53 protein-coding genes (2 of these 53 only partly in view) are annotated in these 56,884 nt (G+C 62.5%); 31 read left to right on the plus strand and 22 right to left on the minus strand.

From position 1 onward, the window contains the following. Both ACODR6_RS07565 and eglC read left to right on the plus strand, forming a co-directional pair. Positions 1–196 carry the 3' portion of a GlxA family transcriptional regulator gene (locus ACODR6_RS07565; RefSeq protein ID WP_489021944.1) on the plus strand. It extends 809 nt beyond the left edge of the window, so the window shows 196 of its 1,005 coding nt (coding positions 810–1,005); its start codon lies off the left edge, out of view; its stop codon occupies positions 194–196. A 298-nt stretch (positions 197–494) separates the two neighbouring features. Beyond that, positions 495–1,913 carry an endo-1,3-1,4-beta-glycanase EglC gene (gene eglC / locus ACODR6_RS07570; protein WP_489021946.1) on the plus strand — a complete coding sequence of 473 codons (1,419 nt, stop codon included), beginning with the start codon at positions 495–497 and terminating at the stop codon, positions 1,911–1,913. A gap of 19 nt (positions 1,914–1,932) precedes the next feature. Here the strand turns inward: eglC and ACODR6_RS07575 are convergent, their stop codons facing one another. Next, entirely contained in the window at positions 1,933–2,673 is a 741-nt protein-coding gene (locus ACODR6_RS07575; RefSeq protein WP_489021948.1) for a GntR family transcriptional regulator, read from the minus strand. 178 nt (positions 2,674–2,851) lie between these two features. On the opposite strand from ACODR6_RS07575, the gene ACODR6_RS07580 reads away from it, so the two are divergent. From ACODR6_RS07580 to ACODR6_RS07595, 4 genes are all read left to right on the plus strand, one after another. After that, complete coding sequence (locus ACODR6_RS07580) at positions 2,852–3,979, plus strand: ABC transporter substrate-binding protein (RefSeq protein ID WP_489021950.1); 1,128 nt, start codon at positions 2,852–2,854, stop codon at positions 3,977–3,979. 270 nt (positions 3,980–4,249) lie between these two features. Beyond that, positions 4,250–5,731: an ABC transporter permease gene (locus ACODR6_RS07585; RefSeq protein WP_489021952.1), complete on the plus strand. Its 1,482-nt coding sequence runs from the start codon at positions 4,250–4,252 to the stop codon at positions 5,729–5,731. A 14-nt stretch (positions 5,732–5,745) separates the two neighbouring features. After that, complete coding sequence (locus ACODR6_RS07590) at positions 5,746–6,831, plus strand: ABC transporter ATP-binding protein (RefSeq protein ID WP_489021954.1); 1,086 nt, start codon at positions 5,746–5,748, stop codon at positions 6,829–6,831. A gap of 41 nt (positions 6,832–6,872) precedes the next feature. Continuing rightward, on the plus strand, positions 6,873–8,030 hold the full coding sequence (locus ACODR6_RS07595; RefSeq protein WP_413712412.1) for a mandelate racemase/muconate lactonizing enzyme family protein: 1,158 nt from the start codon (positions 6,873–6,875) through the stop codon (positions 8,028–8,030). A gap of 41 nt (positions 8,031–8,071) precedes the next feature. Here ACODR6_RS07595 and ACODR6_RS07600 read toward each other — a convergent pair whose 3' ends face one another. After that, on the minus strand, positions 8,072–8,767 hold the full coding sequence (locus tag ACODR6_RS07600; RefSeq protein ID WP_489021957.1) for a GntR family transcriptional regulator: 696 nt from the start codon (positions 8,765–8,767) through the stop codon (positions 8,072–8,074). Positions 8,768–8,850: 83 nt separating this feature from the next. Here ACODR6_RS07600 and ACODR6_RS07605 point away from each other — a divergent pair, with 83 nt between their 5' ends. From ACODR6_RS07605 to ACODR6_RS07640, 8 genes are read left to right on the plus strand one after another with little or no spacing between them, the layout of a single operon-like run. After that, positions 8,851–9,855: an Ldh family oxidoreductase gene (locus ACODR6_RS07605; protein WP_489021959.1), complete on the plus strand. Its 1,005-nt coding sequence runs from the start codon at positions 8,851–8,853 to the stop codon at positions 9,853–9,855. A gap of 20 nt (positions 9,856–9,875) precedes the next feature. Next, positions 9,876–11,126 carry an iron-containing alcohol dehydrogenase gene (locus tag ACODR6_RS07610; protein WP_489021961.1) on the plus strand — a complete coding sequence of 417 codons (1,251 nt, stop codon included), beginning with the start codon at positions 9,876–9,878 and terminating at the stop codon, positions 11,124–11,126. Positions 11,127–11,137: 11 nt separating this feature from the next. Beyond that, a complete protein-coding gene (locus ACODR6_RS07615; protein WP_489022227.1) occupies positions 11,138–12,607 on the plus strand; it encodes an NAD-dependent succinate-semialdehyde dehydrogenase in 1,470 nt (489 codons plus the stop codon). A 24-nt stretch (positions 12,608–12,631) separates the two neighbouring features. Next, the gene (locus ACODR6_RS07620) at positions 12,632–13,744 is read left to right on the plus strand and encodes a mandelate racemase/muconate lactonizing enzyme family protein (RefSeq protein WP_489021963.1); all 1,113 of its coding nucleotides are present in this window, start codon (positions 12,632–12,634) and stop codon (positions 13,742–13,744) included. Between the two features lie 33 nt (positions 13,745–13,777). After that, positions 13,778–15,394 carry an ABC transporter substrate-binding protein gene (locus tag ACODR6_RS07625; protein WP_413712417.1) on the plus strand — a complete coding sequence of 539 codons (1,617 nt, stop codon included), beginning with the start codon at positions 13,778–13,780 and terminating at the stop codon, positions 15,392–15,394. 12 nt (positions 15,395–15,406) lie between these two features. After that, positions 15,407–16,339: an ABC transporter permease gene (locus ACODR6_RS07630; protein WP_489021966.1), complete on the plus strand. Its 933-nt coding sequence runs from the start codon at positions 15,407–15,409 to the stop codon at positions 16,337–16,339. Between the two features lie 3 nt (positions 16,340–16,342). Beyond that, positions 16,343–17,221, plus strand: a complete 879-nt coding sequence (locus ACODR6_RS07635) for an ABC transporter permease (RefSeq protein WP_413712419.1) — start codon at positions 16,343–16,345, stop codon at positions 17,219–17,221. Positions 17,222–17,259: 38 nt separating this feature from the next. Then, complete coding sequence (locus ACODR6_RS07640) at positions 17,260–19,122, plus strand: ABC transporter ATP-binding protein (RefSeq protein WP_489022229.1); 1,863 nt, start codon at positions 17,260–17,262, stop codon at positions 19,120–19,122. Here ACODR6_RS07640 and ACODR6_RS07645 read toward each other — a convergent pair. From ACODR6_RS07645 to ACODR6_RS07670, 6 genes are all read right to left on the minus strand, one after another. Continuing rightward, positions 19,103–20,473, minus strand: a complete 1,371-nt coding sequence (locus ACODR6_RS07645) for an amidase (RefSeq protein ID WP_489021968.1) — start codon at positions 20,471–20,473, stop codon at positions 19,103–19,105. The two genes, ACODR6_RS07640 and ACODR6_RS07645, sit on opposite strands and share 20 nt — an antisense overlap. A 68-nt stretch (positions 20,474–20,541) precedes the next feature. After that, positions 20,542–22,056 (minus strand): ABC transporter substrate-binding protein, encoded by a 1,515-nt coding sequence (locus ACODR6_RS07650; RefSeq protein ID WP_112711094.1) that lies wholly within the window; start codon positions 22,054–22,056, stop codon positions 20,542–20,544. An 18-nt stretch (positions 22,057–22,074) separates the two neighbouring features. Then, a complete protein-coding gene (locus tag ACODR6_RS07655; RefSeq protein WP_489021971.1) occupies positions 22,075–23,784 on the minus strand; it encodes a dipeptide ABC transporter ATP-binding protein in 1,710 nt (569 codons plus the stop codon). Further along, positions 23,781–24,632: an ABC transporter permease gene (locus ACODR6_RS07660; RefSeq protein WP_489021973.1), complete on the minus strand. Its 852-nt coding sequence runs from the start codon at positions 24,630–24,632 to the stop codon at positions 23,781–23,783. The genes ACODR6_RS07655 and ACODR6_RS07660 overlap by 4 nt, the downstream gene beginning before the upstream one ends. Continuing rightward, positions 24,629–25,567, minus strand: coding sequence for an ABC transporter permease (locus ACODR6_RS07665; protein WP_112711091.1), 939 nt, complete (start codon positions 25,565–25,567; stop codon positions 24,629–24,631). The genes ACODR6_RS07660 and ACODR6_RS07665 overlap by 4 nt, the downstream gene beginning before the upstream one ends. 51 nt (positions 25,568–25,618) lie before the next feature. After that, entirely contained in the window at positions 25,619–26,509 is an 891-nt protein-coding gene (locus ACODR6_RS07670) for a proline iminopeptidase-family hydrolase (RefSeq protein ID WP_489021975.1), read from the minus strand. A 122-nt stretch (positions 26,510–26,631) separates the two neighbouring features. On the opposite strand from ACODR6_RS07670, the gene ACODR6_RS07675 reads away from it, so the two are divergent. Further along, positions 26,632–27,414 carry a LuxR family transcriptional regulator gene (locus ACODR6_RS07675; protein ID WP_112711321.1) on the plus strand — a complete coding sequence of 261 codons (783 nt, stop codon included), beginning with the start codon at positions 26,632–26,634 and terminating at the stop codon, positions 27,412–27,414. Positions 27,415–27,468: 54 nt separating this feature from the next. Next, the gene (locus ACODR6_RS07680; RefSeq protein WP_489021978.1) at positions 27,469–28,383 is read left to right on the plus strand and encodes a proline iminopeptidase-family hydrolase; all 915 of its coding nucleotides are present in this window, start codon (positions 27,469–27,471) and stop codon (positions 28,381–28,383) included. Between the two features lie 3 nt (positions 28,384–28,386). Here ACODR6_RS07680 and ACODR6_RS07685 read toward each other — a convergent pair whose 3' ends face one another. From ACODR6_RS07685 to ACODR6_RS07710, 6 genes are all read right to left on the minus strand, one after another. Continuing rightward, on the minus strand, positions 28,387–29,901 hold the full coding sequence (locus ACODR6_RS07685; protein ID WP_489021980.1) for a carboxypeptidase M32: 1,515 nt from the start codon (positions 29,899–29,901) through the stop codon (positions 28,387–28,389). A gap of 12 nt (positions 29,902–29,913) precedes the next feature. Then, entirely contained in the window at positions 29,914–30,921 is a 1,008-nt protein-coding gene (locus ACODR6_RS07690) for an ABC transporter ATP-binding protein (RefSeq protein WP_489021982.1), read from the minus strand. Next, positions 30,918–31,925 (minus strand): ABC transporter ATP-binding protein, encoded by a 1,008-nt coding sequence (locus ACODR6_RS07695; RefSeq protein ID WP_112711086.1) that lies wholly within the window; start codon positions 31,923–31,925, stop codon positions 30,918–30,920. Before ACODR6_RS07695 ends, ACODR6_RS07690 begins: the two co-directional genes overlap by 4 nt. Further along, positions 31,922–32,770 carry an ABC transporter permease gene (locus ACODR6_RS07700; RefSeq protein ID WP_489021984.1) on the minus strand — a complete coding sequence of 283 codons (849 nt, stop codon included), beginning with the start codon at positions 32,768–32,770 and terminating at the stop codon, positions 31,922–31,924. Before ACODR6_RS07700 ends, ACODR6_RS07695 begins: the two co-directional genes overlap by 4 nt. Continuing rightward, positions 32,767–33,705: an ABC transporter permease gene (locus ACODR6_RS07705; RefSeq protein WP_112711084.1), complete on the minus strand. Its 939-nt coding sequence runs from the start codon at positions 33,703–33,705 to the stop codon at positions 32,767–32,769. Before ACODR6_RS07705 ends, ACODR6_RS07700 begins: the two co-directional genes overlap by 4 nt. A gap of 80 nt (positions 33,706–33,785) precedes the next feature. After that, positions 33,786–35,363: an ABC transporter substrate-binding protein gene (locus tag ACODR6_RS07710; protein ID WP_112711083.1), complete on the minus strand. Its 1,578-nt coding sequence runs from the start codon at positions 35,361–35,363 to the stop codon at positions 33,786–33,788. 173 nt (positions 35,364–35,536) lie between these two features. Between ACODR6_RS07710 and ACODR6_RS07715 the strand changes: the two genes are divergently transcribed. The 9 genes from ACODR6_RS07715 to ACODR6_RS07755 all read left to right on the plus strand — a co-directional run bounded on the left by ACODR6_RS07715 (position 35,537) and on the right by ACODR6_RS07755 (position 46,519). After that, the gene (locus tag ACODR6_RS07715; protein ID WP_203430751.1) at positions 35,537–36,547 is read left to right on the plus strand and encodes a GntR family transcriptional regulator; all 1,011 of its coding nucleotides are present in this window, start codon (positions 35,537–35,539) and stop codon (positions 36,545–36,547) included. A 14-nt stretch (positions 36,548–36,561) separates the two neighbouring features. Next, positions 36,562–37,263: a creatininase family protein gene (locus ACODR6_RS07720; protein WP_130281402.1), complete on the plus strand. Its 702-nt coding sequence runs from the start codon at positions 36,562–36,564 to the stop codon at positions 37,261–37,263. Beyond that, on the plus strand, positions 37,260–38,276 hold the full coding sequence (locus tag ACODR6_RS07725; protein WP_489021988.1) for a ketopantoate reductase family protein: 1,017 nt from the start codon (positions 37,260–37,262) through the stop codon (positions 38,274–38,276). The genes ACODR6_RS07720 and ACODR6_RS07725 overlap by 4 nt, the downstream gene beginning before the upstream one ends. Beyond that, positions 38,273–39,019, plus strand: a complete 747-nt coding sequence (locus ACODR6_RS07730) for an SDR family NAD(P)-dependent oxidoreductase (RefSeq protein ID WP_489021990.1) — start codon at positions 38,273–38,275, stop codon at positions 39,017–39,019. Before ACODR6_RS07725 ends, ACODR6_RS07730 begins: the two co-directional genes overlap by 4 nt. Next, positions 39,016–40,386: a dipeptidase gene (locus tag ACODR6_RS07735; RefSeq protein WP_489021992.1), complete on the plus strand. Its 1,371-nt coding sequence runs from the start codon at positions 39,016–39,018 to the stop codon at positions 40,384–40,386. Before ACODR6_RS07730 ends, ACODR6_RS07735 begins: the two co-directional genes overlap by 4 nt. Positions 40,387–40,412: 26 nt before the next feature. After that, positions 40,413–41,330 (plus strand): succinylglutamate desuccinylase/aspartoacylase family protein, encoded by a 918-nt coding sequence (locus ACODR6_RS07740; RefSeq protein ID WP_413712438.1) that lies wholly within the window; start codon positions 40,413–40,415, stop codon positions 41,328–41,330. 98 nt (positions 41,331–41,428) lie between these two features. Further along, positions 41,429–41,983: a PadR family transcriptional regulator gene (locus ACODR6_RS07745; RefSeq protein WP_199628176.1), complete on the plus strand. Its 555-nt coding sequence runs from the start codon at positions 41,429–41,431 to the stop codon at positions 41,981–41,983. A 153-nt stretch (positions 41,984–42,136) separates the two neighbouring features. After that, the gene (locus tag ACODR6_RS07750) at positions 42,137–43,372 is read left to right on the plus strand and encodes an efflux RND transporter periplasmic adaptor subunit (RefSeq protein ID WP_130281393.1); all 1,236 of its coding nucleotides are present in this window, start codon (positions 42,137–42,139) and stop codon (positions 43,370–43,372) included. Positions 43,373–43,381: 9 nt separating this feature from the next. Next, entirely contained in the window at positions 43,382–46,519 is a 3,138-nt protein-coding gene (locus ACODR6_RS07755; RefSeq protein WP_489021996.1) for an efflux RND transporter permease subunit, read from the plus strand. 44 nt (positions 46,520–46,563) lie between these two features. On the opposite strand, the gene ACODR6_RS07760 is transcribed toward ACODR6_RS07755, so the two are convergent. Continuing rightward, positions 46,564–46,899, minus strand: coding sequence for a hypothetical protein (locus tag ACODR6_RS07760; RefSeq protein ID WP_489021998.1), 336 nt, complete (start codon positions 46,897–46,899; stop codon positions 46,564–46,566). 138 nt (positions 46,900–47,037) lie between these two features. Here ACODR6_RS07760 and ACODR6_RS07765 point away from each other — a divergent pair, with 138 nt between their 5' ends. Further along, entirely contained in the window at positions 47,038–47,961 is a 924-nt protein-coding gene (locus ACODR6_RS07765) for an MYG1 family protein (RefSeq protein ID WP_112711073.1), read from the plus strand. A 42-nt stretch (positions 47,962–48,003) separates the two neighbouring features. Here the strand turns inward: ACODR6_RS07765 and ACODR6_RS07770 are convergent, their stop codons facing one another. Together ACODR6_RS07770 and ACODR6_RS07775 are read right to left on the minus strand one after the other, a co-directional pair. Then, positions 48,004–48,357, minus strand: a complete 354-nt coding sequence (locus ACODR6_RS07770) for a hypothetical protein (RefSeq protein ID WP_112711072.1) — start codon at positions 48,355–48,357, stop codon at positions 48,004–48,006. A gap of 106 nt (positions 48,358–48,463) precedes the next feature. Further along, a complete protein-coding gene (locus ACODR6_RS07775; protein WP_112711071.1) occupies positions 48,464–48,664 on the minus strand; it encodes a response regulator transcription factor in 201 nt (66 codons plus the stop codon). A gap of 147 nt (positions 48,665–48,811) precedes the next feature. Here ACODR6_RS07775 and ACODR6_RS07780 point away from each other — a divergent pair, with 147 nt between their 5' ends. Beyond that, entirely contained in the window at positions 48,812–49,189 is a 378-nt protein-coding gene (locus ACODR6_RS07780) for a response regulator (protein ID WP_112711070.1), read from the plus strand. Between the two features lie 116 nt (positions 49,190–49,305). Here the strand turns inward: ACODR6_RS07780 and ACODR6_RS07785 are convergent, their stop codons facing one another. Both ACODR6_RS07785 and ACODR6_RS07790 read right to left on the minus strand, forming a co-directional pair. Further along, a complete protein-coding gene (locus ACODR6_RS07785) occupies positions 49,306–49,431 on the minus strand; it encodes a hypothetical protein (protein WP_489022001.1) in 126 nt (41 codons plus the stop codon). Continuing rightward, positions 49,428–50,315 carry an SDR family oxidoreductase gene (locus ACODR6_RS07790; protein WP_489022003.1) on the minus strand — a complete coding sequence of 296 codons (888 nt, stop codon included), beginning with the start codon at positions 50,313–50,315 and terminating at the stop codon, positions 49,428–49,430. Before ACODR6_RS07790 ends, ACODR6_RS07785 begins: the two co-directional genes overlap by 4 nt. A 98-nt stretch (positions 50,316–50,413) precedes the next feature. Here ACODR6_RS07790 and ACODR6_RS07795 point away from each other — a divergent pair, with 98 nt between their 5' ends. The 3 genes from ACODR6_RS07795 (at position 50,414) to ACODR6_RS07805 (ending at position 52,587) form a co-directional block, all read left to right on the plus strand. Further along, a complete protein-coding gene (locus ACODR6_RS07795; RefSeq protein WP_162708569.1) occupies positions 50,414–51,238 on the plus strand; it encodes a helix-turn-helix transcriptional regulator in 825 nt (274 codons plus the stop codon). 76 nt (positions 51,239–51,314) lie between these two features. After that, complete coding sequence (locus ACODR6_RS07800; RefSeq protein WP_489022006.1) at positions 51,315–51,809, plus strand: GyrI-like domain-containing protein; 495 nt, start codon at positions 51,315–51,317, stop codon at positions 51,807–51,809. Between the two features lie 82 nt (positions 51,810–51,891). Continuing rightward, positions 51,892–52,587 (plus strand): RibD family protein, encoded by a 696-nt coding sequence (locus tag ACODR6_RS07805; RefSeq protein WP_199628171.1) that lies wholly within the window; start codon positions 51,892–51,894, stop codon positions 52,585–52,587. Positions 52,588–52,590: 3 nt separating this feature from the next. On the opposite strand, the gene ACODR6_RS07810 is transcribed toward ACODR6_RS07805, so the two are convergent. After that, positions 52,591–54,132 carry a cation:proton antiporter gene (locus tag ACODR6_RS07810; RefSeq protein ID WP_489022008.1) on the minus strand — a complete coding sequence of 514 codons (1,542 nt, stop codon included), beginning with the start codon at positions 54,130–54,132 and terminating at the stop codon, positions 52,591–52,593. Positions 54,133–54,234: 102 nt separating this feature from the next. On the opposite strand from ACODR6_RS07810, the gene ACODR6_RS07815 reads away from it, so the two are divergent. Beyond that, complete coding sequence (locus ACODR6_RS07815) at positions 54,235–55,473, plus strand: flavin monoamine oxidase family protein (RefSeq protein WP_489022010.1); 1,239 nt, start codon at positions 54,235–54,237, stop codon at positions 55,471–55,473. A gap of 34 nt (positions 55,474–55,507) precedes the next feature. On the opposite strand, the gene ACODR6_RS07820 is transcribed toward ACODR6_RS07815, so the two are convergent. Together ACODR6_RS07820 and ACODR6_RS07825 are read right to left on the minus strand one after the other, a co-directional pair. Next, entirely contained in the window at positions 55,508–56,266 is a 759-nt protein-coding gene (locus tag ACODR6_RS07820; protein ID WP_489022012.1) for an alpha/beta hydrolase, read from the minus strand. A gap of 42 nt (positions 56,267–56,308) precedes the next feature. Continuing rightward, positions 56,309–56,884, minus strand: the final stretch of a protein-coding gene (locus ACODR6_RS07825; protein WP_489022014.1) for a cytochrome c biogenesis protein DipZ. Its footprint extends 1,194 nt past the window's final position; the window shows 576 of its 1,770 coding nt (coding positions 1,195–1,770); its start codon lies beyond the right edge, outside the window; it ends in the stop codon at positions 56,309–56,311.

Consider the following 56,884-nt stretch of genomic DNA (forward strand, 5'->3'; position numbering starts at 1 on the left):
GGCGTCGGCCTATCTGACGGTGAGGCTTGACGAGGCGATGCGCCTCGTCAAGACCACCAAGATCCCGCTCGCCGAGGTCGCGATTCGCGCCGGGTTCCAGAACTCCTCGCATTTCATCAAGAAGTTCCGCCAGCGCTTCGACATGCCGCCGGCGACGGTGCGCAAGAACCTGAAGCTCAGCGGTCTTCTGAGCTGACGCCTGAACGGCCACCACAGTATCGCGCGCTGCGTTGCTTCAAACCGGCATGGAAAGCCTCAGTAGCGCGTGCTGCGGTGCGGTATCGGCACAGTGCCGCCGCTCGCTTTCATTTCGGGGCGCTGCTGCGTTAACAGCACGTTGGCAAGACAATGTCGCGCTGGTCTCGCGCCATCCATTGGCGCTCGCCTTTCTGCAGTCAATGCCTCAACCTTCGTTTGTAGTCGCGCCGGATTGCGCGAAAAGCGGCTGAAAGCCGATCCCAAGCGGCCAGCCAGAATCCACCGAAGGAGCTGAGATGACCACTTCTATCGTGAACGCCGTCGGCAGACCCCTCTATTACAGCGGCTCATCGACCGCATGGTTTTCCGCAACCAAGGCCGGCCCGGTCCAGACGGGCACGGCGGGCAATGACTCCATGTGGGGCGACAGCGCCGTTAAAGTCTCCATGCAGGGCGGCACCGGCGATGACATCTATTACCTCTATTCCGCCAAGAACACCGCGGTGGAGCAAGCCGATTCCGGCACGGACACGATCAACACCTGGATGGACTACACGCTGCCCGAAAACTTCGAGAACCTGACGGTGACGGGCAACGGCCGCTATGCCTTCGGCAATGACGGCGACAATATCATCTCCGGCGCCTCAGGCGGTCAGACGATCGATGGCGGCGCGGGCAACGATGTGCTGATCGGCGGCGGCGGGGCGGATACCTTCGTCTTCAACCACGGCAGCGGTAGCGACCTGATCACCGATTTCGGCGCCGACGACGTGATCCGGATGGACAGCTTCTCGTCCTTTGCCGATCTCGTCGCGCATTCGACGCAGGAGGGCGCCGATGTCCGCATCGACACCGGCAACGGCGAGAGCCTGGTTCTCGCCAATGCCGATATCGATCAGCTGAGCGCCGCCCAATTCCAGCTGACGCTCGACCGCTCACATCTTTCGCTCTCGTTCAACGACGATTTCAACAGCCTGTCGCTGAGAGATGGCGATCAGGGCACTTGGGACGCCAAGTTCTGGTGGGCGCCGGAGCGCGGCGGAACCCTGAGCGGCAACGGCGAGCAGCAATGGTACATCAACCCGTCCTACGAACCGACGGCATCCGCCGATCCCTTCAGCGTCAACGACGGCATCCTGACGATTTCCGCCAACCCGGCATCGGCGGCATTGCAGCAGCAGATCGACGGTTATGACTACACATCGGGTCTGCTCAACACCCATTCCTCCTTCTCGCAGACCTATGGCTATTTCGAAATCCGCGCCGATATGCCGAATAATCAGGGTGTCTGGCCAGCCTTCTGGCTGCTGCCGGAAGACGGCTCATGGCCGCCGGAGCTCGATGTCGTGGAAATGCGCGGCCAGGATCCGAACACGGTCAACGTAACGGTCCATAGCGACGACGGCGGATCGCACACCATCGATTCAACGCCGGTGAAAGTCGCAAGCACCGAGGGCTTTCACAACTACGGCGTCCTCTGGGACGAGGACCACATCACGTGGTACTTCGACGACGTCGCCGTCGCCCAGGCAGACACCCCCGACGACATGCACGATCCGATGTACATGCTCGTCAACCTCGCCGTCGGCGGTGCCGCAGGTTCACCCGCCGATGGTCTGGCGGAAGGCTCGGAGATGAACATCGATTATATCCGAGCCTATGAACTGACCGACAGCACGGTGCCGCCGGAGCCGACGGTGGAGTTTTATGTGTAGAGCACGGCCGTTACGCGGCCTACCCTGAGGCCAGCTTTGTCTCGGTTGTATCTGCCGTCGCTCCGTCCGGGGGGAACCGGTGGCTGAGCGCCATCTTCCTCAGTAGCCGATCGCGCGCGGCGGTAACGTGGTCAAAGACCGCGTCGCGCGCGGCCTTGGGGTCCTTGCGCTCCATCGCTTCGACCATTTTCTCGTGCTCGGCGATGACGATCTCGAAGACTTCTGGCGTATAGCCGCCAAGCCCGTCGCCAACCGTTCTGACAACACGGGTTCTGCCTTCAAGAATGAGTTCCGCCTCCGGATTGCGAGCGATAGAATAGAGGCGTTTGTGAAACTTGACATTTTCAAGCGCCGCGGGAACACCGCCGCCGCTGCGGATCATCACGCACAGCGCTTCGTGCATCTCCCTGATGTCCCGGATGTCGTCATCGGTAGCGAGTTCTGCTGCACGGTGTGCAAGTAGCGATTCAATGCCGACGCGAATGTCGTAGATATTGCGAATATAGTCTTCCGTGACACTCTCGATTTTGAAACCGCGATGGGCGAGCGAGATCAGGATGCCTTCGCCCTCCAGCTGGCGTAGAGCCTCACGGATCGGCATGTGGCTGACGCCATAGCGTGACGTCAGAGTGTCGATCGTCAGATGCATTCCGGGCAGAAATGCCCCGGCAACCAGGTCGGCCAGGATTGCCCGCTTGACGCGAAGATAAACGGGTTCATTCAGCGGCGGTATCCCCGCGGGGCCGGTTGGCGCCTTCATCTCTTTTCCCTCGGCATCGATTCTAAGTTCTCACAATAGCGAGCTTCGCTTTCTGATGCATCAGATCATATATTTGCGCAAATAGCCAATTCCGAATTGACACTTCCTATATTTGCGCAAATATATGATTAGAAGGCGCGGGAAGAGGAGCCCAGCGTCTCGCTAGGGAGGAATTGCAATGACGATGAAGGCCATTCCCGGCTTCGATCGGGGCATATCTCGTAGACATTTGCTGCAGCTCGGCGCTCTCGGCGCAGCAGCGACCCTCATTCCGGCGGTTAAGCCAGCGCTGTCCCAAACGGGGCCGGACGCCGATCTCGTTGCCGCTGCCAAGGCAGAGGGCACACTGACTTACTATCACACGACAGCAATCGACATCACCGGCACATGGACTTCGGCCTTCACCAAAAAATACGGCATCACGACGCAGAACGTGCGTGGCCCGAGCTATCCGCTCTTCGACCGGTGGCTGACGGAGGAGCGCGTTGGCCAGCATATGGCCGATGTCATTCAGATCACCGACACGGTGCTGATCGAGTCCGCTCATGATGAGGGCCTGATCGGCGAATACACCCCGCCATCCGGGGCAGGGATCAAGCCGTCGATGAAGAAGGAAGGCATCTGGTACACGATCTTCGTCAACGCCATGGGGATTGCATGGAACAGCCAGAAGGTCACGCCAGAGGAAGACAAATTCATTCGTGAGGGCGGCTGGGAGGCGTTGACAGATCCGCGCTGGGCGGGTCGCTATGCGAGCTCGACGCCGGCTTCGGGCGGCAGCAGCTATTCCTTCGTCTATATGTTTCTCGGCGGAAAACGCGATCAGTTCGGGCCCACCTACCAGAAGAAGCTCGCCGCGCTTAAGCCGCAGATCTACGAGAGTAAGTCGCCGATGTATGACCGTCTCGGGGCAGGAGAGCACGCGATCGTTGACCAGGCGTCGCAGAGCGATATGGGCAATCTCTACCTCAAAGGTGCGCCGATCCGCTGGATTTTCCCGAGTCCGACACCGGCGAACCTGACCGTCCAGGCAATTTCGGCGCATGCACCGCATTCGAATGCCGCCAAGCTTTTCCAGGAATGGGCAGCAAGCGCGGGAGGCCAGGCCGAATGGTTCAAGCTCTCGGGTGTGTCATCGGCACGCGACGATACGGTAGATCCGCGCAAGGCCAGCAAGGCCGACTGGTACAAGGAGGATTGGTATGCCGATCCGGCCGATCTCTACCTCGATTATCTGAATGACCCGGGCTACGTCGATCCGGCGAAGCCGATCATAGCCGAATGGAACCAGATCTACGGTCGCTGAGGATCTGACGTGTCGATATCGCAAGCACCTGCACAGACGGTCGCCGGCATCGGTCACCGTACGGCTCGCCGTCGCCGCCGGAGGGGAGGGCTCGCTCTTCCCATCTGCCTCGGCCTCCTTCTGACGATCCTGGTCCTCTTGCCCATCGTCTTGATGTTTCTCGGCGCAGCACGGACCGGAACTTTCGTCGATCCTCGATCTCAATTTTCGCTGCGTAGTTTCGAAGCGGTTTATACGACATTGCCGTTTCTCCGAACGCTTGCAGTGACGGTGGGTGCGTCTCTGCTGGTTTCGCTGATCGCCTGCCTTGCCGGCATTGCGCTGGCCTGGCTATTGGCCCGAACGGATATCCGCATGCGCAGCTTCATGGAGCAATGCGTCATCGCCCCGCTCTATCTATCGCCGTTTGTAGGCGCTTTGGCATGGCTGATCCTCGCATCGCCTAACGCCGGGCTGTTGAATGTCATGGCCCGAAACGTCTTCGGGATCGAGGGCAGTATCGTCAATGTCGTGACGGCGACCGGCGTCATTCTCATCATGGCGCTCTACAACGTGCCTTATGCCTACATGACGGTCTCCTCGGCGCTCAAGGGCATGGATCCTTCCATGGAGGAAGCCTCATATCTCAACGGTGCGGGAACCTTCGCCACGGCTTGGAAAATCACGTTCCCGATCGTGCGCCCGGCTATCATCTCGGCATTCTTCTTCGTCTTCGTTCTGACTTGCGGCACTTTTTCTATTCCCGCAGCCCTCGGCGGCACCCAGGCTATGCCGTTCCTTGCCGTCGATATCTATCGGGCGGTGGCGACTTTTCCGCTCGACTACCCGCGCGCAGCGGCCATCGGTACGCTGCTGTTCTGGATCTCGCTTCTCGGTGTTGCCTGCTACCGCTATGCGTCCAGGGTCGCCACACGCTTCGTGACAGTGACGGCGAGAGGCTACCGCACTCGTCTCGTCAGGCTGCGGGGCTTTCAGATCCCGGCGCTTGCCTTCATCCTCGTCTATGTGCTGCTGGCAATCGTGTTGCCATATCTCGCGCTGCTTTATGTGGCCTTTACCAGCTTCACGTCGTCGTCGATCCTCGATGCAAACTTTACGCTCGCAAATTTCAAGGCTGTCCTCGGCTCCGTCGCGGTTCAGCAATCGATCTGGAACACGCTGCTTGTCGGCCTTCTGTCGCCGACGCTCTGCGTGGCGCTCGGCATTGCCATCGCGTATGCGGTGCGCCGTCTGCGGGTCAGCGGCAGTGGCTTCCTTGACTATGTCGCAATGTTTCCGATCGCTGTACCGGGGATCGTCTTCGGCACCGGGATCTTCTGGACCTACCTGATGACGCCTGCATACGGGACGATCTGGATTCTCGTGATCGCGTTCGTTGCGTCCTACATCCCCTTTGCCTACCGCATGATCGACACGTCGATGATCCAAATTGACAAATCGCTTGAAGAAGCATCGGCCGTCTGCGGCGGTTCGCACTGGCATACGGCCCGCAAGATCACCTTCGTGCTGATCAAGCCCGGCGTGCTTTCCGCCTGGATACTGGTGTTCATTTTCTCGATCCGGGAGATCAGCGCCGCGATCCTGCTTGCCTCTCCGAGCAACAAGGTCCTGTCGGTGATGTCCTGGGACTATCTTGAATTCGGAAACGTCCAGAACGCCACCATCATCGGCCTCCTTCAAACAGCAATTCTTGGTCTTGGCATCTTTGTCGGCCGGTTCGTGCTGCGCGTGAAGCTGTCGCAGGCGGCCTGAGAAAGGAAAGCACAATGGCCAGATTGAATGTCGAAGATCTTGTCGTCTCCTACGGCGCTGTGGTTGCCGTCAGTGACATCTCCTTCTCAGTCGAAGATGGTGAATTTGTATCGCTGCTCGGTCCGAGCGGCTGCGGGAAAACCACGACGCTTCGGTGCATCGCGGGTCTTGAAAGCTCTTCCGGTGGGACGATCCGCCTTGGCGATACGATGATGGCGTCGGATGGCAGCGATATTCCGCCGGACAAGCGCGGCATCAACATGGTTTTTCAGTCTTACGCCGTATGGCCGCACATGTCGGTCTTCGAGAATGTCGCTTACGGCCTGCGTACCCGTCGCGAGCCGGTGGCAGACATCAAGCGCAAGGTTGGCGAAGCGCTCAAGCTCGTTGGGCTCGACGGCTTTGCGGAGCGGTACGGTACCGAGCTCAGCGGCGGTCAGCAGCAACGTGTGGCCCTAGCGCGCGCGGTCGTCACGTCGCCGAAACTCCTTCTTTTCGATGAACCGCTGAGCAATCTCGATGCCGGCCTGCGCGACCGCATGCGTTTCGAGCTCGTCGACCTGCAGCGGCGGCTTGGTCAGACGTCGCTCTATGTCACGCACGACCAGTCGGAAGCGATGTTGATGAGCGATCGCATCATTCTGATGAAGGACGGCCGCATCGTCCAATCAGGAACGCCGCGCGATCTCTACGAGCGACCGGCGAGCCGCTTCGCCGCGGAATTCATCGGTAATGCCAACATCGTCGACGCCACGGTCATTCGCTCAGTGCCCGACCGGTCGGCGCTCGTGGCTCTTGCCGGCGGTATAACCATAGAAGGACATTTCTCGCGAGAGAGCGATATTCGCGCCTCGGGGCAGGTGATCGCCTGCATCCGCGCTGAAAGCATCACGCGCGCCGGCGAGAGCGCCGCCGGGGCGAATGTCTTCGATGCCACGGTCGAGACAGTCGGTTTCCTCGGTCCGCTGATCACCTGCACGTTGCGGGTAGGTGACGTGAGGCTGAGGGCCGAGTTGCCGGCGCGAAGACCGCCGCTCGTTGGCGAGAGCATCAAGGTCCGGATTGAGCCGGACGACGTCATCATCATTGCAGAGCAATAGGCCAGACGCCTCCTTAGGCCTGAAAGACGGAAGGGTTGACCATGCGTATTGAAAGCATCGAGAGCATTTTCATCGACAAGTACTTCTTCGTCCAGATCCGGACCGACAACGGGCTGGTCGGGTTGGGTGAGGGTGGAGCCTGGGGGTTCCATGAAGCGACCGCCGGCGCGGTCACGCGCTTCAAGGATTACCTTCTCGGTCAGGACCCCCTCCGCATCGAGCACCATTGGCAATATATGTATCGCTGGGCACATTTCCGCGGCGCGGCGATTATGGCGGCGCTCAGCGCCATCGATATCGCGCTCTGGGATATCACCGGCAAACATTTCGAAGCGCCGGTTCATGCATTGCTCGGCGGCAAGGTTCGTGAAAAGGCTCGCGCCTACTATCATGTCTTCGGCGAGACCAAGGACGAATTGTTCACAGGGATCGAGAACGCCAAGAAAATGGGATTCACGGCGGTCGGTCACCTGACGCCGTTCCTGGATTCCCGCCGCGAGGTTCCATATTTCCAGACGCATGCGCAAAAGATCGGCGACGCGATCGACACGGTTCGTGAATATCGGCGGATTGCCGGGCGAGAGATGGATCTCTGCATCGAGATCCACCGGCAGATGACGCCCTTCGAGGCGGTTCAGCTCGGCCGGGGCATCGAGGAATTCTTCCCGCTCTTCATGGAAGATCCGGTCACGCCGGACAATCTCGATGAGATGGGTTATGTCGCTGACAAGATCGGCATTCCGATCGCCACTGGCGAGCGTATGACGACATTGTGGGAGTTCCAGATGCTGCTTGCCCGCAACGCGGTGCAGATGGTGCGGCCGGACGTCTGCCTGGTTGGCGGTATCTCGGGAGCGCGCAAGATCGCGGCCCTTGCCGAAGCCTCGCATGTCGGTGTCGTCCCGCATAATCCGCTGAGTGCGGTCTCCACCGCTGCCTGCCTGCAGATTGCCGCGACAGCACCGAATTTCGTGCTGCAGGAGTTCCCGAACGATACTTGGGACGTGACCGACAAGCGGCCGGATAGCGACAGCTTCCTGACTGGCGCCTCGCGGCACGATGGGCACGGCTTCCTGACGATCAGCGACGAACCGGGGATCGGTATCAGCCTGCGCGAGGATGCTGCGAAAAACTATCCCTACAGGGCAAGAAAGCTGCACACCCGCCTGCATGCGGATGGATCGGTCGTCGATCAATAGTCAGGAAGGCCGGCTGAGAAAGTTAGCTGTGACGGCTCCCGTCACAGCTGAAAAATCGTCATGAAGCGCGTTCGCGAGCGCTCGATGTGTTCGCGCATTGCCCACTCGGCAGCCCGCGGATCGCGCGCCTTGATCGACTGGATGATCAGGGCGTGTTCGGCATTGGCGTCGCTCGTTGCTCTCGCATGAAAATAGAGCCTGAAGAGGTGCACATGCGTGTGGAGCCGGGCCAGCGTCTCGTGGATGAGCGCGTTGCCGCTTCCGAGGGCGATCATGTCGTGGAACGTGCCATCGCTTTGCGCGAACTGCCCATAGGCAAGTCTCGCGTCGCCATTGCGCACGGAGCGCATCTCGACGTCGATCGCCTCCAGTGCGGCGATTGCCTCCTCGCTCATCGCCTCGGCGGCGCGGGCGGCCGCATGCGGCTCCACCAGGAGGCGCAGATCGTAAAGCTGTTCCAGCCGCTGCCGATCCAATTGCGGCGCGGCGCTGTAGCCGATCAGATGCGTTTTGATAACGAGGCCCTGGGCTTCCAGCCGCGACAACGCCTCGCGAATCGGCGTCTGGGAGACACCGAGCTCGCGCACGAGGTTGTCGACGGAGATGCGCCCGCCCGGCGGGATCTTGAGCGACATCAGCTGCGCGTAGATGGCGTTGTAGACTTCCTCGCCGAGGCGCGGTGGGCGACGGAGAAGTCCGGTCTCTCCAGTAGGGGTGCCCTTCAGGTCTCTTGTCATTCTTCAAATTGCTCCTTGACGCCCCATCCTTTTAGCAGCATGGTGCGCCCATCGCAATCAGATATCCGATCGGATTTTATATTGTGACTGTTGTTGAAGCAAGCAAGCTCAGGGCTCTGGCCGGTAGCGTTCTCGAACGTGCCGGCGTCGCCAGCAATCATCGCCGCCAGCAGGTCGACCTGCTGATGGAAGCTGAGCTTCGCGGCGTTCCCTCACATGGTCTTCTGCGGTTGGAGCGCATCGTCCAGAGGGTCAGAAACGGTGTGACCGATCCGGATGCCATCGGAGAGCACGTCTGGCGTTCGCCCGGATTCCTTGCTGTTGATGGCCAGCGTGGGCTAGGCCCGGTGGTTGCCAATGCCGCGCTGGAGGCCCTGAAGCAGCGCGCCCGCGAAAACGGCGTCGCCCTCGCTGCGATCACCAATTCAAACCATATCGGGATGTTGGGATGGTATGCCGAGCGTGTCGCCGAAGAAGGTTATACGGTGATCGCCCTTTCGACCAGCGAGGCGCTCGTTCATCCCTGGGGTGGGCGACGGGCGATGCTCGGAACCAACCCGATCGCCATCGGCATCCCTACAGGTAGCGCGCCTTTCATGATGGACACCGCGACGAGCGTCGTCTCGATGGGGGAAATCCACGATCACGCAAATCGCGGAGAGCCGATCCCTGAGGGCTGGGCTGTGGACGGCGCCGGAAACCCGACGACCGACGCCGCTGCCGCCAAGCAGGGCGCGATCGGACCCTTCGGCCAGGCCAAGGGTTATGCGCTCGGTCTGGCATTCGAACTGATCGTCAGCAGTCTTTCCGGCGCGGCCATCGGCCGGGATGTCAAGGGCACGCTCGACGACGACAGCATCTGCAACAAGGGTGACGTCTTCATCGTCATCGACGGGCCGAGGCGCGATCTGCAGGCCTATCTCGAGGAAATCCGGACGCTGCCGCCGGCAGACGGGTTTTCGGAGGTCCTGATACCCGGCGAACGCGGAAGGGCCTGCCGGGACAAGCGATTGAGGGAAGGAATTCCGATCGCCGACGAAATATTGGCGCGCCTGCAGGCGCTCGCCTGTCTTGAAGCAACAGCCTAGCGAAACCGGGAGGAAGGACGTTGTCGCTGTTTGGAACTTTACGCAGCCCGCGAAACCTGGTCTTCGGCACAGGCCAGCGCGCCGCCTTGCCCGGATTTGCATCGACGCTTGGCCGCAAGGCCCTGGTAGTCACCGACGAGCGGTTGAGCGCCGAGAAGGATTTTCGGGTGCTCATCGACAGCCTGAAGGCGGCAGGCATCGATGTGAAGGTCTTTGATCAGACGATCGCCGAGCTGCCGCTCGGATGCATCAACAGTGCGCTGGAGGCCGGAGCCTCTTTCGGCGCAGACATGGTCATCGGCATTGGCGGAGGCAGTTGCTTGGATGCCGCCAAGGTCGCCGCGCTGCTCTTGAGCCACGGGGGACGGGCGTCAGACTATTACGGCGAGTTCAAGGTTCCCGGGCCAGTCCTGCCGCTGATCCTGTTGCCGACCACCGCGGGTACCGGCTCCGAAGTGACGCCTGTCGCCGTCATCACCGATCCGGACAGGGCGGTCAAGGTCGGCATCGCCAGCCCCCATCTCATATGCCACACGGCAATCTGTGATCCGGAGCTGACCTATTCGTGTCCACCGGGGCTGACGGCGGTATCTGGAGCCGACGCCTTGACGCATGCGATCGAGGCTTTCACCACCGTGCGGCGCGAGCCGACCGGGACCATCGCACACGAGCACGTGTTTCTCGGCAAGAACGCACTGAGCGACCACTATGCCTTGCTGGCGATCCAGCACATATCGGCGAGCCTGAAGCGAGCTTGCGAAAACGGGCAGGATTTCGAAGCCCGGCAGCGTTTGATGTTCGGAGCGACGGCAGCCGGCCTAGCGTTCGGCACTGCTGGTACCGCCGCGGCCCACGCCGTCCAGTATCCGGTGGGAGCCATGACCCATACTGCGCACGGCGCCGGCGTCGCTGTGATGATGCCCTATGTGATGGAGTTCAATCGCGGCTATTGCGAACCCGAACTGGCCGAGATCGGTCAGGCGATGGGACTGGACATCAAGACCGCTTCGCTTGAGCAGCAGGCGGATGCCACGATCGACGCCGTCGCAGCGCTGTTTGCTGATATCGGCATTCCCAGAACGATCGCCGATCTCGGCGTCACCAGCGCACAGCTGTCGCAGGTTGCTGAGCAGGCGATGGGAAGCGCCAGGTTGATCAAGAACAATCCGCGGCCACTCGAACTTGAGACAATGAAAATTCTCGTGGAAGCCTCGTTCGGCGGCAACCGCGACGGCCTGCGGGCCGACTCTCGCTTAAGGAAGGCAAGCTGACCATGACCCTCATGGAGAAGATCAAACCTGAGATCGGCTTCGATATCGATGCTGTTCCGACGGACCTGTTCATCGGCGGCACGTGGCGTAGCGGAAGCACAGGCAAGCGGCTCGATGTCATCGACCCGTCGACGGGGGCTGTGATTGCCGCCGTCGCGGATGCCTCGATCGACGACGCTCTGGATGCCGTCGCAGCCGCTCATCAGGCAGCGGCTGGCTGGGCAGCGACGGCCCCACGCAAACGCTCGGAAATTCTGCGGCGCTGCTTCGAGTTGATGATCGAGCGCAAGCAGATGCTTGCCGAGCTTATAAGTCTCGAAAACGGCAAGGCTCTCAGCGACGCGCAGGGCGAAGTCGCCTATGCAGCGGAGTTCTTCCGCTGGTTTTCGGAGGAGGCCGTGCGCCTCAACGGCGAGATCTCGACCGCGCCCTCAGGCGCGAACAAGATCATCGTGCAGCACCAGCCGATTGGTGTCGCGGTACTCGTCACCCCCTGGAATTTTCCAGCGGCGATGGCGACACGCAAGATCGCTCCGGCGCTCGCTGCCGGCTGCACCTGCGTCCTGAAGCCGGCAACGGAGACGCCGCTCACCGCCTATGCGCTTGCCGCTCTCTATGCGGAGGCCGGTGTGCCAGATGGCGTGGTCAACGTCATCACGACGGATCGGTCGGGTCCTGTCGTCAGCAAGATGCTCCATGACCCCCGCGTCCGCAAGCTGTCTTTCACCGGCTCGACAGAGGTCGGCCGCAAGCTGCTTCATGAGGCGGCCGATACCGTGATCTCCTGCTCGATGGAGCTTGGCGGCAACGCACCTTTCATTGTTTTCGATGACGCAGATATCGATGCTGCGATCGACGGCGCGATGATCGCCAAGATGCGAAATGGCGGCGAGGCCTGCACGGCTGCCAACCGCTTCTACGTCCAGGCGGGCGTGGTCGATGAATTCGCAGCGAAGCTTGCTGCCCGGATGGGCGCCATGGCTGTCGGCCCCGGATATGACAAGGCGACCCAGTGCGGACCGGTCATCAATCGCAAGGCACTCGACCGTATAGATGGTCTCGTTGCCGATGCCGCTTCCCGCGGCGCAAAGGTCCTGACCGGTGGCAAGCCGCTCGAGCGGGACGGCTTCTACTACCCCCCGACGGTCATTCGCGATGTCGCAACCGAATCCAGCATCATCCGTGAGGAGATCTTCGGACCGATCGCAGCGCTGACGACCTTCACTTCGGAGGAGGAGGTGATCAAAGCGGCGAACGACACCGAATATGGCCTGATTTCCTACGTTTACACCCGCGATCTCGCGCGTGGTCTCAGGGTTTCCGAAAGGCTGGAAGCCGGGATGGTCGGGCTCAATCGCGGCCTGGTGTCCGATCCGGCGGCCCCTTTCGGAGGTGTCAAACAGAGCGGTCTCGGGCGGGAGGGCGCCCATCACGGCATCCTGGAATTCTCGGAGACGAAATACATCGCCGTCACGTGGTGATAGGCAGCATTGGGAGGAAATACGTTGAAGATAACAAAGATCGAGCCATTTCAACTGGCGCTGGGCGATGGCCCGAATGCATCGAAAAGCGCCTTTGTCCGCATCGAGACCGAAGACGGCCTGTTCGGCCTCGGTGAAGCGTCGCCGATGCAGGGAGGCTATGCCTCGCTCGTCGTCATCGCGCGGGACATGGCGCCCTTCCTGATCGGCAAGGATGCGCTCGATCATGCCGTTTTGCTGGACGAGCTTTTTCATCGTTGCGTCAAGCTGGGACCCGAAGGCATCACGACGTCAGCCCTTGCAGCGCTCGATATCGCGCTCTGGGACCTGAAGGGCAAATATCTCGGCCAGCCGGTCTACAAGCTGCTCGGCGGCGCCTGGAAGACCAGCCTGACCTGCTATGCCTCAGTCGGTGGAAACGCTGCTCGAACGGTGGACGAGGTGGTGCGCGTGGTCGAACGGCGCGTCGCCAAGGAAAACCCCGCCGCCGTCAAGATCCGTTGGGATGGCGACCGCAGCCGGCAGGATGTCGATATTCTCGGCGATATCGCCAAGGCAAAGGCTGTCCGCAAGCTGCTCGGCGACGATTTCGTTCTCGGCTTCGATGCGAACAACGGCTACTCCGTCGGTGGCGCCATGCGCGTCGGCCGCGTGCTGGAGGATCTTGGCTACACCTGGTTCGAAGAGCCGGTGCAGCACTACAACGTGCGCGCCATGGGAGAGGTGGCGCAGCGTCTCGACATCACCGTTTCGGCAGGTGAGCAGACATACACGCTGCAGGCGCTTCGCGATCTCATCGATGCTGGCGTCCGCATGGTGCAGCCCGACATCATCAAGATGGGCGGGATCACTGGCCTTATGAAATGTGCAGCGGTCGCACATGCGGCGGGCGTCGAACTCGTGCCACACCAGACGCAGCCGACCGTCGGGCATCTCGCAAATATGCATGTCCTCAGCACGATCATGCATTTGGCCAAGCCTGTGGAGCTGGCGGATAACTGGGAGAGAGGAGCTTCCGTATTCGTCAATCCATCGGAGCCGAAGAACGGCCGGTTCGAACTGCCGCAGGCACCAGGCCTCGGCATGGAATTCGATGCGGCTGAAATGGAGCGGCGCAAGATCCCGATCCAGAACTAGTCCGCGAAAACAACATCCTTGGGAGGAAGGAATATGACAACATCACGCAGAGAGTTTCTCGTTCAATCCGGCTTGTTGGCCACAACCGCGGCGGTCGCCTCGACCTTCGGGTTTCAGGCGGCGCAGGCCGCCGACAATGATACGATCACCATCGCATTGGCGTCACGAGCACCGGTCGGTCTAAACCCGCAGCAGACAGGCCTCAACGGCGGCGACAACTGGGCGATCAACCAGCTTTTCGATACGCTGGTGAAGCCTCCGGAAGGCCGCTGGGCGGTCAAGCCCGACGAGTTTTTGCCAAGCGTCGCGGAAAGCTGGGAATCCTCTGCGGATGCGAAGACCTGGACCTACAAGATCCGCAAGGGCGTGAAGTTCCACAAGAACTATGGGGAGGTCACCGCAGACGATGTCGTCTTCACCTTCCAACGCCAGCTCGATCCGAAGCAAGTGACCGCAAACAAGGTCTTCTATTCGAATATCGCCACCTGTGAAGCGGTAGACCCGATGACAGTCCGCTTCACGCTCAAGAGCGCCGATCCGCTCTTCAACGGCAGCTGTGCTTCGACGCTTAGCGTTTCGATCATGTCGAAAAAGGCGTTCGAAGAAAAGGGCGATGCCTACAACACCGATCCGATCGGCACGGGTCCGTTCCAGCTGCAGTCATTCAGCCCGACCGAAGGTCTGCTGCTGACGGCCTTCCCGGAACATTTCGATGGACCGGCCGCAACACCGAACCTGCGCATCACCTTCATTGCCGATACGACGGCACGCACGCTGGCCTTCGCTTCGGGGCAGGTCGACATGATCGAGGGCGTTCGCGCGCCGGGCTGGATCAATTCGATGAAACAGCGTTCTGCCGACACGATCTTCGACGCGACCGCGCCCGGCTCGCACAATACGCTGAACATCAATCTGACGCGCAAGCCGCTGGACAATCTGAAGGTTCGCCAGGCCATCCGCTATGGCATCGACAATGCGGCGATCGCCGCCGCCTTCCAGGGCATCGCAAGTCCGATGGTCGGCGTTATCGCTTCGCAGTTTGCCGGTTCGGTGAAGGTGGAAGACCTCCCGCCGGAACTGCAATACAAGCCCGATCCGGCGAAGGCCAAGGCGTTGCTGGCAGAGGCCGGTTTCCCTGATGGCGTGACCATTCCCTGCTATGTCAGCCAGCGTGAAGACTATGCGTCGATCATGCTGATGATCCAGGAGCAGCTTCGCGCCTCCGGGATCAATCTCGACCTGAAGATCATCGATCACACGACCTTCCATTCCGACAACCGGCAGGACAAGAACGCGCTGGCGCTCTATTCTTCGAGCTTCCCCCCCGTTCCGACCCTGACACTTGCTTCGCAACTCGCCGCGTCGGCGGAGGTCAAGGCGGATGGCAAGGGGCAGGGGAACTACAGCCATTACGGCGTCGCCATACCCGGCATAGATGATCTTCTCACCAAGGCTCAGAACGAACCTGACTTCGACAAGCGCATCGCGATCATCCAGGAGGCGGAAAAGAAGGTCCTGACCGACCTGCCGCTGCTCGGTATCATCGCATTGTCCTATGTCATCGCCAGAAACCCGCGGGTCGATATCGGCTATAAGGTCGAGTCCGGTCCCGCATACTGGTCGCTTGCCAAAGCCAAGCGCGTCGCTTGAGGCGAGGTCGTCATGCCCGGTATTATCTCCGTAAAACTTCTGGACGCCGTCCCGACGGTATTTCTGGTGCTGACGCTCGTCTTCGTGGCGTTGCGGATATTGCCGGGCGATCCGGCGCTGGTGGCGCTCGGAGATTATGCCACGCCGGAACAGCTCGCGCTGTTCCGGTCGCAGACCGGTCTCGACGCGCCTCTCTGGCAGCAATATTTCTCGTTCCTGTGGGACATGATCCGTCTGGATTTCGGCCAATCGCTGATGCAGCACCGGCCGGTTGCCGATATCCTGGCGGAAAACCTGCCTTACACGATCGAGCTGACGATCTGCGCGACCCTGATCGGCGTCGTCTTCGGCATTCCCTTCGGCGTTCTCGCCGCCGTCAAACGCAACCGTCTGCCGGATTCCGGCATGCGGATCTTCTCGCTGATCGGCTATGCCATTCCTGACTTCTATCTCGGCGCGCTCCTGTTGATTGCCTTCGCGCTCAATCTCGGCTGGTTCCCGATCAACGGCGGTGGCGACGGCTTCATCGATCGCATCTACCATCTGATCCTGCCGGCGGTGACGCTGGCGATGGTCAAGATCGCCTTCCTCGGCCGCCTGACGCGAACCTCGCTTCTGGAAGTACTGTCCAAGGATTACATGCGCACCGCCAAGGCCAAGGGCGTTCCGCGCAGCAAGATCATCTACAAGCATGGTCTTCGTAACGCACTGCTGCCGGTCGTGACCGGCCTTGGCCTCAGCCTGCTGGCAACGCTGTCTGGTTCCGTTGCGATCGAACTCGTCTTCAATCGGCCAGGCATCGGGGAGACGCTGATCAACGCGATCTCGGTGCGAGACTATCCCCTCATCCAGGGCGGTGTCGTCGTCTTCGCCTTCTTCGTCGTCCTCATCAATCTCATCGTCGACATCGTCTATACGCTCGTCGATCCGCGCATCAGGGGATAAGAGATGGCTCTTGCAGACAACGCCCCCGTCATCGTCCTCGAGACAAATTATTTCCGGATCATCCGTCAGGCGATCCTGTCGAAGCCCTCGACGATCCTGGCGTCGATCGTCATCCTGATCTTCTGCGGCATTGCGGCCTTTGCGCCCTGGATTGCCCCCTACGACCCGCTGAAGCAGAGCTATTTTGCTATCAGTGCCTATCCCTCGGCAGAATATTGGCTGGGCACAGACCAGTTCGGCCGCGACGTTCTTTCGCGACTGATCTACGGCTCGCGAAATTCCCTGATATTCGGGCTTATCGCGCCCGCCCTGGCGGCGATCATCGGCACTACGCTTGGTGTCATGGCCGGTTATTTCGGCGGCATCACCGACCGCATTGTCACGCGCCTCATCGATCTGATGATGGCCTTTCCGGAATTGCTGTTGGCGATCATCATTTCGGCAGCACTTGGCGGCGGCTTCTGGAATGTCGTTGCCGTCCTGACGATTGCGTTCGTTCCGGGTTTTGCGCGTGTGTCGCGCGCCTCGACGCTCTCCATCAAGCAGGAACCCTATATCGAATCCTCCATCGCGATCGGCGTGCGCACGCCTGTGATCATCACCAGGCACATATTGCCGAACATCTCGGCGCCGATCGTCCTGCTGTTGACGCTGTGGATCGCATCGGCGATCCGTCTCGAAGCGGCGCTCAGCTTTCTCGGCATCGGAACGCAGCCGCCGCAGGCGAGCTGGGGCAATATCATCCGCGACGGGCTCAGCAACGTTTTTGGCTCTCCCTGGTCGATCATCGGCGCCGGTGCTTCGATCACCATTGTCGTGCTCGCCTTCAACGTCATCGGCGACTCCGTGCGCGATGCACTTGATCCGGATGCTGCCGAATGACGGCGACCAATCTTGAGGAAAAGGACGCGGTGACCGCCATGGCGACAAACGGAGCGCTCACAGACAACCCGGTTCTTTCGGACGCCGGATCGTCGCCGGTTCTCGCAGTCGAGAACTTGAGGACATCATTCCGCGCGGCCGGCGGCTGGAACAGCGTCGTCAAGGGTATTTCGTTCGACATCCGCGCCGGCGAGACGCTGGCGATCGTCGGCGAATCCGGCTCCGGCAAGAGCGTGACCGCCTTCTCGATCATGCGGCTGCTTCCGGACGAGAAAACCAGGATCGAAGGGGCCGTCCGGCTGAATGGCCGTGAGCTTCTCAGCCTACCGGAAGAAGAGATGCGCAAGGTCCGCGGCAACGGGATCTCGATGATTTTCCAGGAGGCCATGACCAGCCTCAATCCGGTTTTCACGATCGGTGAGCAGATCGTCGAGGCATTGACGGTTCACCGGTCGCTGGGCGGGCAGGAGGCCGAAGCTGAAGCGCTGAGATTGCTGGAGCGCGTCAAGATTCCGGCCGCGCAACGGCGCTACCATGATTATCCGCATAATTTCTCCGGTGGCATGCGGCAGCGCGCGATGATCGCCATGGCGCTTGCCTGCAAGCCGAAGCTGCTGATCGCCGACGAGCCGACCACGGCACTCGATGTCACGATCCAGGCCGAGATCCTCAACCTCATCAAGCAGTTGCAGGATGAGGAGAACATGGCCGTGATGTTCATCACCCATGACATGGGTGTCGTCGCCGAGATCGCCGAACGCACCGTCGTCATGCTGGAAGGCGAGGCGGTGGAGGCCGGGTCGACCGAAGCGATATTCCGCAAGGCCAATCACCCGTACACCCGCGCACTTCTACACGCCGTGCCGGTGCTGGGAGCGATGAAGGGGGAGCTCGCTCCGAAACCTTTTCCGATCGCCGACAAGCGTTCGGGAGAGATCACTCAGCAGGATGTGGAGAGGCCGGAGGCTGCCGCTGCTGGCAAGCCGCTGCTGGAGGTCAGAAATCTCAGCGCTCGCTTCGATATACGTGCCGGATTGCTGGGCAAGGTGTCCAGCCGGATCCACGCAGTGGAGGATGTCTCCTTCGATCTGCGGGAGGGCGAAACCCTCTCGCTGGTTGGAGAATCCGGCTGCGGCAAGTCGACGATCGGCCGATCCATCATGCGGCTGATCGAGCCGAAGGGCGGTTCGGTTCACCTCTGCGGCGACGAGCTGATCGATATGCCGGCGGAACAGCTGCGGGTAGCGCGCCGCAATATCCAGATGATCTTCCAGGATCCCTTCGCAAGCCTCAGCCCGCGGCGCACGGTCGGGCAGGCGATTGCCGAGCCTTTCCTGACACATCGATTGGGAACGGTGCAGGAGGCTGAGCGGCTGGTGGCTGACCTGCTGATCAAGGTTGGTCTCGACCCGGCGATGGCAGGGCGTCTGCCGCATCAGTTCTCCGGCGGGCAACGCCAGCGCATTTGTATCGCTCGCGCCCTTTCGCTGTCTCCCAAGGTGATTGTCGCCGATGAATCGGTCGCGGCTCTCGATGTGTCGGTCAAGGCGCAGGTGATCAACCTGATGATGGAGCTGCAGCGAAGCCTCGGTCTCTCCTATCTCTTTATCTCGCACGACATGGCCGTCGTCGAGCGGATCAGCCACCGAGTCGCGGTGATCTATCTCGGCGAGATCGTCGAGACGGGAACGCGGGAAGAGATATTCGGGAACCCTCAGCATCCCTATACGCGCAAGCTGCTCGACGCCGTCCCGATCCCCGATCCGGAGAGGCGGCAGTCGAAACGGCAGCTGGAGCCTCACGAAGTCAAAAACCCGATCCGCCCGATCGACTACATGCCGCCGAAAAGGACCTATCGGAACGTCACGGAAACGCACAAGGTCATGATCGACGAGTACTAGTTCGTGTCGTTGTTGACGGCTTTCGCCATGCTGCGAGCGCTGTCTCGACGCCGAAGGCGATCTGCAGCAGGCGGTGGTCTGCGCCGAGCGGCCCGGTGAGCTGCAGGCCGAGCGGCAGGTGGCCGTCCATGCCGGAGGGTATGCTGATCGAGGGTTGGCCGGTCATGTTGGCGAAGCCGCTGGAGAGCATTTCGCCTTCCTCGCCATCCTCGGTGAATTCAGGATCCTCGACCGGTGACGGGAAGGGGACGCTTGGGCCGATCAGCGCATCGACTTCACCGAAGGCCGCTTCGACGGCATTGCGCAGTTCGGCACGGAAACCCTGTGCGCGCAGATAATCGACGGCTTTCGCCTCGAAACCGGCTTCGACCTGCGCCCGGGTGCGCGGTGCATAGCCCGCCGGATTTTCGGCGTGGAGTGGTGCGTGGATGACGGAAGCCTCGGGCAGTATGATGCGGCGCAGTTCGGAATTGGCGCGGGCGAGTTCCGGAATGTCGATCGGCTTGACGATGGCGCCAGCCGCGGCGAGACGATCGAGCGCCCAGGCGAGATTGGCGGCGACCGCCGGTGTCAGTTCCGGGCTTTCGCAGTGAAAGCGCACGGCGCCGATCCGGATGCCTGATAGCGATGGCGGGGTCAGCGGCAGGGGAGTGGCGCTCAGCGCTTCGAGCAGCAGCGCCGTATCGGCGACATCGCGGGCGAGCGGCCCTGCATGGTCGAGCGTCCAGGACAGCGGGAAGACACCGTCAAGCGGTACGAAGCCAAAGCTCGGCTTCAGCCCGGCAATGCCGCAGTAGGAGGCGGGGATGCGGATCGAGCCGCCGGTATCCGTGCCGATCGCCAGCGGCACGATGCCCGAGGCAACCAGCGCCGCCGACCCGCCGCTGGAGCCGCCGGAGGTGCGTCCGGTATCATGCGGATTGTTGGTCTGTCCGATATCGGGATGGGCAATGCCATAGGCATATTCGAGCAGGTTCGCCTTGCAGAAGATGATCGCGCCGGCCTGCCTCAGCCGCTGTACCAGCAGAGCGTCCGCGTCTGCGATCACAGGTGCGCGCACCTTGCTGCCATAGCCGGTCGGCGCGCCTTCGACCTCGATCAGGTCCTTGATCGCAACAGGAATCCCATGCAGCGGACCGCGATCGTTGCCCGCGCGCAGCTCTTCCGCTGCCCGCCCGGCTTCTGCCAGTGCCGATGCGTCCAGCCGGTGGGCGACGGCGTTGAGGCCGGGTTCGAGCGCCTCGAGCCGGCGAAGCGCGGCAGTGACGACATCGACTGGCGACAGCGTGCCGGCCCGATAGGCGCGCCCGAGTTCGCTCACGCTCGTAAAGGCGGTTTCATCGGTAGCCATCGCATGCTCCTCCGGTGGAAACGTTCCGCCGCCCGTCGGCGGCGGAACGCGGTGTTCAGCTCTATGCCTCAGTTCTTGACCGTATCTTCCAGGAAGAAGCGGCCGAGCGGGTTCTGGTAGAAATTCTCGACGTTCTTGCGCGCCACGTTGATGTAGGGGCTGTAGTAGAGGTCGATCCAGTTGACGTCGTCCTTCGCGGTCTTCTGCAGGTCGACATACATCTGCTCGCGCTTCTTCGGGTCGAGTTCCAGGCGCGCCTTGGCGACCAGTTCCTTCACCGCCTCGTTCTTGTAGTTGGTCGAGTAGTTGTTGTTGGAGTCATGGCCGAGCACGAAGGTGGTCTTCTGGTCCGGGTCGAGGATATCGTTGGTCCAGTAATTGACCGAGATGTCGTAATCGCCGGCCACCGTCATGTCCCATTCCTGGCTCGGATCGACCTTCTGCAGGTTGGCAGTGATGCCGGCCTTGGCGAGCTGCTGCTGCACGAGAACCGCGGTCTGCTCGTCCACTTCGTCGCCGGCGCGGATGAGATAGTTCAGCGTTAGGTTGGAAACGCCGGCGTCGGCCAGCATCTTCTTTGCCTTTTCAGGATCATAGGGGCGCTGCAGGTTGTCGGCGTAATAGTAGAGGGCGCCCTTCGGGATATAGGAATTGGCAACGGTACCCTGGCCGAAGGTCACGGCATCGACGATCGCCTTCTTGTCGATGGCGAGATCGAGCGCCTGCCGAACCTCCTTCTTGCCGAGATCTCCATGGGCATGGTTGATCAGGAGGTGATCTTCGCGGGTCGACGGATCGATAAGGACGTTGAGGTTGGCATCCTTCTTCATCTCCTCGACGCGCGAGAAGGGCACGAAGATTGCCGCATCGAGCTGGCCAGCCTGGACGTTCAGCATGCGGGTGTTGTCGTCGGGAACCGAGATCCACTCGACGCCGTCGAGCTTGACGCGGTCGGCCTGCCAGAAATTCGGGTTCTTCTTCAGGATGATACGGTCACCGCGGCGCCATTCGTCGACGGTGAAGGCACCGGATCCGATCGGCTTTTCGGCATAGGCGTCAGGCCCCAGTGATTCCATGCCTGCCTTGGAGATGACCGAGGCGTTCGGCAGTGCCAGCGTCGACAGGAACGGCGCCGATGGGTTCTTGAGCTTGATCGTCAGCGTGTGCGGATCGGTGGCGACGGCGGTGTCGATCACCTTGTAGCTGTCGCTCCAGAGCGACGCCGGATCGTCGCGGATGCGCAGCAGGCTGAAGGCGGCGTCTTCGGCCGTCAGCGGCGAGCCGTCGGAGAACTTGGCGTCGCGGATCTTGAAGACATAGGTGAGGCCGTCTTCCGAGGCGGTCCAGCTTTCGGCAAGGCCGGGCTCCAGCTTGGTGCCGGTCTTGTCGACGCGTACCAGCACATCATAGACGTTGGAGAATACCCAGTTGTCGATGTTCTGCGCTGTCTTGATCGGATCGAAAGTCGTCGAGTCCTCGCGGCGGCCGATGGTGAGGACGCCGGCTGCTTCGGCATAGCTTGCCGTCAGCGAGAGGCCGGCGATGAATGCGGCAAGTCCGATTGATTTCCACCTGTTGGTCATGTGCTGTTCCCTTCTTTGTTATGGTATGCGTTTGGCAGGCTGAGCCGGTATCGACGGCATGTCTTCTCCGAGGCCAGAGCCGCCGAGAAGCGGCCGGTCGGGATCGATGTCGGGAATGGCGGCAATGAGCGCCGCGGTATAGGGATGCTTCGGCCGCGAGAAGACCTCTTCGGATAGCCCTTCCTCGACGATTTCGCCGTGATACATGACCACGACGCGTTCGCAGAGATTGCGGACGATCGCCAGATCGTGGGCGATGAACATCAGCGTCAGGTTCATCTTCGCCGTCAGTTCGCGGAACAGCGCGATGATCTGCGCCTGGATCGTCACGTCGAGCGCGGCGACACACTCGTCGGCGATAACAAGCTTCGGATCGACGGCCAGCGCCCGGGCGATACCGGCGCGCTGGCACTGGCCGCCGCTCATGCTGCGCGGTTTGCGGTTGGCGAATTCACGCTCCAGCCCGACGAGATCGAGCAGTTCGCCGATCCGTGCCGGAATGCCGGCGGCCGGCACCTTGCCCTGAACCTTCAGCACTTCGCCGAGCATCTGGCCGATGGTGAGCCGCGGGTTCAGCGCATTATAGGGATCCTGGAAGACCATGGCCGCTTCGCGTCTCAGCTTCGCAAGGCCGGCGGTTCGCTGCTGCGCCAGATCGATGCCGTCGAAGGAGACGTGGCCTGCGGAAATCGGGGTCAGGCCCAAGATGGCCCGCGCCAGCGTGCTCTTGCCGCTGCCGGACTCGCCGACGATGCCGATCGTCTCGCCGGGCATGACGCGCAGGCTGACACCGGCAACGGCACTCACGGTCTTGGTGCTCGCCTTGAACAGGCTGCCGCCGGTCTTGAAGCGAACATGGAGATCGTCGATTTCGAGCAGCGGGCGAACGGCTGTCTCGGCTGGCGCGATCACGGCTACGGGCGGTGCCGCCTCATCGGGCATCGAGGGGTGGCTGTTGATCAGGTTGATCGTGTAGGGATCCTGCGGGCGCGACAGGATCGTCCGCTTAGGGCCCTGTTCCAGGAGCTTGCCGTTGCGCATCACCGCGATGCGGTCGCAGGTCTGGGCGACGATGCCGAGATCGTGGGTGATGAGGATGATCGACAGGCCGCGCTTGTCGCGGATATCCATCAGGAGCTTCAGGATCTGCGCCTGGATCGTGACGTCGAGGGCTGTCGTCGGTTCGTCGGCGATCAGAATTTTCGGGTTACACGAGAGTGCGACGCCAATCATGGCGCGCTGGCGCATGCCGCCGGAAAACTCGTGCGGGTAGCTGTCATATTGCCTGGCGGGATCGGGAAAGCCGACCTGCGTCAGGATTTCGACGGCGGCGGTCCGCGCCTCTCTTGCGCCCAGTCCCTGGTGATAGCGGATGCCTTCGGCGATCTGGTCGCCGATCCGCATGACCGGGTCGAGATGGCTGGTCGGGTTCTGGAAGATCATGCCGATCTCGCCGCCGCGGACCTCAAGCATTTCGGCATCGCTGACGGCGGTGAGATCCCGGCCCTCCAGCAGCACCGTGCCCTGCTCGATCTTGATCAGCGACGACGGCATCAGCCGCACCAGCGAGCGGCAGAGCAGGCTCTTGCCCGAGCCGCTCTCGCCGACGAGGCCAAGGATTTCGCCCTTGGCGAGATCGAGCGCGACGTTGTCGATCAGCGTTCGCGTCCCGCCGTCGAGATGGACCTTAACCGTCAGGTCGCGGACGGAAAGCACGGACGCGCTCATTCGTGAACCCCAAGAAGTTCGCCGAGCGCATCACCCAGCATGCTGAAACCAAAAGCGAGGCAGACGATCGACAGGCCCGGGAAGAGCGTGATCCACCATGCCGTGGTGATGAAGCTCTGGCCTTCCGCGACCATGACGCCCCATTCGGCAAGGGGCGGCTGCACGCCGAGGCCGAGATAGCTGACCGCTGCGCCGCTCAGCAGCACCAGCGTGGCGTCCGACATCGAGAAGACGATCGACCCGGCAATGGCGTTCGGCAGCAGATGGCGGAACATGATGCGCGTGCGGCTGAAGCCGAGGCTGACGGCGGCGACGGCATAGTCGGAGCTTTTGAGGACCAGCATCTGCGCGCGGATCAGCCGGGCATATGAGACCCAGCCGACCAGCGCCATGGCGATATAGAAGCTGCTCAGTCCCGGTCCGAGAATGGCGATGATCGACAGCATCAGCACCAGGAACGGGAAGGCCAGAATGATGTCGACGATGCGCATGAAGATGGCATCGACGAGACCGCCGAAGAAGCCCGCGATGGTGCCGACCGTCGTGCCGATCAGGAAAGGGAAGAGCACGCCGATGACGGCGATCTGCAGGTCGATGCGGGTGCCCCAGATGACGCGCGAGAGGATGTCGCGGCCGAAATTGTCGGTGCCGAACAGATGCGCCAGTGACGGCGACTGCAGCCGGGCGTCGGCATTTTGCAGGATCGGGTCATAGGGCGCGATGATGGGGGCGCCGATCGCCAGCAGCAGGAAGAACAGCAGCATGCCGGCGCCGATGACCAGCGTCAGGCGGCGGCCGAAGAAACGGCGCCAGGCGATTGGCGCGGGAGAGAAGGTGCCGACGCTCATAGCTTCACTCTCGGATCGACGGCGACGGTGACGATGTCAGCCAGGAAATTGACGAGAACGGTGGCGCAGGCGAATGTCATGGCGACGCCCTGAACCACCATGTAGTCGCGCGAGAAGATGGCGCGCACCAGAAGCTGGCCCATGCCGGGCAGGGCGAAGACGCTTTCGACCACCACGGTGCCGCCGATCAGCCAGCCGATATTGACGGCGAGCAGATTGATCGTCGGTACCAGCGAATTCGGCAGTACATGGCGCCAGAAGACGATGCTTTCGGGCATGCCGCGGGCGCGGGCAGCCGTCGCCACATCGGATTTCAGCGCTTCGATCATCGCCGAGCGCAGGCTGCGGGTCAGCACCGTCGAGAGCGACAGCGCCACGGTGAGGCTCGGCAGGATCAGATGCGAGAGCTTGTCGCCAAGTGTCGTCCCGTAGCCGGAGACCGGCAGAATGCCGAGTTCGACGCTGAAGAGAATGATTAGCATCAGGCCGAGCCAGAATGGCGGAAAGCCGATGCCGAAGGTGGAGATGACGCGCACCGCATGGTCGGGAGCGCGGCCGGCATTTCGTGCCGCAATCGCCGACATCGGCACGGCGATCAGGATCGACAGGATGACGCTTGTGAGAACCAGCGCGATGGTCGGCTCGATGCGGGTGGCGATCAGCGGCAGGACATCGATCTTGTAGAGGATCGACTTGCCCATCTCGCCATTCGCGAGGTTTTTCAGGAAGTAGAAATATTGCAGCCACATCGGCTGGTCGAGGCCGTATTGGGCGCGGATATTGGCAAGGGCGGTCGGTGTGGCGCGGGTGCCGAGAATATTGCGAGCCGGGTCTCCGGGGATCAGGCGCACGAGGATAAAAGTGATAACACTAATGCCGAAAATAACAGGCAGAAACTGAAATGGACGGGTCAATATGAATTTATAACGATGCATGGCGGCGCTGGCCCCCCTGTCTTCGCCCGGCTTCGATCTCGCTACACTGCATCAGCTTGCCCCATGCCGCGACAGGAAATCGATCAGCGCCGGATAATAATCCTGCGGGTTCTCGTAGAAGGGCATGTGGCTGGCATTGGCGAAGACCTTGAGTTCGGCATTCGGCAGTGCGAGCTTCATTCGCAGCGCACAGGCCGGTGTCAGTTCGTCATGCTCGCCGGTGGTAATCAAAACCGGGACAGTCACGCGCGGCAGGTCGGGAATGCGGTTCCAGTCCTTCAGATTGCCGATATAGAGAAACTCGTTCGGCCCCTGCATGGTCTCGTAGGGACCCATGTTCCAGTCGTCGAGCGAGCGGCGCACGGGGGCGGGCCACTCCGGCAGGCGGCAGACGTGGCGATAATTGAGGATCGTCACCGCCGCCAGATATTCCGGGTGATTGTAGGTGCCCTGCGCCTCATGCTTCTGCATCATCGATACCGTTTCCGGACCGAGTGCGGCGCGCAGCCGCTCCAGCTCCGAGATCAGATGCGGCATGTCGGCGACGGTATCTTCGAGGATGAGCGTCTGGAGGTTTTCGGGATAGGTCAGCGCATAGTCGATCGCCAGCCAGCCGCCCCAGGAATGGCCGAGCATATGGACCTTGCCGAGGCCGAGCGCCTTGCGCACGGTCTCCGTCTCCTCGACATAGCGGCCGATCGTCCAGAGCGAGACGTCGGTCGGGCGGTCCGAAGCGCCGGTGCCGAGCTGGTCGAAGGCGACGACGCGGTAGCCCTTGTCGATCAGACAGGAATGGGCTTCGCGCAGATAATCGCAGGGCAGGCCGGGGCCGCCATTCAGGCAGAAAACCGTTTCGCTTCCGCTGCCGAAGCTGTAGGCTACGACCTTGTGGCCGTCGACCTCGATTTCATGTCGCGCCTCAGGCTCGATTTCACGCCACATTGACCGCTCCGGCAGAAGATTTCGCTTGCTCAATAATTGGGCATGGCTAAATTTTTATCTTAAACCGCAGTCTTTGCCAGCTATAAGAAGTGATAGGTGGTGAGCCACCGATGGAGCCTGCCATGCTTGACGAGATCGGCACGATCAGACGGCAATTTTCAGCCCACCAGACGCTGGAGGGGCGGATCGACCAGGTTTTCGAGGCCATGAAGGCACTCGGTTTCGAGGCCCTGATCTACGACTATACGCCGGTGCCTTACGATCTCGACGGCGAGGTAATGATCCCGTCGCTGCTGAAGCTGCGCAACATTTCCGAAGACATGCGGGAGTATTGGTTCGACCGCGGCTATTTTCGTATAGACCCGGTGCAGCAGGTGGCGCTGCGGACGTCGGCGCCGTTCTACTGGAACTATGACGCAGACGCCGACACGCCGATCAGCCGCTTCATGAGCGCCGATACGGCGCCTGTGACCCGCTTTCTCAACGAACGCGACATGTCGACGGGTGTAACCGTGCCGGTCCATATGCCGGGCGGCGACTATGCGACGGTGACCGGCATCCGCTTTGGCGCCAATGGCGATTTCGAGCAGCATGCGCTGCGCTACATCGCCGATTTCAATCTCCTGGCGCATGTCTTCCACGAGGCCGCCTTCTCGCTTTTCGATGCCGAGGCCCGCAGCGTTGGCAAGATCCGCCTGACGGAGCGCGAGCGCGAATGCCTGCGATATTCGGCCGAGGGGCTATCGGCGAAGGAGATATCGCGGATCATCGACCGGTCGGTGCCGACTGTGGTGATGCATCTGAACGCCGCGGCCAAGAAGCTCGGCGCCCGTAACCGCACGCAGGCGGTCGTGCGCGCCACGCATTACCGGCTTCTCGACGATCGTCCATCCTATAACTTCTGATAGCTGCCTTCGGCTTTGCGCCGCCGCTATGCTTTTTCCATCATTGCCCTCACGATGGAGACGCCAGTGGCCGCCGTTCAGACGACAGAAGCCTATCTGCCCTTTCGCGATTACCGCACCTGGTATCGCATCACCGGTTCACTGGATTCGGGAAAGCTGCCGCTCGTTGTCGCTCATGGCGGTCCCGGCTGCACGCACGATTATGTCGATTCCTTCAAGGGTATCGCCGCGCTCGATGGCCGTGCCGTCATCCATTACGACCAGCTCGGCAACGGGCATTCGACGCGGCTGCCTGAGAAGGGACCGGATTTCTGGACGCCGGCGCTGTTTCTCGAAGAACTCGATACGCTCCTGAAGCATCTCGGCATTCAGGACCGCTACGCCTTTCTCGGCCAGTCCTGGGGCGGGATGCTCGGCGCCGAACATGCGGTGCGCCAGCCGAAGGGTCTGAAGGCCCTCGTCATCGCCAATTCGCCCGCCAACATGCATACCTGGGTCGCGGAGGCCAATCGCCTGCGCGAAGAGCTGCCGCAGGATGTGCAGGACACGCTGCTGAAGCACGAAGAAGCCGGAACGATCACCGACCCCGAATACATTGCTGCCTCGCGTATCTTCTACGACCGCCATGTCTGCCGCGTCACGCCCTGGCCGGACGATGTGGCGCGCACTTTCGCGGCCATGGACGAGGACAATACCGTCTACCGCAACATGAACGGCCCGACGGAATTCCACGTCATCGGCACGATGAAGGACTGGACAATCGAGGACCGGCTGCCGCTGATCGAGGCGCCGACGTTGCTGATTTCCGGCAAATACGACGAGGCGACGCCGCTCGTGGTCAAGCCCTATATCGACCGGGTCAAAGGGTGCGAGTGGGTGCTGTTCGAGCATTCCAGCCATATGCCGCATGTCGAGGAAAAGGAGCTTTGCCTCGCCACCGTCTCCGGCTTCCTGTCGAAATACGATTGACGATCACGCGGTGAGATCGTCGACCTTGCGTGCGAGGTCGGCGATATAGGCCGTGGTCGACAGATCCGATCCCGTCGCGTCCTTCAGCAGCTGACTCGCGCTCTTCGAGCGGCCGAACTGGTGGACGTTGCCGTTCAGCCAGGTCTTCAGCGGCAGGTAATCGCCGCTCTCAAGCCCGTCGGCGATTGCGCGCTCCTTGCAGGCGGCGGCGAAGAACTGCGAGGACATGATGTTGCCGATCGTATAGGTCGGGAAAGAGCCGACCATGCCGGAGGACCAGTGAACGTCCTGCAGCACGCCGAGCGTATCGGAGGGCACATGGAGGCCGAGATAGGATTTGATCTTCTCCCGCCAGATCGCCGGCAGCTCACTCACCCGGATGTCGCCCGCCATCAGCCCTGCCTCGATTTCGGAGCGCAGCATGATGTGCATGTCGTAGGTCAGTTCATCGGCCTCGACGCGGATGAAGCCGGGGCGGGCGGCGTTGACGGCCCGCCAGAAATCCTCGGGCGTGACGTCCGAGAGCTGATCTGGGAAGGTCTTCTGCAGGTCGGCGAAGTTCAGTTCCCAGAAGCGGCGCGACCGGCCGACGCGGTTCTCCCAGAGGCGCGATTGCGATTCATGGGTGCCGAAGCTGGTGCCGCCGACGGCGTAGAGATTGACGAAATCGGTGGTGAAGACCGAGCGGCTGAATTCCTCCGATATACCCTGCTCGTACATGCCGTGACCGGCCTCGTGCCAAACGGCAAACAGGCCGCCCGGCAGCCAGGTCTCGCGGAAGCGGCCGGTGATGCGCACATCCGAGCGGGTGAAGGAAATCTCGAAAGGATGGACGGTGTCGTCGAGGCGGCCGCGGTTGAAGTCGTAGCCAAAGCGGCTGGAGATCAGGCTGGAGAAGGCGCGCTGTTTCTCGACCGGATAGGCACGATCAAGGATTTCGGAGCGAACGTTCGCTTCCTTGGCCCGGGCGAGCAGTGGAAGCAGGCCGTCGCGCAGCTCTCCGTAGATCGCCTGTAGCCGCGACCAGGTCATACCCGGCTCGTAAGTGCCGACAAGTGCGTCATAGGGATGCTCGGCATAGCCGATCGCTGCAGCGATCTCGCGCTGCATCTCCATCGTCCGTTCCAGCATCGGCGCGAAGGCCGCAAAATCATTGGCGGCGCGCGCTTTGCTCCAGGCCGCCTGGGCAACGGTCTTCAGCTCGGCCGCGTCGCTGACCAGCTTTGCCGGAATGCGTGACAGCGTGCCGATCGCTTCGGCGGCCTGCTCGACGGCAAGCCTGCGCCGGTCGCCAAGTGCCGCGCCCGCGAGCTCGGCTCGCGCGTTCTCGATCGCGCGTTGAAGGCCGTCGCCGGTCGCGAGATCCCTGGCGATGCCGACCAGCGTGGCGATCTGCTTGCCGCGGGCATCGACGCCACCTGGCGGCATCATCGTACGGGCATCCCAGGTCAGCAGGTTCACGGCGCAAAGCACATCGTTGATCCGGGCGATCTCAGCTTCAAAACTGGCATAGGTCATTGTCTCAAATCCTCATTGCGCCGGAGGGGCGCCGAAATCCTCGATATGGCAGGCGGCGAGCTGGCCGTGGCCGCGCGGCGTTAGAAGCGGGCGCTCCACCCTGCAGCGGTCGAAGGCATGCGGACAGCGGCTGGCGAAGGCGCAGCCGGGCGGAACGTCGAGCGGGCTCGGCAACTCGCCGCGGGCGGCAACCGTGCGGCTGCGGCGCGACGGATCGAGTTCCGGCGCGGCATCGAGCAGCGCCTTGGAATAGGGGTGGCGCGGCGCGGTGAAGAGGGCTTCCGAGGTGCTGACCTCGACGACCTGGCCGAGATACATGACCGCGACGCGATGCGAGATGTGCCGCACCAGTCTGAGATCATGGGCAACGAAGACGACAGTCAGATGCAGCCGTTCCTGTAGCTGGAGCAACAGGTTGACGACCTGCGCCTGCACCGAGACGTCGAGCGCTGAGACCAGTTCATCCGCCACGATCACATCGGGCTCGACCGCAAGCGCCCGGGCAATGCCGATGCGCTGCCGCTGGCCGCCGGAGAATTCATGGGGATAGCGCGCCGCGGCGTCCTGCGGCAGCCGCACCAGCTCCAGGAGTTCGGCGATCCGGTGCGGGATCTCGGCCTTTGGCCGCATCCTGTGGACGGAGAGCGCTTCGCCAAGGATCTGCTGCACCGTCATGCGCGGATTGAGCGAGCCGTAGGGATCCTGAAAGATCATCTGGACCCGCCGGTTGAAGGCACGCCGCTCGCCGCCGCGCAGGCGCGCGATGTCTTCGCCCTCGAAGCGGATCGCCCCGCCATCCGGTTCGTGAAGCCGCACGAGGCAGCGGGCGAGCGTGGATTTGCCGCAGCCGGACTCGCCGACGATGCCGAGCGTCTCTCCGCGATGAATTTCCAGCGTCACATCACGCAGCGCCTGGACGGCGAGCGGCGGCTTGCCCTGCAGGCGCCGCGTCAGGGAGTAGGGGCCGGCAAAACGCTTCGAGATGCCGTCAATGGAGAGGATGGGGAGGGTCGCGTTCAAAGGATCGCCTCCGCTGCGGCCACCTGGCTGTGATGGAAACATGCGGCCGCCCGCCCTGGAGCGCCCACCGTTTCCAGCGGCGGCCGTTCCTTCAGACAGCGCTCGGTCGCAAAGCTGCAACGCGGATGAAAGGCGCATCCTTCGGGCAGGTTGGTCAGGCTTGGCGGCGTTCCCTCGATGGACTGCAGGACAGTGCGGGCCGCGCCCGAGCGCGGCACGGAACCGAGCAGCCCGCGCGTGTAGGGATGGTGCGGCTGACGGAAGACATCGGCGACCGTCCCGGTCTCGACGATCCTTCCGGCATACATCACGGCCATCCGGTCACAGGTTGCGGCAACCACGCCGAGATCGTGGGTGACGAGCACGACGCTCATCGACAGCCGGTCGCGCAGGTCAAGCAGCAGTTTCAGGATCTGGTCCTGGATGGTGACATCGAGCGCCGTCGTCGGTTCATCGGCGAGCAGCAGCTTGGGCGAACACGCGAGCGCGATGGCGATCATGGCGCGCTGGCGCATGCCGCCGGAAAACTGGTGCGGATATTCCTGCAGACGCCGCTCGGCGGCGGGAATGCCGACGATGTTCATCAGTTCGAGGGCGCGCGCCTTGCGATCGCGGGCATTGAGTGTCGTATGGGCAACGAGGTTTTCCTCGATCTGCACGCCCACAGGAAGAACCGGGTTGAGCGCAGTCATCGGCTCCTGGAAGATCATTGCGATCTCGCCGCCGCGCACCTTGCGCAGTTCCTCCGCCGGCATGGCGACCAGATCGCGCCCGCGCCATTCGACACGGCCGCTGACATGGCCGGGTTCGCGGATCAGGCGCATGATGGAGCGCAATGTCACGCTCTTGCCGGAACCGGATTCGCCGACTAGGCCGACGACTTCGCCGGGCGCCACATCGAAATCGACATCGGCGGCAGCGATTGCCTGGCCGCGCGGCGTATCGAAGGTCGTCGTCAGGCCGCGCACGATCAGTCCGCTGTTTTCGCTGGCTGCGCCCATCATCGTCTGACCCTCAACAGTTCGGCGACGCCGTCCCCGGCCAGGCTGAAGCCAAGGCCGGTGAGGACGATCGCGACGCCCGGGAAGACCGAAATCCACCAGGCGGTGTTCATGAAGTTCTTGCCGTCGGCGATCTGCACGCCCCATTCGGCCGCGGGCGGTTGGGCGCCGAGGCCGAGATAGCCGAGGCTTGAGCCGAGCAGGATGGCGAGCGCCATGTCGGTCATCCAGTAGACGATCGCCGGGGTGATGGCGTTCGGCAGCAGATGGCGGAAGACGATGCGCAGCGGCGCGTACCCCATCACCTTGCCGGCATCGGCATAATCGAGCCGCTTCTGCACTTTGATCTCGGCGGCGACCAGCCGGGCATAGAAGACCCAGCCGACAACGCCGACGGCGACATACATGTTGCCGAGGCCGGGGCCGAGCACGGAGACGATGGCGATCACCAGCACGAGGAAGGGGAAGGTGATGGTCGCATCGACGATACGCCCGAAGATCGCCTCCCAGATACCACCGGCATAGCCGATGAAGGCGCCGATGATGGTGCCGAAGATGAAGGGCCCGATCGTCGCGAAAACGGCGATCTGCATGTCGAGCGTATAGGCATGGATGACGCGCGATAGCACATCGCGGCCGAAGCTGTCGGTGCCGAAGGGATGCGCCGCGCTTGGCGGCTTCAGCAGCGCGTTGTAGTCGAAGGTGGTTGGATCATAGGGAGCAAACAGCGAGGGCCAGATCGCCACGATCAGGCTGAGGCCGAGAATGATGCCGCCCCAGATCAGCGAGCGGGGTGGCTTGCGCCACTGGACGAGGCTGTGAGCGGCTTTGGCCGCCGGCGCGCTCATCGTGCAATCCTCGGGTCGAGCCAGGCCTGGACGATATCGGTGACCAGGAAGGTGAGCGAAACCAAGATGGCCAGCGCGATGGTCAGGCCCTGAAGAACCGGGTAATCGCGGCCATAGATGCTGTCGATCAGCAGGCGTCCGGCGCCGGGAACGGCAAAGACCGTCTCGGTAATCACGGCGCCGCCGAACAGCGAGCCGATCTGCAGGCCGAACAGCGTCACCGTGGAGATCAGCGCATTGCGCAGGATGTGTCGGATCAGGATGACGCGCGACCGGAGGCCTTTGGCGGTGGCGAAATCGACATATTCGGCATTCATGACGCCGATGATCGAGGCGCGTAGATTGCGCATCAGCACGGCGGCGAAACTCAGCGCCAGCGTGAGGGCGGGCAGGAAAAGGTGATAGAGCCGGTCGCCGAAACTGTCGCCATAGCCGCCGACCGGGAAGAGCTTCAGCTGTGCGGCAAACACCGTCAGAAGCACTATGCCAACATAAAAGACCGGCATCGAAAGCCCGACCTGGAAGGTGCCGCGGATGATGCTGTCGGGCAGCTGCTCGCGCTTCAGCGCGGCGACGAAGGCAAGCGGCACGGAGAGGGCGAGCGCGATCACTGCCGACATCAAGGTCAGCATCAGGGTGACCGGCAGGCGCTGCAGGATCAGCGACATGACCGAAACCTTGAGGCCGATAGAATTGCCCAGGTCGCCGGTCACGATGCGTTCGACATAATAGAGAAACTGGACGGGAAGCGGCTGGTCGAGACCGAGCTGTCGATTGATACGCTCGACATCGGCATCGAGGGCGCGATCACCGAGCATGGCGCTGGCGGGATCGCCGGGCAGCAGGCGCACGAGAACGAAAGTGACGATGAGAATGAAGATCACCGTCGGGATCATCTGCAGTATGCGGCGGATAATAAAACTGAAAAGGGGCAATAGCCGCTCCTGGTCTTCCTCTGGTCGAAAAAGGCCGCGGGCCTCGCTATGAGGCCCGCGCAGCAGGCTGGGGTCAGGCGTTACTTGTCCTTCCAGGTCTTGGCGAAGATGTTGTTGCCAAGCGGGATCTGCAGGAAGCCGTGAACCTTCTTGCTCAGAGCGACCGGATAGGGCGTCTCGTAGAGCGGCACGATCGGACCCTGATCGTTGTAAATCTCCTGCATCTTTGCATATTGATCGGCGCGCTTCTTCGGATCCATTTCCTTCTGCGAGGCCTCGAAGAGCTGGTCGGCCTCGTCGTTCTTCCAGCCGCTATGCAGCGCGTCGATCGTCTTCGAATAGACGAAGTAGGAGGTGATTTCGTTCGGGTCGGCGATATCATCCGTCCAGGCCGCGTTGCGCATCACGAACGTACCGTCTCGATACTGCTGGGTGCGGGTCGGGTTGTCGACCTGTTGCAGCTCGAGCTTGATGCCGATCTGCGCCCACATCTGCTGCAGCGCCGTGGAGATGCCGACTTCGTCCTGGTTGCCGGCGAGAACGAGGATGCTGGTCGAGAAGCCGTTTTCGAAGCCCGCTTCCTTCATCAGGCTCTTCGCCTTCTCGATGTCATAGGGATAGAGCGGCTTGTCGCCGACATGCAGCGGCGTTGCCGTCGACATGTAGGAGGTCTGCGGCGTGCCGACGCCGTGGGTGACAATCTGGATGATCGCGTCCTTGTTGACGGCATAGTTCATCGCCTGGCGCACCTTGACGTTGGACAGCGGATTGTCCTTGCCACCAAGCTGCGGGCGCACGTTCAGGGTAATGTATTCGACGCGGGTCGATGGGAAGAGCTCCATGTCGAGATTGCCGGCCGACTTCAGCTCTTCGACGCGCGAATAGGGAATGAATTCGGCGCCGTCGATTTCGCCAGAGGTCAGCTTGAGAATGCGGGTGGCATCATCCGGGATGAGCTCGAAGTCGATCCCGTCGAGATAAGGCAGCGGTTTGCCGTCCTCACCCTTGCCCCAGTAGTATTCGTTGCGCACCAGCTTCATGCTGGAGCCGCGATCCCAGGATTTCAGCATGAACGGGCCGGAGCCGACGGGATGCTCGGCGAAGGCCTTGGCCTTTTCCTCCTCCGTGGCACCCGGCGATGCCTCGAATGTCTTCTCGGGCAGGATGCCGGTGTTGAAGACGGTGAGCGCTGCCAGAATGGCTGGATCGGGATGCTTGAGCTTGATGATGACGGTCTTGTCGCCTTCGGTCGTCACGTCATCGATGGACTCGATCATGAAGCCCCAGATGCCGTTGTCCTTCTTGGAGGCGCGCTTCAGCGACCAGGCGACGTCGCCGGGGGTGATTGGGGAGCCATCGGAGAACTTGATGCCGTCGCGCAGCGTCAGCGTCACGCTCATGCCGTCGTCGGCAAGCTTGTAGGCGCTGGCGAGACCCGGCTGCACGCCTTTGCCGTCATCGGTCGGCAGAAGCAGCGTGTCGTAGAGGTTCGACAGGATCCAGATATCGACATTGGCGTCGTTCAGCACCGGATCGAGGAACAGGCTGTCGGCATAACGGCCGTAGACCAGCGTGCCGCCCCGCTCCAGGGCAAATGCAGACACACCGGTGCTCAATAGAACTGCAGCGGCAATGGCCGCCCGAGCGATCATTCTCATGGCATTCCCCTTTTATATTTGGTCTGACTGTTATTATTGGCTATAACGATTTCACGCCAAAAAATGACTGTCAACCAGTTTTTATCCAACAACCCTAAGACGCTTCGCTTGCCTGCAAGCGGATTTCGAGCTAACCGTTATATATAAATAGAACAGCTAGCCGAACGGGTTTCATGGACTTCTTCATCGACCGGGATTTGCCAGTTCCGCTGCGCACGCAGCTTCAGGGCCTTATCGAATACGGTATCGCCTGCGGTGAATTGGCGCCCGGCGAAGCGCTGCCATCGGTCCGGGATCTGGCGGAAAAGGTCGGCGTGGCACCGATGACGGTGAGCCAGGTCTATGCCGATCTCAAGGCTGCGGGACTGATCGATACGCGTCCCGGTTCCGGCACCTTCGTCAGCGACAGCCACCAGGCGCGGCTTGCGGCGCGCGCCGATACCACCGATCTGCATCTCCATATCGACCAGTTGATCGACGAGAGCCAGCGGCTCGGTATCCGCACCGCCGACCTCGTCTCGCTCGTCAATGCGCGGGCCTTCTACCGAGACAGCATCGGTCCGCGGCTGCGGATCGTCATGATCGGCATTTTCCAGGATGCGACGGCAAGTTACGCGCGTTTCATCGCTGCCCGTCTCGGCCGCGAGGTGACGGTCGAGCCGCTGACGGTCGCCTCGATCGAGCGCGATCCGGCCGCCAAGGCGCGTGCCAATTCCGCCGACCTTGCCGTGACCTTCGCCAACCGGCATCGCGAAGTGGCGACGCTGGTTGCTAATACCAAGGTGGTGACGATCAGCTTCACGCCATCGGAGGAGACGCGCCGGGCGCTGGCCTCGCTGGATTCGCTTGCCTCGATCGCCGTCGTCTCCCGCTTCCCGGATTTCCTGCCGATCATGAAGAGCGGCGTACAGCGCTTCGCCCCGCATGTCAGCGAGATCAGCGCCACGACGCTGGAGGCCAAGGACCTCGAAGAGCTGCTCTCGAAGGTCTCGGTCGTTATCTACGCATCCGGCGCCGAGAGCGTCACCGGCCTGCTGCCCGAGGGCGTGCAGGCGATCGAATACCGCCATGCTCCTGATACCGCCGATATCGAACGGGTGATCGTGCCGATCATCCGTGCTGCGGGCGTGCAGGCGCAGGGCGAGGAAAGCCCGAAACGGAACGAAGCCGACGCGAAGGTCTAGGAAAGGCAGATGCGATGAGAGTATCGGAGACCAACTGGCAGCAGATCGAAGCCTATCTGAAGACCGATGACCGGGCGATCCTGCCGCTCGGCAGCACCGAGCAGCATGCCGGCCTGTCGCTTTCGGTCGATTCCATCCTGTCCGAGAAGGTGGCGGCCGATGCGGCGGCACCGCTCGGCATTCCTGTCTTCCCGGTCGTCGCCTATGGCATCACGCCGTATTTCCTCTCATATCCCGGCACGATCAGCATCCGGCAGGAGACCTATATCCGGCTGGTGCGTGATATTCTTGATGGGCTGAGGCTGCAGGGTTTCCGCCGCATCCTCATCGTCAACGGCCATGGCGGCAATCAGCCGGCGGGCAGCATGGCGATCGAGTGGATGGCCGATAATCCGGATACGGCGGTGAAATTCCACAACTGGTGGAACTCGCCGAAGACCTTCGCCAAAGTGCAGGAGATCGATACGGTCGCCTCGCATGCGTCGTGGATGGAGAACTTCCCCTGGACGCGTCTTGAAGGTGTCAAGCAGCCGACGCAGCAGAAGCCGATGATCGATCTGGCCCGCATGCGGGTGATGTCGCCGGATGCCGTGAAGGCCTATCTCGGCGATGGCAATTTCGGTGGCTATTACGAGCGGCCGGATGAGGAAATGCAGGCGATCTGGGATGTGGCCGTCGAAGAGACCCGCGCGCTTCTCGAAGGAGGCTGGGCGTGAGCGATCCGATCCTGATCTGGGGCGCGGGCGCCATTGGCGGCACGCTGGGCGCCGCCTTCATCCGCGCCGGCCATGAGGTGATCTTCGTCGACAACGTCAAGGACCATGTCGATGCCATCAACACCAAGGGGCTGAAGATCGTCGGCCCGATCTTCGAGGATGTGGTCCAGGCGAAGGCCTGCCTGCCCGAAAATCTCAAGGGCACCTACAGCCGGACATTCCTCTGCGTGAAGGCGCATCACACCGAAGCGGCGGCCAAGATGCTGGTCGAGCATCTCGCCTCCGACGGCTATGTCGTCTCGGCGCAGAACGGTCTCAACGAGCGGGTGATCGCGCGGATCACCGGCGAAAACCGGGTCATCGGCTGCTTCGTCAATTTCGGCGCCGACTATCTGGAGCCGGGTGTCGTCCAATATAGCGGTCACGGCGCCGTGGTGATCGGCGAGCTCGACGGGCGGTTTACGGACCGAGCCGAAGATATCTACGACCTGATGAAACAGTTCGAGCCGAAGGCGCTGATCACCAACAATATCTGGGGTTTTCTCTGGGGCAAACTGATCTACGGCGCGCTGCTCTTCGGCACGGCGCTCACCAATGACAGTATCGCCGATGTGCTCGACGATCCGGTCGCGAGGCCGGTGCTGCGCAAGCTGGCGCTTGAAGTGGCAACGGTTGCTGCCATCAACAACATTCGCCCGGAAGCCTTTGACGGTTTCGATCCGGCAGCCTTCGGGCCGTTGGCGACGCCGGAGCAGACCAGCAAATCCTTCGACGACATGTCGGTGCACAACCGCAAATCGGTGAAATCGCATTCCGGCATCTGGCGCGATCTCGCGGTGCGCAAGCGCAAGACCGAGGTCGATGCGCAGGTGCTGCCGGTGGTCGAGATCGGAAAGGAATCGCGGGTGCCGACACCGCTTGCTGCCCGGGTCATCGAGATGATCCACGAGATCGAGGACGGCAAGCGGCCGCTTTCGATGGAGAATATCGAAGAGCTTGCGAGGCTGGCATGAACATTTCCTTCGAGGGAAAGACGGTGATCGTGACCGGGGCAGCGCATGGCTTCGGCCGCTCGATTGCCGAGGGGTTTGCGAGCCGCGGCGCGCGGGTCCATGTCTGCGATGTCAATGTGGCGGGGTTGGCGGAGACGGTAAAGCTCTGCGGTGACAGGACGAGCGCCCATGTGCTTGATGTCGGCAGTCGCACCGATGTCCAGGCACTGGTGCCTGGGTTCGGCGATGTCGATATTCTCGTCAACAATGCCGGCGGCGTGCGTGGCCAGGTCGGCCGGCCGATCGAGGACATATCCGAGAGCGACTGGCAGACGATCTTCGACGTCAATCTGTCCGGCGCCTTCTTCATGTCGCAGGCGGTCGCGCCTGTCATGAAGAAGCGCAAGTCTGGCCGCATCATCAATATTTCGAGCGGCGCCGGCCTCGGTATTTCACTGACCGGCATCCAGGCCTATGCCAGCGCGAAGGCCGGGCAGATCGGCCTGACGCGCCAGCTGGCCCACGAGCTTGGCCCCTGGGGCATCACGGTCAACAATGTCGCCCCCGGTTTCGTCCGCTCCAATCCAACCACCGAGCGCCAGTGGGATGCGATGGGCGAGGAGGGGCAGGCGCGGCTGCTGCAGAACATCGCCCTGAAGCGCCTCGGCGTGCCGGAGGATATTGCCGCCATGGTGATGTTTTTCGCCTCGGATTATGCCGGCTGGGTTTCCGGCCAGGTCATCAGCGTGGATGGCGGCAAATGAGCGTCGAGGTCTATCTGGAAGAGAATTATCCGGCAGCCCTCGAAGACCTGAAGGCCTTCTGCCGGATCCCGAGCGTCAGCACCGATCCGGCCTTCATCGATGGGATAAATCAGGCGGCCGCCTTCGTGGTGGAGCGGCTGCGGAAAGCGGGCTTCGCTTCGGTGGAGATGCTGCAAACCGGCGGCCATCCGGCCGTCTATGGCGAGATCATCGCCGATCCCAAACTGCCGACCTTCCTTGTCTACGGTCACTACGATGTCCAGCCTCCGGACCCGCTGGAGAAATGGCAGACCCCGCCCTTCGAGCCCAACGAGCGCGATGGCAGGCTCTATGCCCGCGGCGTCTCGGACGACAAGGGGCCGTTGCTGATCCCGATCCTCGTCGCCGAAGCCTTCATGCGCGTCGAAGGCAAGTTGCCGGTCAATCTGAAGGTGCTGATCGAGGGTGAGGAGGAATCCGGCAGTCCGCATTTTGCGCCGACGCTGGAAAAGTATCGCGAGAAGCTCCGCTGCGATCTGGTGCTCTCGGCCGATGGCGCCATGTGGCGGCCGGACAAGCCATCGATCACCGTCGCAAGCCGCGGTCTGGCTGCCCTCGATATCACCGTGACGGGCGCGGCCAAGGATTTGCATTCCGGCCGCCACGGCGGCAGCGCACCGAACCCGATTGCTGCGCTTTCGGCGCTGCTCGCTTCGATGCATGGCCCGGATGGCCGGGTCAGCGTCGAGGGTTTTCTCGATGGCGCGACACCGCCCGATCCACGCATCCTCACGGCGATCGACGCCTCGAATTTCGATAGTGCCGCCTATTACCGCGAGATCGGCGTTGCCGGTGGCGATCCGATCGATACCGGCCGCGAACTGCTGATCCGCCAGTGGCTGGAGCCGACGCTGGAGTTCAACGGCATCTGGGGCGGCTATCAGGGTAAGGGAACCAAGACGGTCATCCCGAATACCGCTGGCGCCAAGATCACCTGCCGCCTCGTTGCCGGACAAAAGCCTGATACGGTTATCGCTGCGATCACTCGCCACCTGCAGCAGCGCCTGCCGAAGGGTTTCCAGCTCGAAATCCATCGCCATGGGCCGGGCAGCGAGGCCGATTTCGTCGATCCTGATCTGCCGGCGCTGAAAATCTCGGAAGAGGTGCTGGGCGAGTTGCTGGGCCAGAAGCCGCTGCGTGTCGCCATGGGCGCGACGATCCCGATCGGTAGCGCCTTCCGCAAGCATCTCGGCTGTGCGGCGATCTTCTTCTCATTCTCGACGGCGGATGAGGATTACCACGCACCGAACGAATTCTTCCGGCTGTCGAATTTCAAGCTGGGCATGCGCGCCTGGACCATGCTGCTGCGACGGCTCGCCGCCGCCTGAGACGATCTAGTGATGGAGGATAAGCGATGACCGCCCTGCCAGCCTTGAGGACCGGAAAGCCCCGATCCGAGTTCGGCCATATCAAGCCGACGGCGGAACTCGAGATCCCCTATGCAATCATCGAAGGAGCCGAGGCGGGGCCATGCCTGCTGGTCACCGCGGGCGTCCATGGCTCGGAATACTGCTCGATCGAGGCGGCTGTGCGGCTGATGAAGACGCGGCCGGAGGAGATCAGGGGCACGCTGCTCGTCTTGCCGGTCCTCAATGTCGAGGCCTTTCACCGGCGCAACATCTACATCATGCCGCAGGACGGCAAGAACCTGAACCGGATGTTCCCCGGCAAGCCTGACGGCACGACCAGCGAGCAGCTTGCCCACTGGCTGGTCACAGAAGTCTTCCCGAAGGCCGATGCCTATATCGATTGCCATGGCGGCGATCTCGACGAGGGCCTCGAACCCTTCACGATCTTCCCGGCCGGTTGCGAGAAATCGCAGGCGCTTGCTGCCGCATTCGGCATCAAGATCGCGGTCGCAGCCGGCGGTTCGGGTTATACGGTCGATGCCTCTCACAAGCTCGGCATTCCCAGCATCCTGCCGGAGGTCAGCGGCAACGGTCTCTGGGGCGAGACGACGGTGACGCAGATGACCGACGGTATCCGCCGGGTGATGCAGCATATCGGCATGCTCCCGGGCAAGGCCCCGGTAACAAAGCTTGACGTCGTGACCATGTGGGTACCAACCGCATCCGTCAAAGGCCTCTGGTATCCGGCAAAGGATCTCGGCGACCCCGTGATCGCAGGCGAGGTGCTTGGCGAAATCAGGAACGTCTTCGGCGAAACGCTGGCCACCATCCGCTCGGAAAAAGCAGGCTTCATTCTCTACCGGCTGACCAGCCTGTCGGTGAACGAGAAGGAAGCGCTGCTTGGCGTCGGGACACCGGTCTGACGCCCGCGCATCACGGAACCGTCACGCGAGATTAAATTTTCGTCATATATCGCGATATATCTTGATTGCCGATATATCGGGACGATAGGTTCCGCCGCATGACCGGCCGAGACCTGCATTTTTCCGATGATGCCCGCCCTGAAGACGAGCGGGAGGATCACCCCGGGCGCCATCCGCGTGGCGGGCGCGGGCGGCGGCTGTTCGACTATGGGGATCTGCGTCTTCTTATCCTGGCGATGATCGTCGAGCGTCCGGCGCACGGCTATGAACTGATCAAGGCGATCGAGGAGCGTCTCGGCGGCAGCTATTCGCCAAGCCCCGGCGTCATCTATCCGACGCTCTCCTGGCTCGACGATATGGGCTACGCCTCGATCACCCTCGAAGACGGTGGCCGCAAGCTCTACCGGCCGACGGCGGAAGGGCGGCTCTTCGTCGATGCCAACAGGAAGCAAATCGACGATATCCTGGCGCGCGCCGTCATCGCCGGTGAGCGTGGTCCGCCGCGCGACGCGCCCGATGAAGTGGTGCGCGGCATGCAGAACATCAAAATGGCCCTGCGGATGAAATTGCGGCAAGGCGCCGTCACCAAGGAGACGATCAGCGCTGTCGCCGAGGCTCTCGATGAGGCAGCCCGCAAGATCGAGCAGAGCTGAGAGCTTGCCATGCCGCCTGCGCTTTCACGAGCTGCGGCGGCGTGCGAACGAAACCGATTTCGCGATCCGCCGTTATAGCGGCGGCCGCCATTACAAATCACGAACGGCCTGCATTGCCTCCCAAGCGATCGTCAGGCGACACAGGAGCCTTGAATGCCTATCGCCAAGACCAGATGGCTTGCGAACCTTGGTTATGCCACCGCGCTCACGCTTGCGCTCGCATCCTGCAACGAGCAGGCGCCGCAGCAGCAGAAGGCCGCCGCCGATGCCAAGCCGCAGGTGAGCGCCGTGACGCTGCGTCCGCAATCGGTGACGATCACCGCCGAAGTACCGGGCCGCACCGCCGCATCGCTGATCGCCGAGGTCCGCCCCCAGGTCGGCGGCATCATCCGCGCCCGTAATTTCAAGGAGGGCAGCGAGGTCAATGCCGGTGACGTTCTCTATGAAATCGAGCCGAGCCCCTACCAGGCAGCCTTTGACAGCTCCGTCGCCACGCTTCAGAAGGCCGAGGGTGCAGTTCCAAGCGCTCAGGCGAAGGTCGATCGCTACCAGGGCCTGACATCGCAGGCCGCGGTCAGCAAGCAGGATCTCGACGATGCCCGCTCGACGTTGGCGCAGGCTCTCGCTGATGTCGCCTCGGCGCGCGCTGCCCTCGAGACCGCGCGCATCAATCTTGGCTATACGAAGATCCGTGCGCCGATCGGTGGCCGCATCGACGCATCGGCTGTCACGGTCGGCGCGCTCGTCACCGCCGAGCAGACGACGGCGCTCGCGACCATCAACCAGCTCGACCCGATCAATGTCGACGTCACGCAATCGAGCACCAATCTTCTCGCCCTGCGCAAGTCGATCGCGGAGGGACGCATCAAGACGACGGGCGACAATGTCTCTGTCAACGTCAAGCTCGAGGACGGCTCGAAATACGACAAACCCGGCAAGTTCGAATTCCTCGAATCCTCCGTCTCGCAGACGCTCGGCACCGTGACGGCGCGTGCGACCTTCCCCAATCCGGACCGGCTGCTGCTGCCCGGCATGTATGTCCGCGCGACGATCGAAGAGGGCGTGGCGCCCAACAGCTTCCTTGTGCCGCAGCGTGCAGTCACCCGCGACACCAAGGGGGATCCGACGGCAATGTTCGTTTCCACGGACGGCAAGGTGCAGCGGCGGACGCTCAGCGTTCAGCGCAGCATCGGCAACAGCTGGCTGGTGGCCGGCGGCATCAATGATGGCGACCGCGTCATCGTCGAGGGCATCCAGCGCGTCAGGGACGGCCAGGATGTCAAGGTCGACGACGTGACGCTCGACGACGCGACCGGCGAGATCAAGCAGGCCGATGCGGCCGAGGCTGCCCCGGTCAAGGAAGCGGCGAACACGCCCGTAACGAAGTGAGGTAAGCCCGTGTCCCGGTTCTTTATTGCCAGGCCGGTCTTTGCCTGGGTCATCGCCATCGTCATCATGCTTGCCGGCATCCTGTCGATCACGACACTGTCGATCTCGCAATATCCGCAGATCGCCCCGACCACCGTGCGCATTTCCGGCACCTATCCGGGTGCCGACGCCGAAACGGTCGAAAATTCCGTCACCAAGGTCATCGAACAGGGCATGACCGGGATCGACAATCTCGACTACATGACCTCGACCTCGCAATCGACCGGTCAGGCGTCGATCTCGCTGACTTTCACCAGCGCCGCCAACCCCGACGTTGCGCAGATGCAGGTGCAGAACAAGCTGCAGCTCGTCGAGGCGCAGCTGCCGCAGAGCGTTCAGAACACCGGCCTGACGGTAACGAAGTCGACCTCGAACTTCCTGATGGTCATCGGCTTCGTCTCGATGGACGGCAAGCTGACATCGACCGACCTGGCCGACTACGTCAACAGCTCGCTGAACGACACGCTGAAGCGCGTTCCCGGTGTCGGCGACACGCAGCTCTTCGGCTCCGGTTACGCGATGCGCATCTGGGTCGATCCGGACAAGCTCGCGAAATATTCGCTGATGGTCAGCGATGTGACGAACGCGATCGAGGCGCAGAATACCCAGGTCGCGGCCGGCCAGCTCGGTGCGCTGCCGCAGCGCAAGGGCCAGCAGCTCAATGCGACGGTGACGGCAAAGAGCCGCCTGCAGACGCCCGAGCAGTTTCAGAACATCATCCTGAAGAGCGCCAGCAGCGGTTCGCTGGTGCGGCTGAACGACGTCGCGACAGTCGAGCTCGGCGCCGAGAGCTATTCGAGCTTCTCGACCTATAACGGCAATCCGGCCGCCGGCCTGGCGATCAACCTCGCCTCCGGCGCCAACGCCATCGATACGGCAGAGGCGGTTCAGTCGACGGTCGAGACGCTGCGCGGCACGCTGCCGCCGAATGTCGAGGTCGTTTATCCCTATGACACGACGCCCTTCGTCAAGCTGTCGATCGAAGACGTGGTGAAGACGCTCGTTGAAGCGATCGTTCTCGTCTTCATCGTCATGTTCGTCTTTCTGCAGAGTTTCCGCGCGACGCTCATTCCGACGCTTGCCGTTCCGGTCGTCCTGCTCGGCACCTTCGGCGTGCTCGCCTTCTTCGGCTACTCGATCAATACGCTGACGATGTTCGGCATGGTGCTGGCGATCGGTCTTCTGGTCGATGACGCGATCGTCGTCGTCGAGAATGTCGAGCGCGTGATGGAGGAAGAGGGGCTTTCGCCGCGCGAGGCGACCATCAAGTCGATGGAGGAAATCACCGGTGCGCTGATCGGTATCGCCACCGTGCTTTCAGCGGTGTTCATCCCGATGGCCTTCTTTTCGGGCTCGGTCGGCGTCATCTACCGGCAGTTCTCAGTGACGATCGTCTCGGCGATGTTGCTCTCGGTCGTCGTCGCCCTGATCCTGACACCGGCGCTTTGCGCCACGATTCTCAAGAAGCCGAAGCACGGTGCCAAGAGCCGCGGCGTCTTCGGCTTCTTCAACCGCAATTTCGACCGCGGCACCCGCGGCTACCAGCGCAGCGTCAGTGGCATCATCCGCCGGTCCGGCATCTTCATCGCCATGTTCCTGCTGATTGCTGTCGCGACCGGCTATCTCTTCACCCGACTGCCGAGCTCGTTCCTGCCGGATGAAGACCAGGGTATTCTGATCACCAGCGTCCAGCTGCCTGTCGGCGCCACGGCGGACCGCACACAGAAGGTGCTGAAGCAGGTGACGGACCACTATCTCAACGACGAGAAGGATTACGTCACCGGCGTCATGGCCGTCGTCGGCTTCGGCTTCGGCGGGCAGGGGCAGAATGTCGGCCTCGCCTTCGTGAAGCTCAAGGATTTCGATCAGCGAACGACGCCGCAGGCGAAGGCTCAGGCCATTGCGCAGCGGGCGATGGGAGCATTCTCGAAGATCAAGGACGCCAATGTCTTCGCTCTGTCGCCGCCGGCCATCCCTGGCTTCGGCAACAATGCCGGCTTCGATTTCTATCTGAAGGACATGAACGGCGCCGGCCACCAGCAGCTCATCCAGGTGCGCAACCAGCTTCTCGCTGCCGCAGGCAAGAGCAACAAGCTCGTCGGCACGCGCCCGAACGGCCAGGAGGATTCGCCGCAATATTCGGTCGATATCGACCAGGAAAAGGCGAGCGCGCTCAACCTCAATCTCTCGGATATCGACACGACGCTGTCGACCGCCTGGGGCGGCAACTACGTCAACGACTTCATCGACCGCGGCCGCGTCAAGAAGGTCTATGTCCAGGCCGACAAGGCATTCCGCATGCAGCCTGAGGATTTCGACCGGTGGTATGTGAAGAATTCCGATGGCGAGATGGTGCCGTTCTCGGCCTTCGCCGACGGCCACTGGAAGTTCGGCTCGCCGCGCCTGGAGCGCTATAACGGCTCGTCCGCCGTTGAAATCCAGGGTGCTGCGGCACCGGGCGTATCATCAGGTGACGCGATGAACGAGATCGACGCGATCGTCGGCCAGCTGCCGGGTGGCTTCACCCATGAGTGGACCGGCCTTTCGGCGCAGGAACGTCTCTCCGGCAACCAGGCAGCACAGCTCTACGCAATCTCGATCCTCGTGGTCTTCCTGGCGCTTGCCGCACTCTATGAAAGCTGGGCGATCCCGTTTGCGGTCATGCTCTCCGTTCCGATCGGCGTCTTCGGCGCTCTCGCCGCGGCGCTGCTCTTCGGCCAGAACAACGACGTTTACTTCAAGGTGGGCCTGCTGACGACGATCGGCCTTGCGGCGAAAAATGCCATCCTGATCGTCGAATTCGCGATCGATCAGCAGAAGTCCGGCAAGGATTTGGTTACCGCCACCGTCGAGGCGGCGCGCCAGCGCCTGCGGCCGATCCTGATGACCTCGCTCGCCTTCATCCTCGGCGTATTGCCGCTGGCGGTCGCAAGCGGCGCGGGCTCGGGCAGCCAGAACTCGATCGGTATCGGCGTCATGGGCGGCATGATTTCGGCCACCGTCATCGGCGTCTTCTTCATCCCGCTGCTCTTCGTCACCGTCCGTCGCGTGTTCAAGGCGCGGCCGGTGGTAGAGGAGCCCGGCGAGGCCGTCGCCGAGGCGAAGTGATATCAGGGCCTGAGGCGCGCATCGCTGCGCCTCAGGCCAGTCTTTCAGATGTAGCCGGAATGCTCGCCGAACGGCACGTCTTCTTCATCAAGATTGCCGGTGCCGATGCGCTCGCTCTCGCCCGACAGCTTCTCGGCGTCGTTGGTCTGCTCCGCGCTTTCGGAGTGATGCAGATCGAGATGGCGGCTGTCGGCGTCTTCGGCATTACTTTCCGGATGCGGGTGCTCGCCTGACTTCCTGCGGTCCTCAAGCCCCTCGTCGATTTCCGCCTGGCGGCGCGCTGCCCATGCGATTTCGGGTTCTGCCACCGAAATGCTGTGTTCGATGCGTGTTGCGATCGGCGCCGCGGATGCGGAGATCTTCGATATTTTCTCGACCAAACGCGCCTCCGCCGACTGCTGATATCAGGACTATGCCGGAATCGGCACCGATCCGCCAGAGCGTGGCGGATAGCGATTGAGCTTGAGGCGCTCTGCGGCTATTGGCTCAGGCAACATCTCCCTGTCGAAGGTCTTCACGTGAACATTGAATTTCTGGTCACCCATTCCGGCGGCTTCCATGCCGACGAGCTGATGTCGAGCGTCGTGCTGACGAAGCTGTTTCCTGCAGCCAGGATCGTGCGGTCGCGCAGCCCGGAATGGATTGCACCGGCAGCCGATCGCATCGTCTATGACGTCGGCGGTGCCTTCGATCCCGAGCTTCGCATCTTCGACCATCATCAGCGCGGCGCGCCGGTGCGCGAAGATGGTCGGCCGTTCAGCTCGTTCGGCCTAATCTGGCGCCAGTACGGCATGGATTATCTTGCAGCACTGGGCGTTCCCGCCGAACGGGCGGCTGCGGTTCATGCGGCCTTCGACCGGAAATTCGTGCTGCCGATCGATCTCGTCGATAACGGCGCCATCGACCCGTCGATCGCCGGCGAACTCGCCGGTTTGACGCTGCCTGCGCTTTTCGACACGCTGAAGCCGTCTTTCGATGCGCGGGGCGAGGATGCCGACGAGCGGGCGTTCCATGCGGCGCTCGCCGTTGCTGCGATCTTCGTTGAAGGCGGCATCCGCGTTCAGGATGCCAAGCTTCGCGCCGAGGCGCTGGTGCTGGAAGCGATCAAGACGACGGGCGACAACCGCGTTCTGGAACTGCCGATGGGTATGCCCTTCCGTCCGGCGATCATCAAGGCGGGCGCGGAACATCTGCTCTTCGTCGTCCATCCCCGCGAAAACGACTGGTGCGTTACCGGGATCCGCCGTGCCGACGAGGGTTTCGAGCTGCGCGCCGATCTGCCGGCGGCATGGGCGGGACTTTCGAATGCGGAGCTGGAAAAGGCGTCCGGCGTTGCCGGCGCTACCTTCTGCCACAAGGGCCGGTTCATCGCCGCGGCGAAGACCCGCGAGGCGGCTCTGGAACTGGCGCGTCTTGCCGTCGAAGACGTCACATCCGCCTGAAAAGGGGGCTGACGTCCCGGCGGGACGTCAGCGATTTCAGAATTAGCGTCCGATAACCGGGCAGCCGCGCACATTGGCGAAGCTGATTTCGTCCTGTCCGCGGCGCGTCCAGCCCTGAACGATGACGCGGCGCGGCGTGATGTCGACGACGCGTGCACGGCGGAAGCCGAAATCACGGGCCTTGTCTTCAGCCCAGCGCGGATCGCAGCCGCGCGGCGGACGGCCGTAACCCGGCGGGGGCGGCGGAGGGCGGCGCCAATCCGGCTGCGGTGCAAAACGCGGCGGCGGCGGACGGTCATAGGGATCGTAATATTGCGCGGAAGCGATGCTCGACGTCGAGACGACGCCAGCCACTGCCAGAAGCAGGCCGAGGCCGATTTTCGTAAGATTTGTCATTCAATGATTCTCGTTTGGGGCAGACAGGCGAAGCTAAAGTAGCGCATCGTGGCGAACTGATGGCCACGCACGAAGCCGCATGCTTTTCAGTGCGGCAGCCTGAAAGTCAATCGATGACGCCCTTGCGCAGGGCGGCCGCAACGAGCGCGGTGTCCTTGTAAACAGCAAAAATGTCCTTCAGGGCGTCGATATGGGTGCGCACCGTGTGCACGGAGCAGCCGAGAATCATGGCGATCTCCTGCGCGGTCTTGCCGGCGCTCATCAGCTCGAGGATTTCCTTCTCGCGTTTTGTGACCTGGATCGACATACCCTTTAATATGGTACGCCAACGGCCGGATTGCACGGCCCGATCGCGCAAATGCGATCAGATTTCATGTTGCGCGAAAATCCCGATCGCCTCGCTTGAAAATCGGACGGCGCGAGCAATCTCCTCCTGACGCGAGGAGATAGGAACATGAACGTATTGATTGTCGAAGACGAGGGCTTCATCGCCCTCGAATTGGAGCGAATAACCACCGAAAGCGGCCACCGCGCCCTTGGTCCGGCGGCGACCATCGAACAAGCGCTGGCCTTTGCGCCGCGGGCGGATGTGGCGCTTGTGGATGTGGGCTTGTCCGATGGAACGAGCGGAACGCAGCTGGCGCGCCGTCTGATCGACCGTTTCGGCATCAGCGTCATCTTCGTGACGGGCGCGCCGCAGGCCGTATCACAAGGTTTTGATGGCGCCTTCGCCGTTGTCGGCAAACCGTTCAGCGACGAGCGGATCGCAACCGCGCTGCAGGCGGCAGAAGACTGGCGGCGCGGGCATCCGGCCCGGGCGTCTGCGCTCTAGTCTCAATCGCGTGAACGCCTGAACAAATTGAATTGCGCAAGGTTTGATCCGGGCGGGCAAGGCCCCGCTCGGCTGAGGACCATGACATATTCAACTTCAGGCATTTCAATTCAGCCTTACAGGGTGTCGCCATTCGCCGGGGCGCTCTGCTGGTTGCCGATCATGTCGGCAACACCGTCTGGCGCGTTCCCGCGCAATAGGGTTTGCAGCCGGGCTTTGAGGCCCGGCTGCATCAGCTTCAATTGTAGTTCATGGCATCGAGATCGGCGATCAGGCCGGGGCCGGATGGGTGCCAGTCAAGCTTTTCCCGTGTCCTGGCGCTGGAGGCCGGGAAGTCCATGCAGGCGAACATCGCCATCCATCCGAAATAGCCGGGTGCCTCCTCGGCGGTGAGCGATTTGACCGGGATGCCGAGACCGCGGCCGAGCGCTTCGGCGATCGTCCGGGCATCGATGCCTTCTTCGGCGACGGCATTATAGCGTGCGCCGCGCTCGGCCCGTTCGGCGGCGAGGCGATAGAGTAGCGCGACGTCCGAGACATGGCCGGCCGGCCAGCGGTTGCGGCCTTCGCCGAGATAGGCGGCAAAGCCCTTGTCGCGGGCGATCTCGATCAGTGGCGTGATCAGGCCCTGTTTTCGCGTGTCATGCACCTGCGGCAGCCGGACCACCGAGACGTTGACGCCCTTTTCGAGCAGCTTTTGACCGGCAAGCTCGGAGGCGATGCGCGGGTTGGGATGGCTGGTGTTGAAGACGTCTTCGCTTGCCAGCTCGCCGAATTCGGCATTGCCCATGCCGGTTCCCGATGTGATCAGAAACGGGCGGTCGGAGCCTTCGAGGGCGTCGCCCAAGGCCGCGATCACACGACCGTCCTTCTCGCAATTTGCGACGAAGCGCGAGAAGTCGTGGTCGAAGGCCGTATGGATGACGCCGTCGGATTCAAGCGCGCCGCGGCGCAGGCTGTCGGGTTCTTCCAGCGTGCCGAAATAGGCGGTTGCCCCCGCGGCTTCGAGCGCCCGTGCTCCGTCATCGGACCGCGTCAGGCCGACGACCTCGTGGCCGGCACTGATGAGTTCCGGCACGATGGCCGAACCGATGAAGCCGGTTGCTCCTGTCAAGAAAATGCGCACAGCATGTCTCCTCATGTTTGATCTGCGCCCATTATCGGCTACTATCCATCCTGTTAAAGTAGTGACTTTATCCTAGTATAATTGCTAACAGGATCGCCATGCCGATCAACAATGCAGGTTCGCTCGCGGCCTTTCTGAAGGATCGCCGCACCCGGCTCGACCCGGCCTCTTTCGGCTTTTCCGGCCGCCGGCGCACACCGGGATTGCGCCGCGAGGAGGTGGCGCAGCGCGCCAATATCAGCCCCACATGGTATACCTGGCTGGAGCAGGGGCGCGGCGGCGCGCCGTCTGCCGACGTGTTGAACCGGATCGCGGCCGGGCTGATGCTGACCGAGCCGGAGCGCGAGCATCTCTTCATGCTCGGCCTCGGCCGTCCGCCTGAAGTGCGCTACACGCCCGTCGAAGGTGTGACGCCGCGGTTGCAGCGGCTGCTGGACTCGCTCGATTCCAGCCCCGCCTTCATCAAGACGGCGATGTGGGATGTAGTCGCCTGGAACCGTGCTGCCGCCGTGGTCCTGACCGATTACAGCACAATCCCGCCGGAGCAGCGCAACATCCTCCGGCTGATCTTCTCCAATCCTGCGATCCGCGCCAAGCAGCACGATTGGCAGACGCTCGCCGGCTTCGTCGTCGCGGCATTTCGCGCCGATGTGGCGCGCGCCGGGGCGGGCTCGGAAGTCAGCCGTCTGGTGGAAGAGCTTTCGGCCTCCAGCCCCGATTTCGCCCATCACTGGAAGGAGAATGACGTCCGCATCCATGGTGACGGGGTCAAGCGGTTGCAGCATCCGAAGCTCGGCCCGATCGAGCTCGAATATTCGGCCTTTTCCGTCGATGGCCGGCCGGATCTCGGGCTGGTGATCTATCATCCCGTCGATCCCGCCACCGCGGACCGGATTCGCAAGCTCGCAAACGGGCAGGAGTGAGCGGCGCAGAAAATCTGGCACCCGTGTCGGATGGCGCCGGCACCAGTCGTCCTTGTCTGGAATAGAGGAGGACGTCATGCTCACATTGCCACGCCAGACTGAACGCGGCCCGCAGCGCTATGTCGCGGTGCGCCGCAAGGTTACGATGCCTTTCGGAGACACCGTCGGCCCGGCCTTCGGAGAATTGTTCGCCGCATTCGCGAATGCCGGCGTCGCCGCCGACGGAATGGAGTTCATCAAATATAACCTGATCGACATGCCTGATCTGGAGATCGAGATAGGGATGACGACGGATGCGGCCATCCCGCTGTCCGGCGCGTTGATGGAAGGCGAGTTGCCGGGTGGGCGCTATATCGAGACGACCTATACCGGCCCCTATGAGAATCTCTATGAGGTCACGGCGATGCTGATCGGTTGGGCAAAAGAGCGCGGCATTCGCTGGGACATGGAGGAAACGTCGGAGGGAGATCGCTTCGCAGCCCGGCTGGAACACTATCACAACAACCCCGTCGATGAGCCCGATCCGGCGAAGCTGCGCACCACCTTGCTGTTCAAGCTCGCCAGCGGCTAGGATCATATCCGGGATCGCCAAGGCTCTGAACTTTCGCCGCTATCGGGCGTTTCCCGAACGCTTTTCGAATCGAGGAAACCTGATGAAGCCGCATGTGACCTGCCTGATGATGTCTTCCATAGACGGTGGCCTGCACCCGAGCACCTGGACCGACAATCCCGATGCCGGGCGCAAGGAGTGGTCGTCGATCTATGAGGAAACGCATGAGGCGCTGCGGGGCGATGCCTGGCTCGTCGGTCGCGTCACCATGGCCGAGATGGCGAAGGGGTCGCCTCATCCGCCGGCTGTTGCCGGCGACGTCAAGCGTCCGTTCCATTTCGCCCGGAAGGATGCGCCGGTCTATGCGATCGGTGTCGATCCCGGCGCGAAGCTGCATTTCAAGGCGCCTGACATCGGCGGTGACCATGTCGTCGTGCTGCTCGGCAGTGGCGTCAGCGACAGCCATCTGGCCGAGCTGGCGGGCGACGGCGTTTCCTACATCGTCTCCGATAGTCCGACGATCGATCTCAGGGCGGCGCTTCAGACGCTGCATAGCGAGCTCGGCATCGAGCGCCTGCTGCTCGAGGGCGGGGCGGGCATCAATGGCAGCTTCCTTGCGGAGGGGCTGGTCGACGAGATCTATCTGCTGGTGGCGCCTGCTATCGACGCCACCGGCGGACAGGCAATCATCGCCTTTGAAGGCGGGCTGAAAGGGAAGGCGCAGCTGTCGCTGCAATCGGCCGAAGCGCGCGATCACGGCGTAGTCGCACTGCGCTACAAGGTGCAATCACCCGGCTGAGCGTCAGCTCTCGGTGATCCGCCGCTCTTCGTCGGTGCCGACGGAGAGCTGCTTCCAGTCGAGGTCTTCCTGCAGCTCGAGATATTGGGTCGGGCCGATCTGGTCGGCATGGCGCAATTCTTCGAGACGTTGGCGCTGGGCGATCACGACCGCCATCGCCAGGTTTCGGCGGCGGTCGGAGGGCGGGCGGTCAGGCATTCTGGATGCTCGGGCGCGATGATCGCTGTAGACGATGCGCAAGGCGTCGGCTTCGGCGCCGGTTTCTGGTTCCAGTCGGGAAAGTGCTGCCTCGGCCAGCGATTTGCGGGCGGCCTCCAGCTCTTCCTGGACTTCGCCCTGACGGCCGAGCTTCAGGAGGTGGATCATCGGCGCCAGCGTTGCCCCCTGAATGACGAGCGTCGCCAAGACTACCGAGAAGGCGGTGAGGACGACGAGATCGCGATCCGGAAAATCGGCGGGCAGGGCAAAGGCGGTCGCGAGCGTGACCAGACCGCGCATGCCGGCCCAGCCGACCAGCAGCGTTTCGCCGCGATTGAAGGGCGCCAGCACATGGCCGCGCCGGTGGCGGTGGGCGACGAGCGCATGGAACAGGAAGGCCATCGCCAGCCGTGTCGCGATAATGGCGACGACGACGATCGCGGCGAAGCTGACCGCACGCTCCAGATCCGCCGCCGACATCGCCGCAACGATGCGCCGCGCCTGCAGGCCCATCAGCAGGAAGGCGACAACGTTGAGCAGAAAGACGACCGTCGTCCAGACGGCGAAGGAATGGACGCGCATCCGCGGCGAATCCTCGACCGTCGCCAGCGTCGCGATCGTCATGGCGCTGGCGACTGTGGCAAGCACGGCGGAGAGATGCAGGTGCTCGGCAATCAGCCAAGTGGCGAAGGCATAGACGAATTGCAGAAGCGTGCCGCCGACTGTGTTTTCGGTGACCGGCCTGAGGCGCGAGACGAGAAAGCCGAAGGCAATGCCGAAGAGAATACCGCCCGGCGCCGCAAAGCCGATCCGCAAGGCAGTTTCCGTATCGAGCCCGCCGCGCGCCTGAACCGTCAGCGCCGCGCCGAACAGCAAGAGCGCCGTCGCATCGTTGAACAGGCTCTCGCCCTTGAGCAGCGCATCGACGCGCCGCGCCACCGGCAGGTTGGAGAGCACGGCGGTCGCGGCAGCCGCATCCGGCGGTGCCACGATGGCGCCGAGCGTCACGGCGACTGCAAGCGGCAGGCCGATCGTGAAGGCATTGATGGTGACGACGACGCCTGTCGTGACCAGGATCGCGACGACGGCATAGAGAAACAGCGGCAGCAGCATGCGCCTGGCCGCGCCGAGCGGGAAATCATAGGCGGAATCGATCAGCACGGGGGCGATGAACAATGCCAGCGCCGTCGGCGGATCGATGGGGATCGTCGGGGCACCCGGCAGCATAGCGACGCCGACGCCGGCAGCGGCCAGGATGCCCGGATAGGGCAGGCGCATGCGCCGCGTGACCTGCAAGAGCAGGATGGCAACCGCAAGCAGGGCGACGAGCGTTTCGAAGAAGGTCATGGCGCATAGTAGCAGCGTTTTGGCTGCGTTGAAGCCGGTCGCCTTCCTATGTAAAGTTTGCACCATATCAAGGCGATGGCATCTCGCAGAAGCGGAGCGGCGATGGATTACGATGTGGCGATTGTCGGTGCAGGGGCTGCGGGGATCGCTGCCGCGCGGACGCTCGTGGCCGCCGGCCGCTCCGTCGTGCTGCTGGAGGCGAGCGACCGCGCCGGGGGGCGTGCCTGGACGATCGAGCTTGCCGGCATGCCGCTCGACATGGGCTGTGGCTGGCTGCACTCCGCCGAGCGCAATCCGCTGGTGACGATCGGCAAGCAAGCCAATTTCACCATCGAGCAGGGGCCGACGGCCTGGAAGACGCAATGGCGCGATCTCGGTTTTCCGCCCGCCGACCAGGCGGCAGCGGAGGCCGCCTGGAATGCGCTGGACGGGCGCCTTAAGTCGGATCCTCCGGCGAGTGACCGGGCCTCCGATGCTCTTGAGCCGGGCGGGCGATGGAATGCCTATTGCAACTCGCTCAGCGGCTATATGAACGGCGCGGCGCTCGACCGGCTGTCGATCACCGATTTCCTCGCCTATGACAATGCCGCCTCCAATGCGAACTGGCGGGTGCATGAAGGCTATGGAAGCCTGATTGCGGCGGCCATGCCGAAGGCCGAGCTTCGGCTCTCGACGCCGGTCCGGCGGATTCTCCTCGATGGACAGGGTGTCAGGCTGGAAACGGATCGAGGTACGATCGCGGCCCGTGCAGCAATCGTCACGGTTTCGACCAATGTGCTGGCGGGCGGGGCGATCGGCTTTGACGCCGGAGCTGACGACCACCTCCATGCCGCAAGCCAGCTGCCGCTTGGTCTCGCCGACAAGCTGTCTTTCGAACTCAAGGGCAATCACGGTTTTGAGGCGGAAACCCATCTGCTTGGCGATCCCCAGAACCCGGAGACCGGCAGTTACTATATCCGTCCGCTGGGGCGGCCGGTGCTCGAAGGCTTCTTCGGCGGAGCGGGTGCGGTGGTGATCGAGCGCGCCGGTCTCCTCGATGCCTTCGCCTTCGCGCTGGAGCAGCTTTCTTCGCTGCTCGGAAGCGGCATCCGCAAACATCTGCTGCCGCTTGCGGCATCGTCCTGGTGCCGGACGGATTGGATCGGCGGCTCCTATAGCCACGCCCTGCCCGGGCAGGCGAGCCAGAGGCAGGTGCTGGCGCGGCCGGTCGGCGACCGGCTGTTCTTTGCCGGCGAGGCAACGCACCGCACGGATTTTTCGACGGCGCATGGTGCATGGGAAAGCGGCATACGGGCCGCCGGCGAGGCCGTCGAAGTGCTCGGCAATCCTGCCCTGAAATGAGAAGCGGCGGGCTGTTTACCCGCCGTCCCATCTTTTATTTGCCGGCCTCTTTCGCAGCCTCTTCAATCACTTCCGCGACTTTCTGCGCTCGCGATGCGAAGACGGCGTGGCTTGCCTTGATCTCCGTCACCTTGCTGCCGGCGCGCTTGGCCATGTCCCGCTCCAGGTCGGGATTGATGGAGCGATCCTCTGTCGCAACGACGGTCCAGCTCTTCTTCGCGCGCCAGGCAGGATCGCCGACCTTGGCGGTAAAGGCTTCCTTGGCGGCGAAGACCTGCGACTTTGCCATGAAGGCTGCCTCGTCCTTGGGCAGGTCTGCGGCAAAGTCGGCGGCGAAGGCCGCGGGATCGAGGTAGAGATACTTGCCGTCCTTGGTCTCCCTGATGTTCATGCCGCCCGCCGGTTTCGAGCTTGCGAGGCCGATCAGGCTTTCGCCCTTGTCCGGCTGGAAAGCGGCGACATAGACGAGGCCCGCGACATCGGGCCGGTTTCCGGCTTCGGTGATGACCATGCCGCCATAGCTGTGGCCGACGAGGAGGGATGGACCGCTCTGCAGGTCGAGGACGCGGTTGGTGGCGGCGACGTCGTCGGCGAGCGAGGTGATCGGCTCCTGGACGATGGTGACGTTGAAGCCGCGCCTTTCGAGGATCTCGGTGGCCTTCTGCCAGCCCGATCCGTCAGCGAGAGCGCCGTGGACGATGACGATATTCTTGATCTCGGCCGCCTGGGCGGTGAAGGCGGCGGCGCTGATTGCTAAGGCGAGAGCGACGGTGGAGAGCGTGCGGTTGGTCATGGAAGAAACTCCTTTTTGGGATTGGGAAATGCGGATTGATGGTCAGCCGAAGGTAAAGGCGTAGGCGGCGACGCCGGGATCGAGGAAGCGGATCTCGAAGTTGCGGGCCTCGACCTCGCCGCTCTGCCGGACCAGCTGGTAGAGCTTTGTCGACGTGACGATGCCGTTGCCGTTCTCGTCGGTATCGGTGCCATGATTGACGCCCGGCGCCTTGCCGTCGACCGTCACCTGGAAACGAACCGGCTTGCCGTCAGCGCCGGGTCCGAGAACGAGATGCAGGTCGCGGGCGCTGAAGTGGTAGCTGATGCCGCCATCGGCGGCATCGAGGCTGGCGGCTTCCGGACCCACGGTCCAGCGCCCTGAAAGACCCCATTGGTTCAGGCCGAGGGAGCCTGCGCTGTAGTCGCGCGGGGTGTCCGCTGCGAGACCGCCGGGGGAAGCGAAGTTCGAGGCCTGCTGGTAGCCGATATAGGTCTCGCCGGAGCGGACATGACGCAAGTCCGGGCTTGCCTCGGCGCCCTTCGCATCGGGTGTGACGGCGGCGCTCGAAGCCATCTGGCTTCCGGCCTCATGCAGCAGGTCCTGGATCGCCTTTTCGGTCTGGCGGTAGTTGCCCTC

Source organism: Rhizobium sp. FG96, from assembly GCF_057808655.1.

What these genes read in the sequence shown, in the direction of transcription:
- ACODR6_RS07645 (WP_489021968.1), bottom strand. Translation starts at nt 20,473, where the DNA reads ATGGCTACCGATGAAACCGCCTTTACGAGCGTGAGCGAACTCGGGCGC.
- ACODR6_RS07820 (WP_489022012.1), bottom strand. Translation starts at nt 56,266, where the DNA reads ATGACCAACCGCACGCTCTCCACCGTCGCTCTCGCCTTAGCAATCAGC.
- ACODR6_RS07745 (WP_199628176.1), top strand. Translation starts at nt 41,429, where the DNA reads ATGACCGGCCGAGACCTGCATTTTTCCGATGATGCCCGCCCTGAAGAC.
- ACODR6_RS07800 (WP_489022006.1), top strand. Translation starts at nt 51,315, where the DNA reads ATGCTCACATTGCCACGCCAGACTGAACGCGGCCCGCAGCGCTATGTC.
- ACODR6_RS07660 (WP_489021973.1), bottom strand. Translation starts at nt 24,632, where the DNA reads ATGAGCGTCGGCACCTTCTCTCCCGCGCCAATCGCCTGGCGCCGTTTC.
- ACODR6_RS07650 (WP_112711094.1), bottom strand. Translation starts at nt 22,056, where the DNA reads ATGACCAACAGGTGGAAATCAATCGGACTTGCCGCATTCATCGCCGGC.
- ACODR6_RS07770 (WP_112711072.1), bottom strand. Translation starts at nt 48,357, where the DNA reads ATGACAAATCTTACGAAAATCGGCCTCGGCCTGCTTCTGGCAGTGGCT.
- ACODR6_RS07580 (WP_489021950.1), top strand. Translation starts at nt 2,852, where the DNA reads ATGACGATGAAGGCCATTCCCGGCTTCGATCGGGGCATATCTCGTAGA.
- ACODR6_RS07600 (WP_489021957.1), bottom strand. Translation starts at nt 8,767, where the DNA reads ATGACAAGAGACCTGAAGGGCACCCCTACTGGAGAGACCGGACTTCTC.
- ACODR6_RS07615 (WP_489022227.1), top strand. Translation starts at nt 11,138, where the DNA reads ATGGAGAAGATCAAACCTGAGATCGGCTTCGATATCGATGCTGTTCCG.
- ACODR6_RS07710 (WP_112711083.1), bottom strand. Translation starts at nt 35,363, where the DNA reads ATGAGAATGATCGCTCGGGCGGCCATTGCCGCTGCAGTTCTATTGAGC.
- ACODR6_RS07635 (WP_413712419.1), top strand. Translation starts at nt 16,343, where the DNA reads ATGGCTCTTGCAGACAACGCCCCCGTCATCGTCCTCGAGACAAATTAT.
- ACODR6_RS07575 (WP_489021948.1), bottom strand. Translation starts at nt 2,673, where the DNA reads ATGAAGGCGCCAACCGGCCCCGCGGGGATACCGCCGCTGAATGAACCC.
- ACODR6_RS07730 (WP_489021990.1), top strand. Translation starts at nt 38,273, where the DNA reads ATGAACATTTCCTTCGAGGGAAAGACGGTGATCGTGACCGGGGCAGCG.
- ACODR6_RS07625 (WP_413712417.1), top strand. Translation starts at nt 13,778, where the DNA reads ATGACAACATCACGCAGAGAGTTTCTCGTTCAATCCGGCTTGTTGGCC.
- ACODR6_RS07665 (WP_112711091.1), bottom strand. Translation starts at nt 25,567, where the DNA reads ATGCATCGTTATAAATTCATATTGACCCGTCCATTTCAGTTTCTGCCT.
- ACODR6_RS07700 (WP_489021984.1), bottom strand. Translation starts at nt 32,770, where the DNA reads ATGAGCGCGCCGGCGGCCAAAGCCGCTCACAGCCTCGTCCAGTGGCGC.
- eglC (WP_489021946.1), top strand. Translation starts at nt 495, where the DNA reads ATGACCACTTCTATCGTGAACGCCGTCGGCAGACCCCTCTATTACAGC.
- ACODR6_RS07675 (WP_112711321.1), top strand. Translation starts at nt 26,632, where the DNA reads ATGCTTGACGAGATCGGCACGATCAGACGGCAATTTTCAGCCCACCAG.
- ACODR6_RS07670 (WP_489021975.1), bottom strand. Translation starts at nt 26,509, where the DNA reads ATGTGGCGTGAAATCGAGCCTGAGGCGCGACATGAAATCGAGGTCGAC.
- ACODR6_RS07720 (WP_130281402.1), top strand. Translation starts at nt 36,562, where the DNA reads ATGAGAGTATCGGAGACCAACTGGCAGCAGATCGAAGCCTATCTGAAG.
- ACODR6_RS07735 (WP_489021992.1), top strand. Translation starts at nt 39,016, where the DNA reads ATGAGCGTCGAGGTCTATCTGGAAGAGAATTATCCGGCAGCCCTCGAA.
- ACODR6_RS07595 (WP_413712412.1), top strand. Translation starts at nt 6,873, where the DNA reads ATGCGTATTGAAAGCATCGAGAGCATTTTCATCGACAAGTACTTCTTC.
- ACODR6_RS07810 (WP_489022008.1), bottom strand. Translation starts at nt 54,132, where the DNA reads ATGACCTTCTTCGAAACGCTCGTCGCCCTGCTTGCGGTTGCCATCCTG.
- ACODR6_RS07640 (WP_489022229.1), top strand. Translation starts at nt 17,260, where the DNA reads ATGGCGACAAACGGAGCGCTCACAGACAACCCGGTTCTTTCGGACGCC.
- ACODR6_RS07590 (WP_489021954.1), top strand. Translation starts at nt 5,746, where the DNA reads ATGGCCAGATTGAATGTCGAAGATCTTGTCGTCTCCTACGGCGCTGTG.
- ACODR6_RS07715 (WP_203430751.1), top strand. Translation starts at nt 35,537, where the DNA reads ATGGACTTCTTCATCGACCGGGATTTGCCAGTTCCGCTGCGCACGCAG.
- ACODR6_RS07655 (WP_489021971.1), bottom strand. Translation starts at nt 23,784, where the DNA reads ATGAGCGCGTCCGTGCTTTCCGTCCGCGACCTGACGGTTAAGGTCCAT.
- ACODR6_RS07680 (WP_489021978.1), top strand. Translation starts at nt 27,469, where the DNA reads ATGGAGACGCCAGTGGCCGCCGTTCAGACGACAGAAGCCTATCTGCCC.
- ACODR6_RS07695 (WP_112711086.1), bottom strand. Translation starts at nt 31,925, where the DNA reads ATGATGGGCGCAGCCAGCGAAAACAGCGGACTGATCGTGCGCGGCCTG.
- ACODR6_RS07815 (WP_489022010.1), top strand. Translation starts at nt 54,235, where the DNA reads ATGGATTACGATGTGGCGATTGTCGGTGCAGGGGCTGCGGGGATCGCT.
- ACODR6_RS07780 (WP_112711070.1), top strand. Translation starts at nt 48,812, where the DNA reads ATGAACGTATTGATTGTCGAAGACGAGGGCTTCATCGCCCTCGAATTG.
- ACODR6_RS07775 (WP_112711071.1), bottom strand. Translation starts at nt 48,664, where the DNA reads ATGTCGATCCAGGTCACAAAACGCGAGAAGGAAATCCTCGAGCTGATG.
- ACODR6_RS07805 (WP_199628171.1), top strand. Translation starts at nt 51,892, where the DNA reads ATGAAGCCGCATGTGACCTGCCTGATGATGTCTTCCATAGACGGTGGC.
- ACODR6_RS07630 (WP_489021966.1), top strand. Translation starts at nt 15,407, where the DNA reads ATGCCCGGTATTATCTCCGTAAAACTTCTGGACGCCGTCCCGACGGTA.
- ACODR6_RS07750 (WP_130281393.1), top strand. Translation starts at nt 42,137, where the DNA reads ATGCCTATCGCCAAGACCAGATGGCTTGCGAACCTTGGTTATGCCACC.
- ACODR6_RS07740 (WP_413712438.1), top strand. Translation starts at nt 40,413, where the DNA reads ATGACCGCCCTGCCAGCCTTGAGGACCGGAAAGCCCCGATCCGAGTTC.
- ACODR6_RS07795 (WP_162708569.1), top strand. Translation starts at nt 50,414, where the DNA reads ATGCCGATCAACAATGCAGGTTCGCTCGCGGCCTTTCTGAAGGATCGC.
- ACODR6_RS07685 (WP_489021980.1), bottom strand. Translation starts at nt 29,901, where the DNA reads ATGACCTATGCCAGTTTTGAAGCTGAGATCGCCCGGATCAACGATGTG.